44 protein-coding genes (1 of these 44 running past the window's edge) are annotated in these 57,671 nt (G+C 69.4%); 18 read left to right on the top strand and 26 right to left on the bottom strand.

Annotation, left to right across the window (positions count from 1 at the left end; all coding sequences use genetic code 11):
- The 3 genes in view from IRT45_RS26260 to aroF are tightly spaced (at most 11 nt apart) and all read right to left on the bottom strand, a layout consistent with a single transcriptional unit that may run on beyond the window.
- A protein-coding gene (locus tag IRT45_RS26260) for a phenylacetate--CoA ligase family protein (RefSeq protein WP_194808536.1) crosses the window boundary here: on the bottom strand, positions 1 to 709 show its start. It extends 731 nt beyond the left edge of the window; 709 of the gene's 1,440 nt are visible here — the first part of the coding sequence; the start codon lies at positions 707 to 709; its stop codon lies off the left edge, out of view.
- A gap of 11 nt (positions 710 to 720) precedes the next feature.
- Complete coding sequence (gene hutH / locus IRT45_RS26255) at positions 721 to 2,349, bottom strand: histidine ammonia-lyase (RefSeq protein ID WP_194808535.1); 1,629 nt, start codon at positions 2,347 to 2,349, stop codon at positions 721 to 723.
- Entirely contained in the window at positions 2,346 to 3,401 is a 1,056-nt protein-coding gene (aroF, locus tag IRT45_RS26250) for a 3-deoxy-7-phosphoheptulonate synthase (protein ID WP_194808534.1), read from the bottom strand. The genes hutH and aroF overlap by 4 nt, the downstream gene beginning before the upstream one ends.
- Positions 3,402 to 3,794: 393 nt before the next feature.
- Between aroF and IRT45_RS26245 the strand changes: the two genes are divergently transcribed.
- The 8 genes from IRT45_RS26245 (at position 3,795) to IRT45_RS26210 (ending at position 12,847) form a co-directional block, all read left to right on the top strand.
- Positions 3,795 to 5,447 carry an ABC transporter substrate-binding protein gene (locus tag IRT45_RS26245; RefSeq protein WP_194808533.1) on the top strand — a complete coding sequence of 551 codons (1,653 nt, stop codon included), beginning with the start codon at positions 3,795 to 3,797 and terminating at the stop codon, positions 5,445 to 5,447.
- Complete coding sequence (locus tag IRT45_RS26240) at positions 5,444 to 6,472, top strand: ABC transporter permease (protein ID WP_194808532.1); 1,029 nt, start codon at positions 5,444 to 5,446, stop codon at positions 6,470 to 6,472. Before IRT45_RS26245 ends, IRT45_RS26240 begins: the two co-directional genes overlap by 4 nt.
- Entirely contained in the window at positions 6,469 to 7,326 is an 858-nt protein-coding gene (locus IRT45_RS26235; RefSeq protein WP_194808531.1) for an ABC transporter permease, read from the top strand. The genes IRT45_RS26240 and IRT45_RS26235 overlap by 4 nt, the downstream gene beginning before the upstream one ends.
- Positions 7,323 to 8,927, top strand: coding sequence for an ABC transporter ATP-binding protein (locus tag IRT45_RS26230; protein WP_194808530.1), 1,605 nt, complete (start codon positions 7,323 to 7,325; stop codon positions 8,925 to 8,927). The genes IRT45_RS26235 and IRT45_RS26230 overlap by 4 nt, the downstream gene beginning before the upstream one ends.
- Before the next feature lie 111 nt (positions 8,928 to 9,038).
- Positions 9,039 to 9,911 carry a cyclase family protein gene (locus IRT45_RS26225; protein ID WP_309241162.1) on the top strand — a complete coding sequence of 291 codons (873 nt, stop codon included), beginning with the start codon at positions 9,039 to 9,041 and terminating at the stop codon, positions 9,909 to 9,911.
- 53 nt (positions 9,912 to 9,964) lie between these two features.
- Entirely contained in the window at positions 9,965 to 10,975 is a 1,011-nt protein-coding gene (locus IRT45_RS26220) for an SGNH/GDSL hydrolase family protein (RefSeq protein ID WP_194808529.1), read from the top strand.
- A 115-nt stretch (positions 10,976 to 11,090) separates the two neighbouring features.
- Positions 11,091 to 12,332 (top strand): acyltransferase, encoded by a 1,242-nt coding sequence (locus IRT45_RS26215; protein WP_309241161.1) that lies wholly within the window; start codon positions 11,091 to 11,093, stop codon positions 12,330 to 12,332.
- Entirely contained in the window at positions 12,329 to 12,847 is a 519-nt protein-coding gene (locus IRT45_RS26210; protein ID WP_194808527.1) for a hypothetical protein, read from the top strand. Before IRT45_RS26215 ends, IRT45_RS26210 begins: the two co-directional genes overlap by 4 nt.
- Here IRT45_RS26210 and IRT45_RS26205 read toward each other — a convergent pair.
- From IRT45_RS26205 to IRT45_RS37160, 4 genes are all read right to left on the bottom strand, one after another.
- On the bottom strand, positions 12,834 to 13,154 hold the full coding sequence (locus IRT45_RS26205) for a helix-turn-helix transcriptional regulator (RefSeq protein ID WP_039779771.1): 321 nt from the start codon (positions 13,152 to 13,154) through the stop codon (positions 12,834 to 12,836). The genes IRT45_RS26210 and IRT45_RS26205 overlap by 14 nt on opposite strands.
- Positions 13,155 to 13,193: 39 nt before the next feature.
- Positions 13,194 to 13,841 carry a nitroreductase family protein gene (locus IRT45_RS26200; protein WP_218001106.1) on the bottom strand — a complete coding sequence of 216 codons (648 nt, stop codon included), beginning with the start codon at positions 13,839 to 13,841 and terminating at the stop codon, positions 13,194 to 13,196.
- 2 nt (positions 13,842 to 13,843) lie between these two features.
- Positions 13,844 to 15,076, bottom strand: a complete 1,233-nt coding sequence (locus IRT45_RS26195) for an MFS transporter (protein ID WP_194808526.1) — start codon at positions 15,074 to 15,076, stop codon at positions 13,844 to 13,846.
- A gap of 180 nt (positions 15,077 to 15,256) precedes the next feature.
- On the bottom strand, positions 15,257 to 15,580 hold the full coding sequence (locus IRT45_RS37160; RefSeq protein WP_232329432.1) for a helix-turn-helix transcriptional regulator: 324 nt from the start codon (positions 15,578 to 15,580) through the stop codon (positions 15,257 to 15,259).
- 298 nt (positions 15,581 to 15,878) lie between these two features.
- On the opposite strand from IRT45_RS37160, the gene IRT45_RS37155 reads away from it, so the two are divergent.
- Positions 15,879 to 24,065, top strand: a complete 8,187-nt coding sequence (locus IRT45_RS37155; protein ID WP_228535124.1) for an SDR family NAD(P)-dependent oxidoreductase — start codon at positions 15,879 to 15,881, stop codon at positions 24,063 to 24,065.
- A 50-nt stretch (positions 24,066 to 24,115) separates the two neighbouring features.
- On the opposite strand, the gene IRT45_RS26150 is transcribed toward IRT45_RS37155, so the two are convergent.
- Positions 24,116 to 25,354: a serine hydrolase gene (locus tag IRT45_RS26150; protein WP_194808524.1), complete on the bottom strand. Its 1,239-nt coding sequence runs from the start codon at positions 25,352 to 25,354 to the stop codon at positions 24,116 to 24,118.
- A 196-nt stretch (positions 25,355 to 25,550) separates the two neighbouring features.
- On the opposite strand from IRT45_RS26150, the gene IRT45_RS26145 reads away from it, so the two are divergent.
- The 4 genes from IRT45_RS26145 to IRT45_RS26130 all read left to right on the top strand — a co-directional run bounded on the left by IRT45_RS26145 (position 25,551) and on the right by IRT45_RS26130 (position 30,201).
- On the top strand, positions 25,551 to 26,537 hold the full coding sequence (locus IRT45_RS26145) for an LLM class F420-dependent oxidoreductase (RefSeq protein WP_194808523.1): 987 nt from the start codon (positions 25,551 to 25,553) through the stop codon (positions 26,535 to 26,537).
- A gap of 302 nt (positions 26,538 to 26,839) precedes the next feature.
- On the top strand, positions 26,840 to 27,577 hold the full coding sequence (locus IRT45_RS26140; RefSeq protein WP_194808522.1) for a response regulator transcription factor: 738 nt from the start codon (positions 26,840 to 26,842) through the stop codon (positions 27,575 to 27,577).
- 156 nt (positions 27,578 to 27,733) lie between these two features.
- Positions 27,734 to 28,954: a cytochrome P450 gene (locus IRT45_RS26135; protein ID WP_194808521.1), complete on the top strand. Its 1,221-nt coding sequence runs from the start codon at positions 27,734 to 27,736 to the stop codon at positions 28,952 to 28,954.
- 2 nt (positions 28,955 to 28,956) lie between these two features.
- On the top strand, positions 28,957 to 30,201 hold the full coding sequence (locus IRT45_RS26130) for an MFS transporter (RefSeq protein ID WP_194808520.1): 1,245 nt from the start codon (positions 28,957 to 28,959) through the stop codon (positions 30,199 to 30,201).
- Between the two features lie 48 nt (positions 30,202 to 30,249).
- Here IRT45_RS26130 and efeB read toward each other — a convergent pair whose 3' ends face one another.
- The 11 genes from efeB to hpnC all read right to left on the bottom strand — a co-directional run bounded on the left by efeB (position 30,250) and on the right by hpnC (position 45,643).
- A complete protein-coding gene (efeB, locus tag IRT45_RS26125) occupies positions 30,250 to 31,485 on the bottom strand; it encodes an iron uptake transporter deferrochelatase/peroxidase subunit (protein ID WP_194808519.1) in 1,236 nt (411 codons plus the stop codon).
- Between the two features lie 37 nt (positions 31,486 to 31,522).
- Positions 31,523 to 33,682, bottom strand: coding sequence for an iron uptake transporter permease EfeU (gene efeU / locus IRT45_RS26120; protein ID WP_228535122.1), 2,160 nt, complete (start codon positions 33,680 to 33,682; stop codon positions 31,523 to 31,525).
- 82 nt (positions 33,683 to 33,764) lie between these two features.
- The gene (gene ispG / locus IRT45_RS26115) at positions 33,765 to 34,892 is read right to left on the bottom strand and encodes a flavodoxin-dependent (E)-4-hydroxy-3-methylbut-2-enyl-diphosphate synthase (protein ID WP_194808517.1); all 1,128 of its coding nucleotides are present in this window, start codon (positions 34,890 to 34,892) and stop codon (positions 33,765 to 33,767) included.
- Positions 34,889 to 36,682, bottom strand: coding sequence for a 1-deoxy-D-xylulose-5-phosphate synthase (locus IRT45_RS26110; RefSeq protein ID WP_194808516.1), 1,794 nt, complete (start codon positions 36,680 to 36,682; stop codon positions 34,889 to 34,891). The genes ispG and IRT45_RS26110 overlap by 4 nt, the downstream gene beginning before the upstream one ends.
- A 48-nt stretch (positions 36,683 to 36,730) precedes the next feature.
- Positions 36,731 to 37,732, bottom strand: coding sequence for an adenosyl-hopene transferase HpnH (gene hpnH / locus IRT45_RS26105; RefSeq protein ID WP_036503553.1), 1,002 nt, complete (start codon positions 37,730 to 37,732; stop codon positions 36,731 to 36,733).
- On the bottom strand, positions 37,733 to 38,749 hold the full coding sequence (gene ispH, locus IRT45_RS26100; protein ID WP_375540156.1) for a 4-hydroxy-3-methylbut-2-enyl diphosphate reductase: 1,017 nt from the start codon (positions 38,747 to 38,749) through the stop codon (positions 37,733 to 37,735). It lies immediately after the preceding gene.
- Positions 38,750 to 39,212: 463 nt separating this feature from the next.
- On the bottom strand, positions 39,213 to 41,402 hold the full coding sequence (shc, locus tag IRT45_RS26095; RefSeq protein ID WP_194808514.1) for a squalene--hopene cyclase: 2,190 nt from the start codon (positions 41,400 to 41,402) through the stop codon (positions 39,213 to 39,215).
- 2 nt (positions 41,403 to 41,404) lie between these two features.
- Positions 41,405 to 42,421, bottom strand: coding sequence for a polyprenyl synthetase family protein (locus IRT45_RS26090; RefSeq protein WP_194808513.1), 1,017 nt, complete (start codon positions 42,419 to 42,421; stop codon positions 41,405 to 41,407).
- Entirely contained in the window at positions 42,418 to 43,887 is a 1,470-nt protein-coding gene (gene hpnE / locus IRT45_RS26085) for a hydroxysqualene dehydroxylase HpnE (protein ID WP_194808512.1), read from the bottom strand. The genes IRT45_RS26090 and hpnE overlap by 4 nt, the downstream gene beginning before the upstream one ends.
- Positions 43,884 to 44,783: a presqualene diphosphate synthase HpnD gene (gene hpnD, locus IRT45_RS26080; RefSeq protein WP_194808546.1), complete on the bottom strand. Its 900-nt coding sequence runs from the start codon at positions 44,781 to 44,783 to the stop codon at positions 43,884 to 43,886. The genes hpnE and hpnD overlap by 4 nt, the downstream gene beginning before the upstream one ends.
- A 5-nt stretch (positions 44,784 to 44,788) precedes the next feature.
- On the bottom strand, positions 44,789 to 45,643 hold the full coding sequence (gene hpnC / locus IRT45_RS26075) for a squalene synthase HpnC (RefSeq protein WP_194808511.1): 855 nt from the start codon (positions 45,641 to 45,643) through the stop codon (positions 44,789 to 44,791).
- 179 nt (positions 45,644 to 45,822) lie between these two features.
- Between hpnC and IRT45_RS26070 the strand changes: the two genes are divergently transcribed.
- A complete protein-coding gene (locus IRT45_RS26070) occupies positions 45,823 to 46,965 on the top strand; it encodes a CdaR family transcriptional regulator (RefSeq protein ID WP_228535120.1) in 1,143 nt (380 codons plus the stop codon).
- 17 nt (positions 46,966 to 46,982) lie between these two features.
- On the opposite strand, the gene crcB (IRT45_RS26065) is transcribed toward IRT45_RS26070, so the two are convergent.
- From crcB (IRT45_RS26065) to IRT45_RS26055, 3 genes are all read right to left on the bottom strand, one after another.
- A complete protein-coding gene (crcB, locus tag IRT45_RS26065) occupies positions 46,983 to 47,345 on the bottom strand; it encodes a fluoride efflux transporter CrcB (RefSeq protein WP_194808509.1) in 363 nt (120 codons plus the stop codon).
- Entirely contained in the window at positions 47,342 to 47,860 is a 519-nt protein-coding gene (gene crcB, locus IRT45_RS26060; protein ID WP_194808508.1) for a fluoride efflux transporter CrcB, read from the bottom strand. The genes crcB (IRT45_RS26065) and crcB (IRT45_RS26060) overlap by 4 nt, the downstream gene beginning before the upstream one ends.
- A 147-nt stretch (positions 47,861 to 48,007) precedes the next feature.
- Positions 48,008 to 48,655 carry a phosphatase PAP2 family protein gene (locus IRT45_RS26055; RefSeq protein WP_228535118.1) on the bottom strand — a complete coding sequence of 216 codons (648 nt, stop codon included), beginning with the start codon at positions 48,653 to 48,655 and terminating at the stop codon, positions 48,008 to 48,010.
- Positions 48,656 to 48,849: 194 nt separating this feature from the next.
- Between IRT45_RS26055 and IRT45_RS26050 the strand changes: the two genes are divergently transcribed.
- A complete protein-coding gene (locus IRT45_RS26050; protein WP_194808507.1) occupies positions 48,850 to 49,584 on the top strand; it encodes a LysR substrate-binding domain-containing protein in 735 nt (244 codons plus the stop codon).
- Positions 49,585 to 49,631: 47 nt separating this feature from the next.
- Here IRT45_RS26050 and IRT45_RS26045 read toward each other — a convergent pair whose 3' ends face one another.
- Positions 49,632 to 49,916, bottom strand: a complete 285-nt coding sequence (locus tag IRT45_RS26045) for a DUF2631 domain-containing protein (RefSeq protein WP_086006940.1) — start codon at positions 49,914 to 49,916, stop codon at positions 49,632 to 49,634.
- A 162-nt stretch (positions 49,917 to 50,078) separates the two neighbouring features.
- On the opposite strand from IRT45_RS26045, the gene dxr reads away from it, so the two are divergent.
- Positions 50,079 to 51,218, top strand: a complete 1,140-nt coding sequence (dxr, locus tag IRT45_RS26040) for a 1-deoxy-D-xylulose-5-phosphate reductoisomerase (protein ID WP_194808506.1) — start codon at positions 50,079 to 50,081, stop codon at positions 51,216 to 51,218.
- 21 nt (positions 51,219 to 51,239) lie between these two features.
- Positions 51,240 to 52,463, top strand: coding sequence for an RIP metalloprotease (locus IRT45_RS26035; protein WP_194808505.1), 1,224 nt, complete (start codon positions 51,240 to 51,242; stop codon positions 52,461 to 52,463).
- A gap of 27 nt (positions 52,464 to 52,490) precedes the next feature.
- On the opposite strand, the gene IRT45_RS26030 is transcribed toward IRT45_RS26035, so the two are convergent.
- The 3 genes from IRT45_RS26030 to nfi form a co-directional block, all read right to left on the bottom strand.
- Positions 52,491 to 55,286 (bottom strand): cation-transporting P-type ATPase, encoded by a 2,796-nt coding sequence (locus IRT45_RS26030; protein ID WP_194808504.1) that lies wholly within the window; start codon positions 55,284 to 55,286, stop codon positions 52,491 to 52,493.
- Positions 55,287 to 55,318: 32 nt separating this feature from the next.
- Entirely contained in the window at positions 55,319 to 55,579 is a 261-nt protein-coding gene (locus tag IRT45_RS26025; RefSeq protein ID WP_228535116.1) for a three-helix bundle dimerization domain-containing protein, read from the bottom strand.
- Between the two features lie 505 nt (positions 55,580 to 56,084).
- A complete protein-coding gene (nfi, locus tag IRT45_RS26020; RefSeq protein WP_309241160.1) occupies positions 56,085 to 56,867 on the bottom strand; it encodes a deoxyribonuclease V in 783 nt (260 codons plus the stop codon).
- Between the two features lie 255 nt (positions 56,868 to 57,122).
- Here nfi and IRT45_RS26015 point away from each other — a divergent pair.
- Positions 57,123 to 57,671: flavodoxin-dependent (E)-4-hydroxy-3-methylbut-2-enyl-diphosphate synthase (locus tag IRT45_RS26015; RefSeq protein ID WP_194808543.1), on the top strand; the 549-nt coding region annotated here is incomplete at its 3' end.

Below are 57,671 nucleotides of genomic sequence, written 5' to 3'. Positions count from 1 at the left end.
CCATCAGCAGCAGCCGATCGAAGCGCGGAGCGGGCAGATCGTTGCGGTGGGCGAACTGCACCATTTCCAGCAGCCGCGACGGGGGGCCGACGAAGACGTTCGCGCCGAGTTGGTCGACCAGCCGCAGCACCCGGGTGTAGTCGCCGGTGATGTTGTCCACCCAAGGCCGCAGCGACATGACCTCGAGGTATTCCAGCGCCTTCTCGAACTGGTAGGCGGCGGGGGCGAACGGGGCGTTGATCAGGATCAGCGCGATATCCTTCGGCTGCAGCAGCCGGGCCCACATCTCGCCGATGTTGACGGTGTTGACCAGCAGATCGTCCAGTGCTTTCGGCGCGGCGGCGGGATCGCCGGTGGTGCCGGAGGATTCGTAGTAGTGCAGGAATTCGTTCAGCGGCCGGGTGAACGCCTCGGCCCCGAACCGGCCCAGTTCGCGCTTGCCGAGCAGCGGGAGCGACGGCAGGATCTCGGTGAGCACCCGCTCGTCGGAAATTGTTGTGCCCGTGTCGATCTCGGCGAGCAGATCGGCCGGCAGCCGTCCCTCGTACATGGGGGAGCCGGCGGCGGCCCGGACGGTGCGCAGCAGTTTCGCGGCGTGGACCCGGTCGAGGTCGGCGGTGCCGTCGAGAACCGAGCGAACCAGGCGGGTGTGTTCGTCGAGCAGGGCCTCGTTCTTCGCGCGCGTGCGCGTATCGCGTAGCAGCAACATCGGTACGGCTCCTAACCGTGGGGGATGAAAAGGGGATCGGCGACGCCGGCGGCGGCACGCACCGATCCGTCGGCGATCAGCCGGGCGACGCGCTCGATATCGCGGTCCATGCGGCGATCACGGTCGGTGAAGGGGACGTGCGCGCGAATCAGTTCGTGGACCCGGCGCACCGCGGGCGCGGCCTGCGCGGCGCCGCGGATATCGATCGCCTGCGCGAGCGCGATGAGGTGGATGGCGGTGACCTGCCGCGTCAACTCGATGACGGTCCGCGCGTCGCGGGCGGCGATCGTGCCCATGCTGACCTTGTCCTGGTTGTGCGATTCGGTCGAGCGCGACAGCACGGTCGCCGGACCGCTGAGACCGAGTGCCTCGGCGGTGACCGCGGACGCGGCGATCTGCATGCCTTTGAACCCGTGGTGCAGACCGGACTGCCGGTCGGACTCCGGCAGCGGCGCGACGAGATTGGCGGTCAGGCCCGCGTTGAACTTCTCGTCCACCACCAGGGCGAGCTGGCGGTCCAGCAGATCGGCGAGACTGGCCACGGCGATCTTCAGGCTGTCCATGGCCTGTCCGACGTGGCCGGCGTAGAAATTGCCGCCGTGATGCAATTCGCCCGTCTCCCAGGCGAAGAGCGGATTGTCGGTAGAGGAGTTGATCTCGGTCTCGACCCACCTGCGGGTCCACTCGAGACTGTCGCGCAGCACGCCGTTGACATGCGGTGCGCAGCGCACCGAGTACTTGTCCTGGATGCGGTGGTCCAGCAGCAGGAACCCGCGGCCGTCCAGGGTGTCGCGGCGGACCAGGATCTCCTCGTAACTGGTGGTGAGCTTCGAACCGGCGAGCAGTTCCCGGATCAGCGCGGCGCTGGCGCCCTGACCCGGATGGGGCTTGTTGGCGTGCACGAACGGGTGGAAATGAGAAGCATTGCCCAGCAGTGCTTCACAGGTCATCGCGGTGGCGACGTCGGCGGCGTAGGCCAGCTCGGCCGCGTCGGTGAGCGCCAGCGCCGCGAAGGCCGCGGTGAAGGAGGTGCCGTTGATCAGCGCCAGGCCCTCCTTCGGGCCCAGTGCGACCGGTGCGATGCCCGCCTCCCGCAACGCGTCGAGCGCCGGCCGGGTCGCGCCGCGGTAGCGCACCTCACCCTCACCGATCAGCGCCGCCGCGACGTAGCACAGCGGCACCAGATCGCCGCTGGCGCCGAGTGATCCGCGTTCGGGGATCAACGGCAGGATGTCCTCGTCGAGGTGCCGCAGCAACGTCGCCACCACCTCGGGGCGGACCGCGGACGGCCCGCGGGTGAGGCAGTTCGCCCGGATCAGCATGGTGGCGCGGGCCACCTCCGGGGTCGCGATCGGCCCGACGCCGTTGAGGTGATACAGGATCAGGTTGCGCTGCAGCGCAGCCGCTTTCGACGGTGCGATCTGCCGGTTGACGCTGTCGCCGAATCCGGTGGTGACGCCGTAGATCGGTATCCCCGTTTCCAGCAGCTCGTTCTTCAGCAGCACCGATTCCGACATCCCGGCCTGGGCCACCGGTGCGATGCTGACCGAGATCGGCGCGTCGCGGCGCGCCACCGCCGCCACGTCGGTGAGATGTAAACCGTTGCCGTCCAGAACCAGTTCGGTACTCGTGGTGGTCATGACAGTTCGGCCAGCAGCTCGGGGGCGGAGACGAATTCGCGGCCGAGAGCGCTCGCGAGCCCGCGCAGATCCGCGGCGAAGCGGTCGAATTGCGCCAGATCCAGCGACTGTGCGCCGTCGGAGAGCGCCTCGTGCGGACGCGGATGTACCTCGACGATCAGTCCGTCGGCACCGGCGGCGAGCGCGGCGGCCGACATCGGCGGCACATATCGCGTCGCGCCGGTGCCGTGGCTCGGGTCGACCAGAATCGGCAGGTGGGACAGTTCCTTGACCACCGGAACGGCGTTGAGGTCCAACGTGAACCGGGTCGAGCGTTCGAACGTGCGGATCCCGCGCTCACAGAGGATCACGTTGTCGTTGCCGTGCGCGAGCAGATATTCCGCCGCGTTGAGCCATTCGTGCACGGTCGCCGACATGCCGCGCTTGAGCAGCACCGGCCGTCCCGTCAGCGCCAATTCGGTGAGCAGGCTGAAGTTCTGCATATTGCGCGCGCCGACCTGCAGGACGTCGGCGGCATCGCCGATCAGCTCGATATCGCGGGCGTCGAGGATTTCGGTGACGATCGGAAGTCCGGTCTGCGCCCGCGCCTCGCGCAGCAGCGGCAGCCCGATGTGGCCGAGGCCGTGGAAGCTGTAGGGGGAGGTGCGCGGTTTGAAGATGCCGACGCGCAGCATGGCCGCGCCGGCGGCCTTGACCCGATGGGCCGTTTCCAGCAGCACCTCCGGGGTTTCGGCCGAGCACGGCCCGGCGATGATCACCGGCCGGCCGTCGCCGACCGGCACCGAGCCGACGTGCACCACCGACCCCTCCGGTCGATGCGCCCGCGCCGCGAGCGGAAACGACGTCCCTTCCGGCAGGACGCGGGTCACGTACTCACTGCGGGTGAGTTCGGCCTCCAGGACGGGACCGGAGGCGCCCCACGCCACGATCAGGAAGCCGTCGCGGGTGCGCCGGGTGGTCGCGGCGGCGGGCAGTTGCCGGATCCGGGACAGCAGGTCCTGCAACCGGTTTTCGTCGATATCGCCGCGGGTGTGCGCTACGTAGACGGTCATCGTGTCGGCCTCCTCGGGTCGCCGAACCCTGGGGCAGCAGCATTGGTGCGAGCCAGGCGGGAAGAAAACGATCGAATTGCGATCGCACATCATTCTGTTTCGACCGGGAATATCGGTCTTCCGGCCACGGCCCTATTGCGTTCGGGTCCAGCGGCGTGTTTTCCGGACATCGACCCGTACCGGAGACCGGGTTCCGTCCCCGGCTGTGGGCCGTCCTCGCATTTCTGTACTGGACTTTTGCCGGTCGAATTACCGCGCTCGCAGCGGTTAGCTTTTGTCAATGTTTGGAATCCGCCTTCGGCGAAAAGCTGTGTGCCGACCTGTCGTCGACTTCACTGAAATTCCCCGTAGCCCGTCCGATGCGCGCCCGGCGCGCCGACGAAAGAATGTGTGATGCGAAAAAAGAGTCGGTCGATTTCCGGATCGATCGCGGGAGTAATGGTGGTGGTCGCGCTGGTCACAGCCTGTTCGTCCGGCGGTTCCGGCGCGGATGACGAATCCGCCACGCCGGTTTCCGGCGGTACGCTGACCTACGCCTCCTATCGCGACGCGACCTGCATGGATCCCCATGTCAGCCCGGGTGACATCGTCGGAGAACTGCAGCGCAACGTATTCGACTCGCTCGTCGCGCAGAAATCCGACGGCACCTTCGCTCCGTGGCTGGCGAGCGCGTGGAAGATTTCTGCCGACGGTAAAGAATATGTGTTCACACTGCGCCCGGATGTGAAATTCTTCGACGGCGCACCGTTCGATGCCGCGGCCGTGAAAGCCAACTTCGAACATATTCTCGCGCCGGCCACGAAATCGCAGTACGCGGCGAGTCTCCTCGGGCCCTACGCCGGCACGGACATCGTCGACGACCACACCGTGCGAGTCCGCTTCACTCAGCCCTATTCGCCGTTCCTGCAGGCGGCCAGCACCGCCTACCTGGGGTTCTACTCACCGAAGGTGCTGGCCGAACACCCGGACGAGCTGTGCGGAGGCGGCCGCTACGCGGTGGGGAGCGGGCCGTTCCGGGAGGTGAGTGTGACCCACGGCCAGGGCATCGAATTCGAGCGGAATCCGGACTACGCCTGGCCGCCGGCGACCGCGCGGCACACCGGTCCGGCGTATCTGGACAAATTGTCGGTCCGGTATCTCACCGAGGACGCGGTGCGCACGGGCGCGCTGCGGGGTGGGCAGGTCGATGTGATCGCCGGTACGCCGCCAGCCGATTATCAAGCGCTGCAGCAGGATCCGGCGTACCGGATCGTTCGCGGTGATGCGCCGGGGGCGCCGTACACGTTCTTCTTCAATCAGTCGAAGGAGCCGTTCTCCGATATCCGGGCGCGGCAGGCGGTGAGTGCGGCCATCGATATCGACGGCATCGTCGACAGCATCTATCTGGGGGTCTACCCGCGCGCGTACGGACCACTGTCCGCCTCGACTCCCGGCTACGACGCCTCGGTGGAGAAGCGGCCGGGCTACGACGTGGCGAAGGCCAACCGCCTGCTCGACGAACTGGGCTACACCGGGCGCGACGCCCAGGGCTATCGCATCAAGGACGGTCACCGGTTCGGCCTGGTGCTGCCGTACGCGTCGAATCTGGTGCGGGAGTCCCGGGATCTGGTCACCCAGGCGGTGCAGCAGGATCTGAAGAAGGTCGGCATCGAATTGCGGCTCACCCCGGTCGATTACGGCACCTACACCACGATCATCGCCGCCAACGGCTACGACCTGGTCGGCGCGAGCTGGGGCCGATCCGATGCGGACGTGCTCGCCACGCTGTACCAGTCTGACCGCTCGGTCGCCAAGGGTGGCGCCAACAACGGAAAGGTCGCCGACCCGCAACTGGACGCGCTGCTGCAGCAGGGCCGTGCCACCGCCGATCCCGCGCAGCGGGCCGCCGCCTACAAGCAGGCGCAGCAGTTGATCCTCGACAAGGCCTACGCCCTGCCGATCTACGTCTTCACCGGTGTCTACACCGCGGCCGCGCATGTGCACGGCTTCGGGCTGGATGCCAACGGCTGGAGCAACTTCTACGACACCTGGGTGGAGCACTCGTGACCGGGCAGGTGCTTCGCATCCTCGTTCACCGGATCTGGACCGGTGCGCTGGTATTGCTGGGCGCGGTCACCCTGACCTTCTTCGCCCTGCGGCTGGCGCCGGGAAATCCGGTCGACACCCTGCTGGGCGCCCAGACCAGCGCGTCACCGCGCGTGCGGGCGCAGATCGCCGCCGATCTGGGACTGGATCAGCCGGTGTGGCGGCAGTATCTGCACACCGTGGTGCGTCCGCTCACCGGCGATCTCGGCCGCTCCTATCAGCTGCAGGAGGACGTGAAAAGCCTGCTGCTGAGCCAACTTCGGCCCACGGCGGAGCTGGCGCTGTGCGCCCTGGTGCCCGCCGTCCTGGTGGCCGTGCTGGCGGCGACCTCGACGGCCGGCCGGGGCCGGTTCGTGCGTGCGGCGGTGTCCGGCGCGGAACTGCTCGCGGTATCGCTGCCGCCGTTCTGGCTGGGACTGCTGCTGATCACGGCATTCGCCTTCCGTCTGCACGTCTTCCCGGTCGCCGGTGACCACGGCGCGGCGAGTCTGGTGTTGCCGGCGCTGAGCCTGGCGGTACCGATGGCGGGCGAATTGGGGCAGGTGCTGCGCGGGAATCTGGACCGGACCCTGGAACAGCCGTTCGTCGCGACACTGCGGGCGCGCGGACTGTCCGAGCCCGGCCTGCGCGTGCGCCACGCGCTGCGCCACGGATCGCTGGCCACGGTCACCATGACCAGCTGGATGCTCGGCACGCTGTTCAGCGGGACCGTCCTGGTGGAGACGCTGTTCGCGCGGCCCGGTATCGGCCGGATCACCGTGAACGCGGTGACCACCAAGGACTTTCCGGTGGTGAGCGCGGTGGTGCTGCTGGCAGCGGTGCTGTTCGTGGTGATCAATCTGGTGGTGGATCTGCTGTATCTGGTTCTCGATCCGCGGCTGCGTGCGCCCCGCGCGCGGTCGGTGCGCGTGCCGGCCGCCGCGCCGGCGGACGTCGCCGTTGCGGTCGTGGCCGATGCCGAACCCGTCGGAAAGGGGACGCCGTGAGCAGATGGATCGAAGCCCTGCGGGAAAATCCCGGGAGTCGACTGCGTTCGGTGCCGTGGCCGGTATGGATCGCCGCGATCGTCTTCGCCTTCCTGGTCGTCGCCGCGCTGGCGCCGCATCTGGTGACCGGAGTGGACCCCACCGCGATGGCCCGCCGTCAGACCCTGCGGCCGCCGAGCGGAGAGCACCTGTTCGGCACCGACCAACTCGGCCGCGACGTCTTCGCCAGAACCGTGCACGCCACGCGGATCTCACTGGGCATCGGGGTGGCGGCGACGGCGATCGGATTCGGCCTGGGCGCGGTGATCGGACTGTTCGCCTCGGGCCCGTCGCGGCTGCTGGACGCGGTGCTGATGCGGCTGACCGACACCATGCTGGCCTTTCCCGGGATGCTGCTGGCGCTGGTGGTGATCGCGGTATCCGGGCCGGGAGCGCGTAATTCGGCCATCGCCATCGGGCTGGCCACCATCCCGTACCACGCCCGGCTGGTTCGGTCGCAGGCGCTCGAGGTGCGCCACAGCGGATATGTGGAGGCCGCGCGCACTCTGGGACAGAGTCGATCGCGGATCGCGCTGCGCCACGTCCTGCCGAATGCGCTGACGACGCTGGTGGTGCTGGCGACGCTCGGTGTGGGCACCGCGATCGTGGCGGGTGCGGGCCTGAGTTTTCTCGGACTCGGCGTGATACCGCCGACACCCGAATGGGGCTCGATGCTGTCGGAGGGACGCAATCTCGTCGGCCGGGCCTGGTGGATCGGGGTGTTCCCCGGTTTGTTCGTGGTCGCCTCGGTCGTCTCGATCACGGTGCTGAGCCGGTACTGGCAGCGCCTGGCGGAAGGAAGGACCGCGCGATGACAGCGCTCGAATTCGAGGATCTCACCGTCTCTTTCGGCGAGACCGAGGTCGTCCACGGCATCTCGTTGCGGGTGCGGGCGGGTGAATGCGTGGCCGTGGTGGGCGAATCCGGTTCCGGCAAAAGCGTTTCCGCGCGCGCTCTGATCGGGCTCACTCAGCGCGACGGCCGCGTGCGGGCGGCGCGGCTGCGCATCGGCGACCACGACGCGCGCGGATGGTCGCAGCGGCGCTGGCGGAACGTGCGGGGCAGCACCGTCGGCTATGTCACGCAGAACGCGCTGGCGTCGTTGGATCCGTTGCGGCGGGTCGGGCAGGAACTGGGCGAGGCGTTGCGGGTGCACCGCAGCGTCCCCGCGGCCTCGATTCCCGACCGTGCGCTGGAGCTGCTGCGACGGGTGGGAGTTCCCGATCCGGTCAACCGGTTGCGGCAATATCCGCACGAGCTTTCCGGAGGGCTGCGCCAGCGCGTCCTGATCGCGAGTGCCCTTGCGGCGCAACCACAATTCCTCATCGCCGACGAACCGACCACCGCCTTGGACGCCACCGTCCAGCGCCAGATCCTCACGCTGCTGCGCGACATTCGCGATGCCGGCACCGGTGTGCTGCTGATCAGCCATGACCTGGCGGTGGTCGCGGAGGTGGCGGATCGGATCGTGTTGATGCGTGACGGCCGGATCGTCGAGGAGGGCACGACGGCCGAAATACTCGGCCGTCCCGGACACGAGTACACCAGACTGCTGCTGGCCGCGGTGCCCTCGGCGCATACCCGGGGCGCGCGGCTCTCGCCGGTCGAATTCGATCTCGCCGCGCAGTTGCCCGCCCGGGCCGCGGTGACGACGACGGAACCGCTCGTACGACTGGCGGGCGCGCACCGCCGGTTCGGTAAGCCCGACGGCGGGGTCACCGTCGCGCTCGACGGAGTCGATTCGGTGGTCGCGCCGGGCCGGGTGGTCGGCGTGGTGGGCGAATCGGGTTCGGGCAAGAGCACTTTCGCGCGGGTACTGCTGGGGCTCGAGCGGCTCGACTCCGGTTCCCTGACCGTCGCTCCGGGCACCAGTGTCCAGGCGGTCTTCCAGGATGCGCTCGGATCGTTCGACCCGCGGTTCACGGTGCGCCGGGTGCTGGCCGAGGCCCTGGAGGCGGGCCGGGTGCCGCGCGCCGCCCGCGACGGCCACGCCCGCCGGCTCCTGGCCGCGGTGGGATTGTCCGAGACGGTGCTGCCTCGTCGTCCGCTGGAACTGTCCGGTGGTCAGCAGCAGCGGGTCGCGATCGCGCGGGCGCTGGCCCCCGCTCCGGATGTGATCGTCTGCGACGAACCGGTGTCCGCGCTGGATGTGTCGGTGCAGGCCCAGATCCTGGATCTGCTGTTGCGGGTGCGAGCCGAACTCGGTGTGGCACTGGTGTTCATCTCCCACGACCTCGGTGTCGTCCACCACGTCAGTGACGAGATCCTGGTCATGCGGTCGGGTCGCGTGGTCGAATCCGGTCCGGCCGACGAACTGTTCGCCGACCCGCGTGACCCGTACACGCGCGAACTGCTCGCCGCGGTGCCGACGCTCCCGGTGGCGCAAGGCGGAGCCGTGCGGTTCGAAAGTCGTTGATGGCAGGTCGATCCCGGGCTGCGGACCGGGGCGTGGATCCGGACCACGGGCCGAAGACGCTGGCCCGGCGCGTCAGCACACTGGGGGCACCGTCGCGAAAGGAGATCGTCTGTGTGTGCTCCGGAACTGATCGACAGTGTGGCGTCGCCGTGCGGCCTGGTCGCCGCCGCGCCCCGTCCGGCTCGCCGGGGATTCTTGACGGCGCTGGCCGCGGGTTTGGTGGTCGGTGCGGCCGGGGCCGTCACGACGGGTGCGTCGCCGGTGCAGGCGGCGTCCGGGCGTGGTCGCGGATTCGGCCGGGTCGTCGATCTGACCCATACCGTGACCCCGGACTTTCCGGTGTGGACACAGGTGAGCAAACCGCCGCAGTTGATTCCGGTGTCCCGGATGGCGGAGAACCGATACAACGGCGACGAGATCGTCACCTACGAACATGTCGGCACCCACGTCGACGCACCCCTGCATTTCAGCGACCGTGGTCTGTCGGTGGACCGGATTCCCGCCGACCAGCTGGTGGCGCCGCTGGCGGTACTGCGGATCGCCGATCGGGCGGCGCGGGATCCGTCCGCCGCGGTGACCGTGGCCGACATCCGCACCTGGGAGGCCACGCACGGCCCGCTGCCCGACGGCGCCTTCGTGGCGATGGATTCGGGGTGGTCGCAGCGCATTTCGGTACCCGGCGCCTATCTCAACTACGACGAGCGGCGCAACGTCTATCGCTGGCCGGGATTCAGTGCCGAGGCCGCGGATTTCCTGATCCGGCAACGCCGGGTGGTCGGTATCGGTGTCGATTCCACGGGTCTGGACCGAGGTAGCGACCATGCGGTTCCGGTGCATCGCAGCTGGTTGCCGGCGGGGCGCTACGGCGTCGAATCGCTCGCCGACCTGGATCAGGTGCCCGACGCGGGCGCGACGGTGATCGTGGGTGCGCCCAAGCACGGCGGCGGAACCGGCGGACCCGCACGGGTTTTCGCGCTGTTCTGATCGGCCCGCACAGGTACTGGACATTTCTTCATGATTTCGACGAAAATCGAAATGTGATCGATGATCTGGTGAATTGGGACGGCGTGGTCGCGGTGAGCGACGCGGGGGAGTGGCGGCAGCCGTGGCGGTTGCCTCCGGACCGCCTGGCGGCCGCGTTCTCTCCGGAACTGGCCGAACACGCGGCCGTGGCGACGGGGGTGCGACTGGGGCTGGTGACCGATGCGACCGAGGTGACGCTGCCCGTGCACTCCACCCCGATCTGGCAACCGCGGCCCCGATTCGTCGACGTCTTCGTCGACGGGCGCCTCACCCAGCGCGTCCCGGTGGGCTCGGGCGCCCAGCAGGTGGTTGCGACCTTGCCCGGCAACCCTTCTCGGGTCGAACTGTGGTTGCCGCACCGCGGGGCCGTGACGCGGGTCGGAGCCCTGTCGGTACCGGCGGGCGCGACCGTGGAACCGTGGGAATCCGACGGTCCGCGGTGGATCACCTACGGCAGCTCCCTCACCCAGTGCCTGATCACCGAGGCGCCCAGCGATACCTGGCCGGCCCGGATCGCGCGAACCCACGGCTGGCGCATGCTGAATCTGGGGTTCGCCGCCCAGGCCTACCTGGACCCGTTCGTCGCACGTGCCATCGCGGCCCGGCCCGCGGACCTGATCTCGGTGGAACTGGGGCCGAACCTCTACATCCGCGGACCGTTCACCGCCCGGTCCCTGGGCGGGCTCGCGGCCGGATTCCTGGAGACGATCCGCGCGGCGCATCCGGATGTTCCGGTGGTCGCGTTCTCACCGCCGGTGTGGGTGGAGCGCGAGAACGAACCGAATCCACACGGCCTCACGCTGCGTGACATCCGGACGCTGGTCGAGGACGTGGTCGTGGTCCTGCAGCGGCTCGGAGACGACAATCTGCATCTCGTCTCCGGCGCGGAACTGTTCGGGGCCGGCGATGCCGCGCTCACCGTCGACGGCCTGCATCCGGATGCCGCGGGCGACGCGCTGATCGCCGATCGCTTCGGCTCGCTGCTCGCCGCGGCGCTGGCGACCGCGGCACCGGTCCGGTCCTGACGCGGACCGGACCGAGGGCGGGCCGGCGAACCGGTCCGTTGCCCGAAGACGACCGGAGCACCCTTTTCGACACTTGATGGGCCGTCGTTTCCTTCGCCCGTCAGGAGGGTGCCCAGTGACCGACACATCGCAACCGACCAAGGTTCCCCGCCTGCCGACACTGACCGGAATGCGTTTCGCCGCAGCACTTCTCGTGTTCTGCACGCACGTATCCCTGGAGGGGTTCTTCGCCGATGCCGGCGCCGCCGACACCGCCTCGTTCCTGGTGAAGCGGGCCGGGTGGACCGGTGTCGGCTTCTTCTTCGTACTCAGCGGTTTCGTGCTGGCGTGGTCGGCGCGTCCCGGCGACACCACGGTGGGCTTCTGGCGCCGCCGCGCGGTGAAGATCTACCCCAACCATGTGCTCACCTGGGCGATCGCGTTGGCGCTGCTGCTGTGGACGGGAAAGACGGTCACCACCGGGGTGGCGATTCCCAATCTGCTGCTCGTGCACACCTGGCTGCCGATCGTGCAGAACTTCGCCAGTATGAACACCGTCGCCTGGTCGCTGTGCTGCGAGGCGTTCTTCTATCTGCTGTTCCCCTGGCTGCTGGCGGCGGTGAACCGGATCCGGGCCGAACGGCTCTGGGCGGCGACGATCGCGGTGATCGCCGTCATCGTCGTGCTCCCGCTGATCGCGCAATTGCTCCCCGACCGGCCGCGGGTTCCGTTCGCACCGGATGTGCCGGTGTACCAGTTCTGGTTCGTCTACCTGTTCCCGCCGGTGCGCACCCTGGACTTCCTGCTCGGCATCCTGCTGGCGAAGCTGCTGTTGTCGGGCCGCCGCGCGCCGCTGTCCCTCGCTCCGGCGACCGGGCTGGCGGTGCTGGGATATGTGGGTCTGCTGTACGCGCCGTACCTGTTCGCGCTCGACGCGGTGACCATCGTGCCGATCGCGCTGCTGATCCTGGCGGGCGCAAGAGCCGATGTGCGAGGCACCCCGTCGCTGTGGCGGGCGCGTTTCGTGGTGTGGCTGGGCGATATCTCATTCGCGTTCTACATGATTCACGAACTGGTGCTGCACTATCGGGTCCGGCTGTTCGGTATCCAGGCGACCTGGTCCACCCCGGTCGCGCTCGCGGTCGTGCTGGGGCTGCTGGTGGTCGATGTCCTGCTCGCCTGGGGTCTGTACTCGGCGGTGGAATCGCCGATCGTGCGCCGGTGGAGTCGTCCGCGCCGGCGGGAGTCGTCGCTGCCGGCCGTGCCGACCGCGACGCTGACCTCGCTCGCCGGGGTGGCGGCGGACACGCCCGCTGCGGTGCTCGACCCGCCTGCGGCTGCGCGGGATTCGCATGCGGCGGACGGAGTGCAGCGATGAGGGCGCTGATCGTCTCGGCGGTGGTCCTCGCGTGGACGGTGGCGGTGACCCTGTGCACCGCACCGTCCGCGCGCGCCGGCGGCCTGGAAATAAGCTGCGCCGGAACCAGTACCGTCACCTACACGCCCGGGCTCACTGCTACCGCGCGGCCGACGACCATCGTCACCGACGCGACGCTGTCGTGCACTTCGAGCGATCCGTCGATCACCGGCGGCACCACCCACGCCGGCGGCCGGGCGGAGATCGGCTGCGGTCCGGCGGCGGGAGTCGGCACCTCCCGCATCGAGTGGAACAACGGACGCCACAGCACCTTTCGCTTCCGCACGGTCTTCGCCGACCGACCGGCCGGGCAGACGGTGATCGTCGTATCCGGCACGGTCGTCGACGGCGAATTCCTCGGTGATCGGGTGGACGGCGCCGGGATCTACCTGACGCCCGATCTGGCCGGATGTGCCACCGCGACCGGTGTCACCAGCACGACCGGGCCGCTGGTGCGGACGTTCAGGAAGCCGTGATGCCCTCGTGCACATTGCGCAGAATCGAGCTCAGCACTCCGGGGAAGCGGGTCTCGACCTCGTCGTAGCGCAATTCGTTGCGGCGGTAGCTGCCCTCCTGGATCACGCGCAGCAGACCCGCCATCCGCAGCACCTTCAGATGATGCGACAGGGTGGACATGCTCACCGGGACATCGAATCCGCCGCAGGTGATCGCCTCGCGCTGCATCAGTTTGCAGACGATGTCCAGGCGCACCGGATCGGCGAGAGCCTGCAGCAGAGTGGGCAGGGCGACCGAGTCGACGGAGGGATGTTCGAGCGCGCGCACTGTGCGAGTCTACCGGCGTCGCGGACGGCTCGGCCGCGCTCACCAGGTGTCCCAGTGCGCGACGTTGTCCAGATCGGTGCGCGCCGCCGGGCGGAACGAGGTGCCGATGGTGTACGCCACCGGAATCAGCGCGGTCTGCAGCACCGATTCGTACGGAATGCCCAGCAATTCGGCCGCCTCCCGCTCGTACTGCAGATGCGGCGTGGTCCACACGGTGCCCAGGCCGCGTTCCCGGGCGGCCAGCATGAAACTCCAGGTGGCCGGCAGGATCGAGCCGAAACTGTTGGCCAGGTCGACAGCTCCGGGACGGGTGCGCCGCACGATGTGCACGCACGGCACCAGCAGAACCGGCACCTGGTGCAGATACCGGAATAGATGATGCCCGCTGTCGTGACCGCGCTGGATCTGAGCCGGGTCGTCGCGCCAGTCGATGCCGTCCTCGGGGACCGCCTCGGTCGGCGCCATCAGCCCCTTGCGGTATAGATTCGCCAGTGCCGCACGCTTTTCCGGATCGGTGACCACCACGAACGCCCAGCGTTGCCGATTGCGCCCGGTGGGCGCCTGAGTGGCCAGGTGCAGGCACTCCTCGAGCACCTCGCGTTCGACCGGCCGGGTCAGGTCGAGTCGTTTGCGCACCGCCCGGGTAGTGGTGAGCAGTTCGTCGGTCGTGAGATTCAGCCTCGTCACCATTACGCCGCCACCGCCTCGGCCACCGCGCGCTCACGCACGAGCAACACCACGATCGGGAAGACCAGCAGGCACGAGATCGCGCAGACGACGCCGAGCCAGACGAAGCTGTGCGTGCCCGACAACACCGCGACCGACGCCGAGGTGCCGATCGTCGAACCCGCGTACAGCGCGGAGGAATTCAAGCCCAGAGCGGTTCCGCGTGCGCTGGGACTGAGTTCGCTCACCAGCGTCGTGATCGAGGACGCTCCGATATTGAACGCCAGCACCCACAGCGCGGCGATCACCACGGGCGGAACGAGGGCGCCGCTGAGACTCGAGAACGCGACCAGCGCGACCGCGACCGATACACCGGCCGCGGCGATGACCGCACGCTTGCCGTATCGGTCGGTGAGCCGTCCGCCGAGGAAGTTGCCCAGTACCCCGACCGCGCTGATGACCAGCAGCACCAGTCCGATCGCGGTCGTGGACAGGTCGAAGTTGGTATGGAAATAGACCCCGATATTGGCCCACATGCCCTGGTTGCCCGCCGTCCAGAAGAACGTCGACAGCAGCACGAAGATCACCGTCGGATTGCTGAACGCGGCCCGGAACTTGCCCACATAGGCGCGCAGCGGACTCACCTCGGAGTCGGCGGCCGCCGTCGGCAGCTGCGGCAGCGACAGCGGGACCGCCACCAGTGCGAGCACCGCCAGCGCGGCGATCACCCAGAACGTCACCCGCCAGCTCAGGGCGTCGGCGGCGAAGGAGCCCAGCGGGACGCCGATCAGCGAGGAGCCGGTGAGCGCGCCCATGATGATGCCGATCGCGCGGCCGCGGCGTTCCGGCGCGACGACGTCGGCGACGGCGGCGAAGATGCTCGGCACCATCATCGCGGCGCCGAGCCCGGCGACACCGCGAAACACCAGCAGCACAGCGAAATTCGAGAACACACCGGTCAGCGCCGTGCCCAGGCTGAAGGCGACCAGGCCGGTGAGGATCACATTGCGCCGGCCCCAGCGATCGGAGACCGGGCCGAACAGGGGGCCGGTCACCGCGTAGACCAGTGCGTAGGTGGTCACCAGCAGGCCGGCGGAGTCGATCGCGGCGCCGGTGGAGCGGGTGATGGTGGGGGCGAGGGGCGCGACGACCAGCGCGTCGAGGCCGACGAGCGCCGCGCAGACGGAACCGACGATCAGCAGCCGGCGCGTGGCGCGATCCGGATCCTCGGTGATGGGTGGGGTCGGTGAAACCATGCGTGTACACCTACTTCGGGGGATTGTAAGAGACTTCGAAAACAATCGAAATGTGATTCACATGGTGGCACAGGCCCGTAGGGGCGTCAACGGTTGTGAGAACGCGCGCCTGGGCGACGAGGGCGGAACCGGCGCCCGGGGCCGGGACGTCTTCCGCTGCCGCGGAACGTTTTTCGCGGTCTAGGCGCGAACGGGGCGCGGGGCGACCGCGACGACGGTCCGCAGCAGGCCCGGGAAGCGGGCGTCCAGATCGTCCGCGCGCAGCGAGACCATCCGCCGCGTACCGTCGACGCGGGTCACCGTGAGTCCCGCCTCACGCAGCACCTTCAGATGGTGGGACAGGGTCGATTTCGACATCTCGACCGTCAGTTCGCTGCACGACATCTCGTCGGTGCGGTCGGCCAGATCGCAGACGATGCGCAACCGTGCCGGATCGCTGAGCGCATGGAAGACCGCGGTCAATTCGATGTCCTCGCGCGCCGGCTGATTAACGACTCGGGCCACCACGACCGCCTTCCGCTCACCTCTGCTATTTCGATGATAGTCGAACGAGGTGGCGCCCCGGTCCGCGGCCCCGGAGGCCGGGCCGGGCCCCGGACCGGTACCGCGGCCGGCGATCCGTGCCTGCGGCCGAAGACGCGCACATGCCTGCTCGGACAGACTGAGCCGAGCCGCCCGAGGGTGCACAGACCGGCGCTGTCCAGTCGCCGGACCTCCGGGCCTCACCCGCGGCCCTGGCGACGATGCCGGCCGACGCTCGCACAGACCTCGCGGTCGTTCGCACAGCAACGGAAGTGGCCGAATGAGCATGGTTCCCCTACCCCCGTCCCGGACCGCCATCGCCGTGGTCGGACTGTCGTGCCGCTTACCGCAGGCGCCCGACCCGCAGGCCTTCTGGCAGTTGCTGCGCAGCGGCACCGACGCGATCATCGACACCCCGCCGCAGCGGTGGCGCTCCGCCGACGAATCGCTGCGGCGAGGCGGATTCCTCGACACCGTCACGGATTTCGACGCCGCCTTCTTCGGCATCTCCGCGCGCGAGGCGATCGAGATCGACCCGCAGCAGCGGTTGATGCTGGAGCTGGCCTGGCAGGCATTCGAGGACGCCCTCGGCCGCCGGCCCGGCCGCACCGGAGTATTCGTGGGCGCGATGGCCGACGACTACCGCATCGTGCAGCAGCGCCGCGGCGATGCGGCGATCGCCCACCACACCGGCGCGGGCGCCAGTCGCGGCGTGATCGCGAACCGGATCTCCCATCTGCTCGGCCTGCGCGGTCCCAGCCTGACCGTCGACACCGGACAGTCCTCGTCGCTGGTCGCGGTCCATCTGGCGATGGAGAGCCTGCGGCGCGGCGAATCGACCACCGCGCTGGCGGGCGGGGTGCAGCTGAATCTGGTCGAGGACAGTGCGTTGCGGATGTCGCGGTTCGGCGGGCTGTCGCCGGACGGGCGCTGCTACACCTTCGACGCGCGCGCCAACGGTTTCGTCCGCGGCGAGGGTGGGGGTTTCGTGGTCCTCAAGACGATGCCGCAGGCGCTCGCCGACGGGGATCGGATCTACGCCGTGCTGCGCGGCAGCGCGCTCGGAAACGACGGCGCCGGAAAGGATCTCACCACGCCGACGGGCGACGGGCAGCGTGCCGTACTGCGCGAGGCGTACCGTGCGGCCGGTGTCGACCCGGCCGCGGTGGCCTATGTGGAACTGCACGGCACCGGGACGCGGGTGGGTGATCCGGTGGAGGCCGAGGCGCTCGGCGCCGAATTGGGTGCGCAGCGCCGCACCCCGCTGCTGGTCGGATCGGCGAAGACCAACATCGGGCATCTCGAAGGCGCGGCCGGAATCGCCGGCCTGCTGAAGGTGGTGCTGGCGGTGCACCACGACGAACTACCGCCGAGTCTGAACTTCCGGACTCCGAATCCCGCTGTGCGATGGATGGATTGGCGGCTCGAGGTGGTGACCGGCCGACGCGCCTGGCCGGACGGCGAACGTGTGGCGGGGGTTTCGGCCTTCGGTATGGGCGGCACGAATTGTCACGTGGTCGTCGCGGCCCCGGAGCCGGCCGCGGCGGATCGACCGGCCGGCGGCGACGCTCCCTCCGGTCCGGCTGTTGCCGCCCGACCGGTGCCCTGGGTCTTCTCGGCGGTCTCGGACGCGGGCCTGCGGGCGCTGGCCGCGGATCTGCGGGCGGGCCTGCCCGATTCGGATGCCGCCCTGCCGGAGATCGCGCGGACGTTCGCCGCCCGCTTCGGCCTGACCGAACGCGCGGTCGTCTTCGGGCAGAGTGCAGACGAGCTTTCCGCTGGGCTGCAGCAGGTTTCGCAGGGCACAGCCCGGGTGGTCACCGCGCGGGAGGAATGGTCAGACGACCGCCCGCTTCCGGTCTCGGCAGGCCCGTCGGCGACTTTCCAGGAACTGACGACGTTGTGGGCCTTCCCCACGGCCGCGGCCGAATCCGTCGCCTTCGTCTTCCCGGGGCAGGGCGGTCAATGGACCGGTATGGGAGCGCGCCTGTGGCAGACCTCCGCGGTGTTCCGTGCCTGGGTGCGCGTGGCGGACGAGGTGATCGCGGCCGAGGCCGGATGGTCGGTGCGAGAGGTGCTGCTCGACGTGGACGGCGCACCGTCGCTGGACCGCGTCGACGTGGTGCAGCCCGCCCTGTTCGTGACGATGGTCGGGATCGCGCTGGTGTGGGCGGCCTGGGGGATCGCACCGGACGCGGTGGTGGGCCATTCCCAGGGCGAGGTCGCGGCGGCCTTCGTGGCGGGCGCGCTGACCCTCGGCGACGCTGTCCGCGTGGTCGCCGGACGCTCGGCGCTGGTCGCGCGGCGGCTCAGCGGCGCCGGACGCATGGCCGTGGTGTGGGCACCCGCGGATTCGGTGCGGGCTCGTCTGGTCGACGGAGTATCGGTGGCCGCGATCAACGGCCCGGCCACGACGGTGCTGACCGGCGACCCGGAGGCGTTGGCGGCGTCGGTGTCTCGTTACGACGACGAAGGCGTGCGGGTGCGCTGGGTGGACGTCGACTATGCGTCGCACTCGCCCCAGGTCGAGCCCGTCCGCGCGGAGCTGGTGGCCGAATTGGCCGCGGTGCGGCCCCGCCGCCCGCAGGTGTCGTTCTACTCCTCGGTCACCGGTGCGCACCTGGACGCGGCCGAATTGGACGCCGAGTACTGGTTCCGCAATCTGCGGGAACCGGTGAATTTCGCCGGCGCTGTCGACGCCCTGGTCGCCGAGGGATTCCGGACATTTGTCGAATGCTCACCCCATCCGAGTCTGGCCGGGGCGGTGGAGGATGCGGCGGGCCCGCAGGCGGTGGTGCTGAGTTCGCTGCGCCGGGACGACGGTGCGGCGAATCGCCTGCTGGAGTCGCTGGCCCAGGCGTGGGTGGCCGGCGTCGGCGTCGAGTGGAGCTCGGTCGTCGGGCCGGGGGCACGGCGGCCCGCACCGCGATACTCGTTCCGCCGCACCACCTTCTGGCCCGGCGTGGCGACCGCCGAGGAGCCCGACCGCCCGGCCCCCGGCACACGCTGGAACGTGCTGCCGCCGGCCCGTCGCCGCCGGGAACTGCACGAGCTCATTCGTGCCGAGGCGGTAGCGGTCGGTGCCGCGGACATCTCCGACACCGCGGTGAGTTTCACCGGCAGTGGATTCGATTCGGTGATGGCGATCGAACTACGGAACCGGCTGTCGCTGGCGACCGGTCTGTCGCTGCCCGCGTCGGTCCTGTTCGACCACCCCAGTCCCGACCGGCTCGCCGACCACCTCGTGAATCTCCTGAACAGCGCTCCCGCCCCGGCGCTTTCGCCCCCTCTCGTCGGCGACGGCGTCCAGGACACCGGCAATGACGTGCCGGACGATTCGGATGCGATCGCGATCGTCTCGATGGCCTGCCGTTATCCCGGCGGCGCCGACACCCCCGAGAAGCTGTGGGACCTGGTGGTTTCCGGACGGGATGCGGTCGGCCCGTTCCCGGCCGACCGAGGCTGGGATCTGGCCGGGCTGTTCGACGACGAGCCCGGCCGGGTCGGCAAGTCGTCGACCCGAGCGGGCGGATTCCTCTATGACGCACCGCGATTCGATGCCGAACTGTTCGGGATCTCACCGCGTGAGGCGGCCGCGATGGATCCGCAGCAGCGCCTGCTGCTCGAGACCTCGTGGGAGTTGTTCGAACGCGCCGGGCTGAACGTGCACGCGCTGCGCGGCAGCGATACCGGCGTCTTCATCGGCGCGATGGCGCCCGACTACGGACCGCGCATGAGCGAGGCCGGCGAGCGGGCGGCCGGATATGTCCTGACCGGCACCACCGGTGGCGTGGCCTCGGGCCGGATCTCCTATGTCCACGGCTTCACGGGGCCGACACTGACGGTGGACACCGCGTGCTCGAGTTCGCTGGTCGCCCTGCATCTCGCGGCGGCCGCGCTGCGTCGCGGCGAATGCTCGCTCGCCGTGGCCGGCGGTGCGACGGTCATGTCCACACCGGGCATCTTCATCGAATTCTCCCAGCAGCGCGGACTTTCACCGGACGGCCGCTGCCGCGCCTTCGGTGCGGGCGCCGACGGCACCGGCTGGGCCGAGGGCGTGGGAGTGCTGCTGCTGGAACGTCTGTCGGACGCGCGGCGCCACGGCCACCGCGTGCTGGCCGTGCTGCGCGGCAGCGCGGTCAACTCCGACGGGGCGTCCAACGGCTTGACCGCGCCGAACGGGCCCTCTCAGGAGCGAGTGATCCGCCGGGCCCTGGCCGATGCCGGGCTGACCACCGCGGATATCGATGTGGTGGAGGCACACGGCACCGGAACCGCGCTCGGTGATCCGATCGAGGCTCATGCGCTGCTGGCGACCTACGGCCGCGGCCGGGCGGGCGGGCATCCGCTGCGGCTGGGCTCGCTGAAATCCAATATCGGGCACAGTCAGGCGGCGGCGGGCGTCGGCGGCGTGATCAAGATGGTGCAGGCGTTGCGGCACGGCGTGCTGCCGCGCACTCTGCACGCCGACCGGCCGTCACCGCTGATCGATTGGGCCGCAGGCCAGGTGGAACTGCTGACCGGCAACGAGCCCTGGCCGGCGACCGGCCGCCCGCGCCGCGCGGCGGTCTCCTCGTTCGGCATCGGCGGGACCAATGCGCACGTGGTGCTGGAACAGGCACCGGTCGTCGCGGACGCCGCACCCGCGCCGCGCAGCGGACCGGTGCCGTGGATTCTGTCGGCGGCCTCGGCCGACGGTGTGCGCGAACATGCCGCCGCGCTGGCCGATTTCGCCCGGCGGCCGGACGCACCGCATCCGCGCGGGGTCGCCGCCGCGCTCGCCACCCGCGCCACCCTGGCCGAGCGCGCCGTGGTGATCGGGCGTACCCCGGAGGACTTCGCCGACGCGCTACACCGGATCGCGCAGGCACCGACGCGGGTGGTCGCGGCCGTGCCGACGCCGGTCCCGCCCGAGCACGAACCGGTGCCGCTGGGCAATGCCGCGCTGACCTTCCCGGAATTGCTGGCGGCGTTCGGATTTCGATTCGAGCCCGTCGAGGGCGTCGCCGTGCTGTTCCCCGGTCAGGGCGGCCAGTGGTCGGGGATGGGAGCCGAGTTGTGGGACTCGTCTTCGGTCTTCCGTGCCTGGGTGTCGACTCTGGATGTGGTGGTACGGGAGGCAGCCGGCTGGTCGGTCCGGGACGTGCTGCTCGACCGGGCCGGGGCCGAACCGCTCGACCGCGTCGACGTGGTGCAGGTCGCGCTGTTCGCGATGAGTGTCGGGGTGGCGCTGGTGTGGGCGTCGTGGGGAATCGGCGCGGAGGCGGTGGCCGGCCATTCCCAGGGAGAGGTCGCGGCGGCGTTCGTCGCGGGCGGTCTGACCCTCGCGGACGCCGTGCACGTCGTCGTGACGCGGTCGCGGCTGATCGCTCGGACACTGAGCGGCTCCGGTGGCATGGCCGTGGTGTGGGCCGCGCCCGAGCGGATCCGGCCGCGACTCGTGGACGGCGTGGTCGTCGCCGCCGTCAACGGGCCCGAAGTCGTTGTGCTGTCCGGCGATTCGCAACGCTTACGCACGGTGGCCGACGGTTTCGAGGCCGAGGGCGTCCGGGTGCGCTGGGTGGATGTCGACTACGCCTCCCATTCGCCCGCGGTGGAGGCGGTTCACGACGAACTGGTGGACCGGCTCGGGGCGTTGCGGCCGCGCAGCTCGGCGGTCGCGTTCTACTCGTCGGTGCACGGGGGCCTGCTCGACACCGCCGAACTGGATGCGGCCTACTGGTTCCGGAATTTGCGTGAACCCGTCGACTTCACCGGAGCGGTGGCGGCGCTGGCCGCCGACGGATTCCGCTTCTTCGTCGAATCCTCCCCGCACCCCGGTCTGGTCGGTGCGGTGGAGGAGACGGTGGGCGCCGACGGCGTCGTCGTCGGATCACTGCGGCGCGGGGAGGGCGGCCTGGACCGGCTGCTTGCCGCGGCCGGCGACGGCTGGGTGCGCGGGCTGCCGGTCGACTGGCCGCGCGTCATCGGCCCCGCACCGGTCGTCGAGGTGCCGACGTACACCTTCCGGCGCCAACGGTATTGGCTGTCCGCCGAACCGCCTCGCGCGCGCACGGCCGACGACTGGCGCTACCGCGTCGACTGGCGCGCGCTGCCGCCGGCCACTGGGCGCCCGCCCGGCCGCTGGCTGCTCGTCGGCGCGCCGGACGAGGTGCGGGCCGCCCTGTCGCGATCGAGACTGGAGGTCACCGACGACCGCGACTCCGGGCCGCTGCGCGGTGCGCTGTCGTTCCTCAGCGATATCGGCGACACCCTGGAACTGCTGGGTGCGCTTCCCGAATCCGTTCCGCTGTATGCGATCACGCGCGGGGCGGTCAGCGTGGCGGGGGAGCCGCTCGTCGACCCGGCGCAGAGCGTGCTGTGGGGCCTCGGCTACAGCCTCGCGCTGGCGCGCCCGGACCGCTGGGGCGGCCTGATCGACCTGCCCGCGACACCACTGGACGCGGATCTGCTCACCACGCTCGAGAGTGCCCTGAGCACCGCGACCGAGAACCAGATGGCGGTGCGCCCGTCGGGTCTGTTCGCGCGCCGGCTGGTGCGTGCCCAGGCTCGGATCGACCGCGCTCCGTGGCGTTCCCGGGGTTCGGCACTGGTCACCGGAGGAACGGGCTCGATCGGCGCCCGGGTGGCCAGGTGGCTGCTGCGAACCGGTACCGACCACGTGGTCCTGCTCAGCCGCAGCGGTCCCGCCGCGCCGAACGCGGCCGCATTGGGCGCGGAATTCGGATCGGCGGTCACCATCGTGGCCTGCGACATCACCGACCGCGCGGCACTGGGCCGGGTGATCGGCGACATCGCCGATCTCCGTACGGTCGTCCATGCCGCGGGCGTCGTGGACGGCACGGCCGTCACCGAGGTGACGGCCGCCGACATCGCGCGCATCATGAGACCGAAAGCCGTTGCGGCACAGTATCTCCACGAACTGACCGGCGATCTGGACGCCTTCGTCCTGTTCTCCTCGGGCGCGGCCGTCTGGGGGAGTGCGGACCAGGGCGTCTACGGCGCGGCCAATGCCTATCTCGATGCGCTGGCCGCACATCGGCGCGGACTCGGCCTGCCCGCCACCTCGATCGCCTGGGGTGCGTGGGACGGCGGCGGCATGGCCGCCGAACCCGGTGCGGCGCAGCGCTGGCGGCGGCAGGGAGTCCTGCCGATGGACCCCCACGCGGCACTCGACCATCTCGAGCGCGCGCTGAGCGCAGGGGAGAGCGGGCTGCTCGTGGCCGATATCGACTGGGCGCGCCTGGCGCCGATACTCACCGCCGCGCGACCGCTTCCGCTGCTGGCGGAGCTGCCCGAGGCGCAGACGGCCGCCGAGCCCGTGGAGGCCACGCCCGGCCGAAGCTTCGCCGAACGCCTGGCCGCCCTGCCCGAGGACGAGGCCGACCGCGCCCTGCTCGAACTGGTTCGCGCCGAGATCGCCGCGGTGCTCGGCTACGACGGCCCGCGCGCCGACGACGACGATCGCAATCTGCTCGAGCTGGGTTTCGACTCCCTGACCACGGTCGAATTGCGCAATCGGCTCAATGCCGCGACCGGACTGTCGGTCGCGGTGACCTTCCTGTTCGACCACGCCACCGCCAGTGAGCTGGCCAAGGCGCTCGGATCCGAACTCGCCCTCGCCGACGATCCGCCGGTCGCCCCGGCCGACCCGGTCAGCATGCTGTTCCACCAGGCATTCGAATCGGGCAAATTCGCGGAGGGTATGGCGCTGCTGCGCGATGCGGCGCGGCTGCGGCCGATGTTCGACAGCGCGGCGACGGTGCCGCATCCGGAGCCGGTCATCCTCGCCGAAGGCGACGGCGGCCCGCAGGTGATCTGCTTCTCCGCGCTGGTGGCGATGACCGGTGCACAGGTGTACACCCGGTTCGCCGACGAATTTCGTGGGCAGCGCAGGGTTTCGGCGTTACCCGCTCCCGGCTTCGTCAGCGGTGACAGCCTGCCCGCGACGATCGAGGCGGTCATCGATCTGCAGACCGAGATCATCCGCCCGATCGCCGCCCGGGCGGAGGTGGTGCTGACCGGAACGTCGTCCGGCGGCTGGCTCGCGCATGCGGTGGCCGCGCGGCTCGAACGTGACGGACTCCGCGTCGCCGGGGTGGTGCTCCTGGACACCTACCTGCCGGATGCGGATCTGCTGCGGCGTGCTCAGCATCGGGTGATCGGCGGCGTGCTGGATCGGCAGGCCGGATTCGGGCTCGCCGACGGTGTGCGGTTGTCGGCGATGGGTTGGTACATACCGCTTTTCGCGCCCTGGCGGCCGGAACCGATCACGGCGCCGACGTTACTGATCCGGGCGTCCGAGCCGCTGCGCGATCACACCGGCGCGGCGCTCGAGGATCTGGACTGGCGGTCGGCGTGGACGCTGCCGCATACGGTCGTGGACGTGCCGGGCGACCATTTCACCATCCTCGAGGAGCATGCGGCCTCGACCGCGCGCGCGGTGCGCGAATGGCTGGACCGCTGACGCGCGAAGGGCGCCGGCCACGGCCGGCGCCCTTCGAGTCACCACGCCGATCACTCGATGACGGCGGCGTGCACCAGCTGGCGCAGCCGGGAGAACAGCGGCAACGCCTTGGAGGGGAACAGCTGCGGAAAGGCCAGTGCCGTGATCCGGGTGACCGGGTCGACGAAGAAGTAGGTGCTGGTCGCCGAATACCAGGAGAACTCACCGGGGTTCGCGATCACCTTGCTCGCGGCCGGGTCGAGCACGGTCATGAATCCGAATCCGAATCCGAGGCCGGCCATCGTGGTCAGTGCGGGCAATACCGGCCGGCCGAAGCTCCCGAGGTCGGCGCCGCCGGGCAGCTGATTGGTGGTCATGTACCGCACCGTGGCCGGCGAGAGCACCCGTGCGCCGTTCCAGGTGCCGCCCGCCAGCAGCATCTGCAGGAAGGTGTGGAAGTCCGCGGCGGTGGTGAGCAAGCCGGCGCTGCCGGACAGCCAGGTCGGACGCTGGGTGGGGTCGCCGCCCATCGCGTCGTTGCGGACCGCCAGACCGGTCGCCGGATCGGCCATGTAGATCGCGGCGAGCCGCTGGGTCTCCTCCGGCTCGATCCAGAATCTGGTGTCGCGCAGTCCGAGCGGCTGCGTAATGCGTTCGGCGACAACGGTATCCAGCGACTTGCCCGAGACCACCTCGATCAGCCGGCCGAGCACGTCGGTGCTCACGCCGTAGTTCCACGCGGTACCCGGTTCGAACAGCAGCGGCAGCGAAGCCCACGTGTCCACGGCGGTCGCCAGGTCGATTCCGGGCGGCGCGCTCCACTCGAAGCCGCGTTGGACGTACAGCTCGTCGACGGGATGGGAATGATGGAAGCCGTAGGTGAATCCGGCGGTGTGGGTGAGCAGATGCCAGATCCGGATGGGTTCGCGCGCGGGCCGCGACTCCAGGTTCGCGCCGCCGCCGCGGGTGTACACGCGCACATCGCGCAGCGACGGAATGTAGTCGGCCACCGGATCATTGAGCCCGAAGGCCCCGTCCTCGTACAGCGCCAGCGCCGCGACGGAGGTGAACGGTTTGGTCAGCGACCAGGAGCGGAACAAGGAGTCGGCCTCCATCGCGAGGCCGGCCTCGCGGTCGCGGTGGCCGCCGGTGCCGATATGGGCGATCTTGCCGTCGCGCGCGATGATGCCGACCCATCCCGGCATCCGGCCCGCTTCCACCAGGCCGTCGAGGTAGTCGTCGAACCGCCGCAGCCGGTCCGGGTCCAATCCGGCCTCGGCCGCGTCGATTTCGATCTTTATCTCACTCATGATGTGGCCCCTGCCTGTTTCCGGAGTGCGGAGAAGAGAATTTTCGGCGAGATTCTTGCCAGCCGACACCGTGAATAGTAGCTTTAGTTCGATAGATGTACAACTATCGAACTATGTTGTGCCGGTGCTGAATTCGCGCCGGAGAATTCCCCTCGCCCGAGCTGTCGTCGACGCAGATGAAGTGGAGTTGGTTGTCATGTCCCGCTACGGGATCACCCTGCCCTTGCCGTTCGTCCCACTCCCGCGCCATCGCGAAATACTGGGCGAGCTGGCCGATCTCGGTTACACCGACGCGTGGACCGGGGAGTACGCCGGGGTGGATGCCTTCACGCCGCTGGTGCTCGCCGCGGCATGGGGTTCGCCGTCGCTGCGGCTGGGCACCGCCGTCGTGCCGGTGTACACCCGCGGACCCGCGGTCATCGCCCAGACCGGCGCCGCGCTGGCCGAACTCGCCCCCGGTAGGGTCGTGCTGGGCATCGGATCCTCCGGGGCGCAGCTGGTCACCGGGATGAACGGGATCGCGATGGACGAGCCCTATCGGCGGGTGCGCGATACGCTGCGGTTCCTGCGTCACGCCTACGAGCACGGCCGGGTGGCGGGGCGATTCGACACCTTCACCATCGAGGATTTCGAACTCGGCCGGCCGGCGCAGATTCCGCCGCAGCTCATGGTCGGCGCACTGCGGACCGGCATGTTGCGGCTCGGATTCCGGGAGGGCGCCGGCGCCATCACCAATTTCCTCACCGCCGAGGATATTTCGACGGTGATTCGCGGCCTCGGGGCCGATCGCGACCGCGGGGAGCTGGTCGCCCGCATTTTCGTCTGCCCGACCGAGGATCTCGACTACGCGCGCGAGTCGGGCCGGCGAATGCTGACCCATCTGTTCACCCGGCCGACCTACGGCGCCTTCCACGAGTGGCTGGGGCGCGGCGATCAGGTCGAGCAGGTCCGCAAACATGTTGCGGCGGGCGATCTTCGGCGCGCGGGGGAGGCGATCTCCGATGATGTGGTGGACGGCGTCCTGGTGCACGGCAGCCCGGAACGCTGCCGCGAGCAGATCCAGCTCTACGTCGAGGCCGGGGTCGACACTCCGGTGCTGATGATCCAGTCGACGCCCGAGTTGTTCGCCGGCGGGCCGGAGGCGGTTGTGCAGGTCGTGCGGGACCTGGCGCCCCCGCGGTGAGCCGCGTTGCCGGGTACTTCCACAAGTGACGAACAATTGATTCTACGTGCGGTTTCCCGGCGCTGCGGATTTGTCAAGTATTTCGCCGGTTACTGTTCGAATCAGGCTTTTGTGGTTCGCGAATTGTTTGCGCCCGAATTTCACTCCGCGTGAATCCATCTCACATTGCCGCAAGGGTCCCCAGGTGTTAGCGTTATTTGTCGGGTTTGTTCCCGAGTTGTGATAGGAGCATCCCGATATACCTCTCGTCACCTGCCGGGCCTGCAACTGTATTCATGGCCCATGGAAATTTGGGGGCCTTGATGACCGTGACCGAACTACCGAATACGGCCAGGGAATTCGGCGACGCCCACGGACGCGATTCGGGTCGTGCCCGGGTTCTCGTGGTGTGCGGCGAGCAGATCATGCGCAGCGGGCTGATCTCCGTCCTGCGCGGAATGCCGGATGTCGGCTGGGTCGGACCGGCGGTCAACAGCGAAGCGGCACTGAAGATGGCGGCCGCCGACAAGGCGGATGTGGTGGTGCTCGACCACTGTCCCTCGCCGCGCTGGGACGGGCCCGGCCTGACGCAGCGCCTGACCGCGGTGCGCCCCGGCGGCGAGGTCGGCGTCGTCGTGGTGTCCGAGGGCACCGACAGCGAACTGCTGCTGCGGTATCTGCAGGCGGGTGCGCGCGGGCTGGTGTCGCGGCGCTCGAGTGCGGTCGACCTGGTGAGCGCGGTGGATGCGGTGGTGCGCGGCCAGGCCATGTTGTCACCGTCGATCACCCGGCTGGTCCTCGACGCCACCGCGCCGTATCTCCCCGCGGTGGCGCACAAACCGGTCACCGCCCTCGACAGCCTGACCCAGCGCGAGCACGAGATCCTGATCCTGGTCGCCGACGGGCTGTCCAACGCCGAGATCGCCCAGGTGCTGCACGTCAGCTACAAGACGGTGAAGTTCCACGTCTCCAACATCCTGCGGAAACTGTCCGTGCGCACCCGGGCGCAGGCGATCGTGTACCTGCGGCCGACGGTGACCATCGCCTCGCGCGCCGGCTGAGTACTCGCCGGGGCCGATCTCTTGTGCTCGTCGAAGATCGGCTGTTATCTTGGTATTCGAAAGTTCGCCAAGTATCGAACTTAAATCTTTTCGCTCACTGTTCGAGGCAGCTTCCCATTCGTCGTCGCATTTTCCGATCCAGGAGGGGGAATCCCCATGTCGAATTCCATCGACGAGACGCTCGACTACTATCCGTTTCCGCTGGGACCGCTCGGCGAACCGCCGGAGCGATTCTCGGAACTGCGCGCCCAGTGCCCGGTCGCCAAGGTGCGGTTACCCAGCGGCGACACCGCCTGGGCGGTGACCGGTTACGACGAGGTGGTGGCCGCTATGTCAGATTCTCGGCTGTCGCGCGCCGCCCTGCGGGAACCGGGCGCGCCGCGCGTGATCAACGGTCCCGACTTCGCCGACAACCCCTTCAATCTGCTCAGCCAGGACGGCGCCGACCACCGGCGCTTGCGGCGGCTGATCTCGCCCGCGTTCACGCCCAAACGCGCCGAGCAGATCCGCCCGCGCATTCAGGAGATCGCCGACGAACTGGTCGACGCGCTCGAGGCGGGACCGCGCCCGGCCGACCTGCACCACGACTTCGCCGCCCTGCTGCCCATCTGGGTGATCACCGATCTGCTGGGCGCTTCGCGGGAACGGCGCGCCGATATCCAGCGCTGGACCGATCATCTGGTCAGCATCACCGCGCACACCGCCGACGAAAGGCTCACCGCGCGTGAGGAATCCGCCGCCTACGTCGTCTCCCTGCTCGCGCAGCGGCGAGAGGCGCTCGGTGAGGACCTGCTCTCGGATCTGATCACCGCCCGCGACGACGGCGACCGACTCTCCGAACAGGAACTGGTCTGGCTGACGATCAATCTGCTCGTCGCCGGGCACGACACCACGGTCAGTGCGCTCAGCCGCGCCGCGTTCATGGTGCTGCGGCATCAGGATCAGTGGCGGCTGCTGGTCGATCAGGTCGACGACCGCCAGGTCGTGCGGCACGCGGTGGAGGAACTGCTGCGCTACGCCCCACCGTCGGAAATCGGTTTCATCCGGGTCGCCACCGAGGAGCTCGAAATCGGCGACGTCGTCGTGCGTCCGGGCGAGGGCGTCATCCCGATCATGCACGCCGCCGGCCGCGACACCCGCCACGTCGCCGAACCCGACCGCCTCGACCTCACCCGCGAGGACGTCAAACACGTCGCCTTCGGCCACGGCAGTCACTTCTGCCCCGGCGCCGGACTCGCACGGCTGGAACTGGAAATCGGGCTGGCGACACTCGCGCGGCGGCTGCCGAATCTGCGCCTGGCGGTCACGCCGGAGAACATCGACTGGTCCAGTGGCCTGCTCACGCTGCGGCCCAACACTTTTCCGGTGGAGTGGTGAGCGTGACCGAACCTGATTCCGCCGTCGTCTCCGAGCGGCGCTGGCTCACCGTGCTGGCGATCTGCGGATGTTTCGTCGGTCTGGACGCGCTGGTCGTCTCGCCGCTGGCACCGCAGATCACCCACTCCGTACACGTCTCGCCCCGGCTCGGCGGTCTGCTCGTCACCGCCTACGCGCTGGCATACATGATCGCCGCGCCGATCTTCGGTCCGCTCTCGGACCGCTGGGGGCGCAAGCGATTGATGACCGCGGGACTCACCGTCTTCGCGGTCGGCACGGTACTGACCGGATTCTCCTCGGGGTTCGCGGCGATCATCGTGTTCCGCGCGATCTCCGGGCTGGGCGCCGCGATCCTGGTGCCGGCCATCCTCGCCTTCGTCTCCGGTGCGGTGGCGGCCGAACGCCGGGGCGCCGCGATCGGGGTGATCGTGGGCGCGATGATGGGCGCCTCGGTGCTCGGGGTGCCCGCGGGCGCCTTCCTGGCCGGAATCGTGTCCTGGGAGTGGACATTCTGGGGTATCGGCATCGCCGCGGCGCTGTTGCTCGTGCCGCTGACCAGGTTCGTCCCGCACAGTGCGCCGGCCGCGACCGCACCCGCGGGGCCGCTGGCCATCTTCGCGCAGCAGTTCCGCGCCGCACTCGGCAATCCGGCGGTGCTGTTCACGTTGCTGTGCACCTTCCTGTGGACCGCGGGACTGCAGGGCATGTTCGCCAACGGCGGACTGTTCTACGCGAGCAACTTCGGGCTGACGACCGGATGGGTCGGGCTGGCGCTGGCCGGCGGCGGGGCGATGAGCGTCGTGGGCAACATCTACGGTGGCCGCCTTGCCGATGCCGTCGGGCGTCGACGGGTCATCGCGGTGGCGGCGCTGGTGGCCGCGGCGTCGGTGCTGGCCTTCTCGCTCTCGACCGGATCGCTCGTGCTGGCGATCGTGGTGCAGATCGTCTGGGGTGGCGCGGTCGGTTTCGGCCAGTCCGCACTGACCACCCTCGCCAGTGAACTCAGCCCGGATGCGCGCGGAACCGTTCTGGCACTGAACTATTCGGTGCAGTACGGCGGGATGATGGCGGGTACCGCGGCGGCCGCCGCACTGCTCGACGGCGGTTCCGCGTTCTGGTCGGTCGGGTTGCTGTGCGGCGTGTGCAGTCTGCTGGTGTTCCCGGTGGTGACGCTGCTGCTCGGCCGCAGGACCGCGGTCGCGACGCCGGAGTCTTCCGGGGCGCAGCCGACTCCCGCGGGTTCCTAGGCTGTCCGGGCCGGGAGTGCCGCGCGGCGCTTCCGGCCGCAGGACCGCTCAGCTCAGCAAAGCCCGCGCGTACCAATCCTTCTCGTCACGCACGCCCGGCAGGGCGAAGAAGTAGCCGCCGCCGAAGGGCTGGACGTAGTCGGTGAGGGGTTCGTTGATCAGCCGGGTCTGGATGGCCTCGAACTGGCGGGCGACGTCGCGCTGGAAGCAGGTGAAGATGTGTCCCGAGGCCATGTTGCCGTTGCGCTCGACGCCCAGGTCGTAGTTGTAGGAGCGGCGGACCAGTTGCTGACGGGCGGTTTCGGGGGTACGCGGATTCGCCAGCCGGATATGGGAATCCAGCGGGATGACCGAGCCCTCCGGGTCGGCGGCGTAGTCGGGGGTGTCGAATTCCTGATTGCCGTCGAGCGGGGCGCCGGAGTCACGGCGGCGCCCGAACATGTTCTCCTGCTCGTTGATCGAGACCCGGTCCCAGAATTCGACGAGCATCCGGATCAGCCGGACCACCTGGTAGGTGCCGCCGCGGGTCCATTCGGGTTCGCCGCCGCCGTCGGTCCAGATGAGCGATTCGGCGTCGGCGCCGGTCGGGTTGGCCGTTCCGTCCTTGAAACCCAACAGGTTCCGGCCGGTGCCGGAGGGACGCGGCGGGGAGTTGTAGCCGTCGATCTTCCAGCGCAACTGCAGTGCGCCGCGGGTCTGGCGGGTGATGTCGCGCAGCGCGTGATGGACCGTGTCGGGGTGGTGGGCGCACAGCTGGATCAGCAGGTCGCCGTGCATCCAGGCCGGATCCGGGGTGTCGTTGGGGAAGGTCCGCATCGGCGTGAGTTTGGCGGGTTTGGCCGCGGCCAGCCCGAAGCGGCCGTCGAACAGGCTCGCGCCCACACCGGTGGTGACGGTGAGCCCGTCGGCGATCACCTCCGGCCCGAGCACCGCACTGTCGGACGGCGGCTGGCCGAGGCCGAGATCGGTCGGGGCGCCGCCGGCGGTGAGGAAGCGGGCACGCGCGGTGAGGGTCTTCATCGCCTCGGCCAGTTCCGCGCGGTGGGTGGTGGTGACGTCGAAGGCGGCGAAACAGGCGGCGTTCTGTTTCGCCGACGGTCCCGGGGTGAGGATGCCGGCCTGATGTTCGCCGTGGAAGGGGTAACTCGCCTCGGCCTTCGGGGTGCCCACGGTGGCGGCGTCGGCGTCCTGGCGGGCGCCCTCGGCGAGAATGCCCGCGGTCAGCGCGGTTCCGGCGGCACCGGCGGCGGCGCCGGAGAGGAAGCGGCGGCGGCTGACGTTCATCGTGAAGCCTTACTGGTCGGTCGGTGGTTCGGCATGGTCAGTGGGAGATCGGCACTTCGAGCAACCGCGGCACCTTGGCGAGTTCCTCGAGCGCGGCGCCGAGGCGCGCGTTGACGGCTTGCCGCGCGGCCGGTGGGGTCCGATCCGGCGACTGCCACTGTCCGTGGTTCTGGGTGGCGAGCAGGGCCGCCTGCAACTCGTCGAGGCGGGTGCGCAGGGTGGCGCGTAGTTGCGGCGCCCGCGGATCGATCAGCGGGCCGAGCTGATCGAGCACCGCGCGGGTCACGTCGATATCGGCGACCGTCATCGCATACGCCGCACCCGCGCCCTCGTCGTCGATGCCCGAAATATGATCGCGCAGAGCGTCTTCCAGGATTTCGTGCGCGCGCAGCGGCAGATTCTTCGGATCACCGGCGAGGTCGTCGCTGCCGAGGTTGTTCCGGATGTTCGCGATATCGCCGCCGAGCCGATCGACCACCGGCAGCAGCTGTTCGGGCCGCTGTCCGTGCCGCAGGCCGTATTCCAGCCGGTGCAGACCGGTGAATCCGGGATCGTTCACACCGCCGGGCAGGCCGTCGGGCAGACCCGAGACCGCGGTGCCGGCGTCGCCGAAACTGTTGTAGGAGGCGCCGACCCGTTCCCATTCCAACTGGGTGTTGAGCCAATCCGCTTGTGCGGCAGCGATATTGCCGCCACGCAGATCGTTGCCGATCGCGGTGACGGCGCCTGAGAGCCGGGTCAGCACGCCGGCGGCGTAGGCCTGATAGGCGTCGTTGGGGCCGCGCAGATCGTCCTCGGTCACGCGTTTGACGGCCGGCGGGGTGTCGCCCGCCTCGCCACTGACCTGCACCGCCGCCGACGAGGTCACCGGCTTACCGGACATCAAGCATTGCATGGTGTAGCTGCCGCTGCTCAAGGTCGCGGTCAGGTTGGCGGTGGTGGCCGGGCCGATCGTCTCGATCTCACCGACGACCGCACCGCCGGAGTTCACCAGGTTGATCTCCCCGGCCTTGGACGTCTTGTTCTGCACCTCGAACGTCTGCGTCCCGGCCCGTCCGGACTTCCATTCCGCGGCACATGAGCTGTCGGTGACCGACACCGCCTGCGCCTTACCGGAGCCGCTCGACGGCAGTAGCGCGATCGCCACCCCGGCGGCCAGGGCGGGAACGACCACCAGCACCGCCCCGACCAGCAACGGCCGCGGCCCGGCGATTCGCTCCCACCAGTCGGGCGTGTGCTCGCAGTCGGCTGGAGCCGCTGACGCCGGTGCGGCGCCCCCGCCACTCGCCGCAGCGGTAGCAGTCACCGTCGCTGCGACCGCAGGCTGCGCCGCCGTGGCGGGGGCCTTCGCGGGCGCCTGGCGTCCGGCGCGGATGAACAGGGGTATCACCACGGCCAGGTAAACCACCCACGCCACCACCTGCAGCACGGTCATCCGCGGGGTGAGTTCGGTGATGCCGGTGATGATCGAGACCCACCAGGAGTTCGGATCGATATGCGCCGACAGGTCGAAGGCGACCCAGTGGCGACCGGGCAGAATTCCGGCGTCCTGCAGATCGCCCAGGCCGTAGGACAGCACACCGGCGGCGATCACGATCAGCGCGAGCGCGGTGCGGTTGAAGAACACCCCGAGGTTGAGTTTCACCGACTGCCGGTACAGCAACCAGCACAGCACCCCCGCGGCGGCGAAACCGAGCGCGGCGCCGACCAGCGGTGCGACCGTAGTGCCGGATGCCTTCACGGCGGTCCAGACGAACAGCGTCGATTCCAGGCCCTCGCGCCCGACGGCCATGAAGGCGGTGATGGCCAGCGCGCCCGCCCCGATCGCGGTGGCGCGGGCGACCTCACCGCGAAGTTGACCGGACAGCGACGCGGCGGTGCGCCGCATCCAGAACACCATCGCCGTCACCAGTCCGACCGCGATCACGCTCAGGGTGCCGCCGACGATTTCCTGGCCGGAGTTCGAGAGCACGCTCGTGGAGTAGGTGAGCACGGCCGCGAAGCTGGCCGCCACCGATACCGCCCCCAGCAGGCCGAGCCAGACCGGGGTCGAGGAGACCGGGCGCTGCGGGGTCGACGTCTTGCGCACGGCAGCCAGCAGGATCGTCACCACGAGTCCCGCCTCGAGGCCCTCCCGCAGGCAGATCAGTAGATTCGGTACAGCCTCGGCCCAGCTCACTGTCCAAAGGTAAGGCATACCTATACCGCAGGTCCAATCCTGCATGGCCGTAGCTAGTGCTCATTGCCGCAGGTGGGGAGGTATGCGAGGTATGTCCGTATTAGCCGGGCCGGCTCTCGGGCGCGTCCTCGATCAGTGTCAGCGCTTCCTCCAGCAACGCCTCCACGATCATCGACTCCGGCACCGTCCGCACCACCTCACCGCGGACGAAGATCTGACCCTTGTGATTGCCCGCCGAGACCCCGATATCGGCTTCCCGTGACTCACCCGGACCGTTGACGATGCAGCCCATCACCGCGACGCGCAGCGGCGCCGGAAAATCCCGGAAGGCCGCCTCGACCTTCTTCGTGAGCTCGAAGACGTCGACCTGGCAGCGGCCACAGGTCGGGCAGGACACGATGTCGAGGGTGCGGGGTCGCAGCCCGAGTCCGGCCAGGATGTGATGCCCGACCTTGACCTCCTCGACCGGCGGCGCCGACAGCGAGACCCGGATCGTGTCGCCGATCCCCTCCGACAGCAGGATGCCGAACGCGGTGGCCGATTTCGCGGTGCCCTGCAGCGGCGGACCCGCCTCGGTGACCCCGAGATGCAGCGGATAGTCGCAGCGCTGGGCGAGCAGCCGGTAGGCCTGGATCATCGTCAGCGGATCGTTGTGTTTCACCGAGATCTTCAGGGCGGTGAATCCGTGCTCCTCGAACAGCCCGGCCTCCCACAGCGCCGATTCGACCAGGGCGGCGGCCGTGGCGCGACCGCCGTGCCGGTCCAGGACGCGCCGATCGAGGGAACCGGCGTTGACCCCGATGCGGATCGGCACCCCCGCCGCACCGGCCGCGGCGGCGATCTCACGAACCTTGTCGTCGAAGGTGCGGATGTTGCCCGGATTGACCCGCACCCCGGCGCAGCCGGCGTCGATGGCGGCGAAGACGTAGCGCGGATTGAAATGGATGTCGGCGATCACCGGGATGGCCGAGCGGCGGGCGATCGTCGGCAGCGCCGCGCAGTCGTCCTGGGTGGGTACCGCGACGCGGACGATATCGCAACCGGCGGCGGTCAATTCGGCGATCTGGCGCAGCGTCGCCTCGACATCGGCGGTGACGGTAGTGGTCATCGACTGCACCGAAACGGGTGCGCCGCCACCGACGGGCACCGAGCCGACGTCGATGCGCCGGCTCTCCCGGCGTGGTCGCAGCGTCGGAGCCGAGGGCTCGGACAGGAATACGGCTGTCATCGGATCCTCTCGGTCGCGGGTAACCATTCCGTGCAGGCCGCGGCGATGCCCTCGCCGGTGAGGCCGTAGTCGGCCAGGATGCTGTCGCGGGAGGCGTGGGCGATGAATGCGGTCGGCAGGCCGAGCGCGCGGACCGGGGCGGCGTCGGCGTCGCGGGCGACCGCGTGCATCAGGTGGGTGCCGATCCCGCCGGCGGCGATACCGTCCTCCACACAGACGGTGAGCCGATGCCGCGCCGCGATCGCCGGTAACCCCGGATTGATCGGCCACACCCAGCGCGGATCGACGACGGTGGCGCCGAAACCGCTGTCGGTCAGCAGTTCCGCCGCGCGCAGACACGGCCCCGCCATCGGGCCGACCGCCACCAGCAGGATGTCGAGCGGACTGCGCGGCCCGCGATACAGGATATCCATCCCGTCCATTCGCGCCAGCGGTGAAATATCGTCGCCGGCAGTAGCTTTCGGATAACGCACGGTGGTGGGGCCGGCCGTGGCGACGGCTTCGCGCAGGAGTTCGCGGACCCGGCCGGGATCGCGCGGACAGGCGATCCGCATCCCCGGCACGCAGGTGAGCAGCGCCAGATCCCACATGCCGTGGTGGCTCGGTCCGTCCGGCCCGGTGACGCCCGCGCGGTCCAGCGCCAGGGTGACGGGCAGGTCGTGCAGGGCGATATCGAGCAACACCTGGTCGATTGCGCGATTGAGGAAGGTCGAGTACACCGCCACCACGGGATGCATACCGGCTGCCGCCAATCCCGCCGCGGACGCCAGCAGGTGCTGTTCGGCGATGCCGGAATCGAACACCCGCTCGGGCGCGCTCCGAGAGAATTCGCCGAGTCCGGTGGGCAGCCGCATCGCCGCGGTCAGGGCGACCACCTCCGGGCGGTCGCCGGCGATATCGGCCAGTTCCGATTCGACGATATCGGTCCAGGTGGGGGCTGGTTGTTTCCGCGGCGCACCGGTGACCGGATCGATCACCCCGCACGCGTGCATGCGGTCGGCCTCGTCCGCCTCGGCCGGGCCGAAGCCGCGGCCCTTGACCGTCACCGCGTGCACCACAACGGGTTTGGCCAATGCGACCGCCTTGTGCAGGGCCGTGCACAGCGCGCCGATATCGTGGCCGTCCACCGGACCCAGATAGCTGAAACCCAAGGCGTCGAACAGATTTCCGGAAACGATGTCGCCGTCGCGCAGCCCGGCGAGATGGCCGGCCAGCGCACCGACGGTCGGATCGTAGGAACGCCCGTTGTCGTTGAGCACCACCACTACGGGCCGCCCGCCCGCACCCAGATTGTTCAGACCTTCCCACGCCACCCCGCCGGTCAGCGCCCCGTCACCGATCACCGCCACCACCCGGCGATCATGCTCGCCGCGCAGGTGGAAGGCCTTGGCGATGCCGTCGGCCCAGGCGAGACTGACCGAGGCGTGGGAGTTCTCCACCCAGTCGTGCGCGGATTCGGTGCGATTCGGATACCCCGCGACCCCACCGGCCTGCCGCAGCGTGTCGAAGGTGGACGCCCGCCCGGTGAGCAACTTGTGCGCATAACTCTGATGTCCGGTGTCGAAGACGAGAACATCGGTGGGCGAACGGAATACGCGGTGCAGCGCGATGGTCAGTTCCACCGTCCCCAGGCTGGCGCCGAGATGGCCGCCGGTTCCGGTGACGGTCTCGACGAGGCGATCGCGTAACCGCTGCGCCAGCGCGGGCAGTTCGTCGTCGGACAACGCGGCCAGCGCGTCGGGTCCGGTGAGGGCGGCGAGCGGGTCCGGCCCGCGCGGCGAGGGTTTCATGCGTGGCTCACCTTCCGGTGTGGGAATTCGGCCCGGTGTCGATTCGACTCAGCTGACGGCGGCGCGGATCGTCTCCTTCAACGAACCCAGCGTCGCGACCACCGCGGTCGGCTCGTACCCGCAGTGCGCCATGCAATTCGAGCAGCGCGGATCGTTGCCGCGGCCGAAGGCGTTCCAGTCGGTGTCGTCGATCAATTCCCGATAGGTGGCCACATAACCGTCGTCGAGCAGATAACACGGCCGCTGCCATCCCTTGAGCGAATACGACGGAATCGCCCAGGCGGTGCAGTCGAAGTCGACCTTGCCCTCCAGGAAATCCAGATACAGCGGCGAGTGGTTGAGCCGCCACTTCTTGCGGCGCCCGTCGGCGAAGGCCTTGGCGAACAGCTGATGAGTCTCCTTCACACCGAGCCAATGCTCCTGATCGGGCGCCTTCTCGTAGGCGTAGCCGGGTGCGATCTGCATATGGTCGATCTCGAGCTCGTCGTTGAGATAATCCAGGACGTCGATCACGTCCTGCGGCGAATCCACATCGAAGAACGTGGTGTTCGTCATCACCCGGAAGCCCGCGGCCTTGGCCTCGCGGATCGCGGCCACGGCCTGATCGAAGACTCCGTCCTTGCACACCGAGGCGTCGTGGCGTTCACGCAATCCGTCCAGGTGCACCATCCACGCGAAATTGCGGTGCGGGGCGAACTTGTGCAGATGTTTGGGCAGTAGCACCGCGTTCGTGCACAGGAAGACGATCTTGTTGCGGTCGAGCAGTTGCCGCACGATCTCGTCGATCTGCGGATGCATCAGCGGCTCACCACCGGCGATCGACACCATCGGCGCGCCGCATTCCTCGATCGCCCCGACGGCCTGTTCGACCGGCATGCGCTGTTTGAGCAGCGTGTGCGGATGCTGGATCTTGCCGCACCCCGCGCATTTCAGATTGCAGGCGAACAGCGGCTCCAATTCGACCAGAATGGGGAACTTCTCGCGCCGCAGCAGCTTCTGTTTTGCGAGATACGCTCCCAGACGTACGGATTGACGGAATGGCATGGCCATTCAGCTCACCTCCCGAGGCAGGTTGAATCGAATACTCTCTTCGGTCACGGTGATGTGGCGGACCCGGAGGGCGCCGAGCCCGGACAGGGCCTCGACCAGGTCGTCCACCAGATGCGGCGGTGCCGACGCGCCGGCGGTGACGCCGATGCGGCGGGTGCCGGCCAGCCAGTTCAATTCGACCTCGCCGGCGTCCTCCACCAGATGCGCCGCCACACCCTCGGCCGCGGCGACCTCGGCCAGCCGCAGCGAATTGGAGGAGTTGCGCGAACCCAGCACCAGCACCAGGTCCGAGTCGCGGGCCACCGCCCGCACCGCCTGCTGGCGATTGGTGGTGGCGTAACAGATGTCGTCCTTGCGCGGCCCGCTCAACGCCGGAAACCGTTGCCGCAGTACGGCAGCCGTGGCCTCGGCCTCCGCGACGGCCAGGGTGGTCTGCGTGACGTAGGCGACCCGATCGGGATCCGGCGGCGACACCCGGGCGGCGGCTTCCGGATCGGCGACCACGACGACGTTCTCGGGCGCCTCGCCGCGGGTGCCCACCACCTCCTCGTGCTCGGCGTGCCCGATCAGGAAGACCGTCTTGTCCATGGCGGCGAAGGCGCGCACCTCCGCATGCACCTTCGACACCAGCGGGCACGTGCCGTCGACCACCCGCAGGCGGCGGCGTTCGGCCTGGCGGCGGACCTCCGGGGCCACCCCGTGCGCGGCGAGCACGACCACCGCGCCTTCGGGCACATGATCGAGCTCCTCGACGAAAACCGCTCCACGCTCGGCCAATTCGCGCACCACATGGCCGTTGTGCACGATCTGACGCCGCACGTACACCGGTGCGCCGAAGCGGTCGAGGGCCTGCTCGACGATCTCGATCGCCCGCTCGACCCCGGCGCAGAACGAGCGCGGACCGGCGAGCAGGATCTCGCGCTCGCCGGTCGCCGCCGACCACCGGTCCAGCGCCGGCGCCGCCGCGCGCAGCGACCGCAGTGCCCGCACCCCACGCCGGATCGTGCCCGGGCGCAACAGTGGCGCGTCCGGGGTGTCGACGATCGCCCGGACCGCGACGGCCTGCCCGTCGGGGGCGTCGGCGGCGAGGAACGCCGTTTCGGTATCGACCGCGAGCGCGCCGGACTCCGCGAGCGCCGCGCGCGCCCGGCCGGTGACGACGCGTTCGGCAGAATACACCGGCCCGAGGCGGGCGGGCAGCCCGAGTCGCACCAGTTCGCCGTGCAGCAGAATCGCTGCGGGACTGGGCAATTCGGTACCGTTGCGCCGAATCTCGCTGGCCACCACCAGATCGCCGGGGTGTAGCTCCGTGGTCAGCGCACCCGCGACTCCCGCCACCGCGACCGGCCCCGCCGCGGCGGCGTCGTAGCGCCGCCGCGGACCGCGCCCGGTGTGCACCACCGGCGCCGCGGCGGCGCCACGCAGTGCTGCCCACTCCGAAAGCAAAGGGGCGCAGACGGTTCCAGGCCGGGCCATACGGTCAGCTCCCGTCCCGACCGGCGGTGCCGGCCCCGTTCGAGCGCGGGGTGCCGACGCCGCGGCCCCCGCCGTCCGAGGCGGTGTGAGTGCTCCTGCCGGGCGAGCCGGTCGAGGTGCTGCCGCGGAGCGAGTCGGCGCCGTCCTCGCCGAACGCGCCTGTGTGCCGGCGCCCCTGGACGGCCGCTGCGCCGGTTGCCGGGGACATGACCGGTGCGGAATCCGCAGCTGCGGTGACCTTCCCGCCCGATGCGGTCTGTCGCCGCAAATACCGCCCGAGCGCCCAGACCGGGAACACCAGCCGGTACAGGTGGTAGTTGATGTAGAAGTCGCCGGGGAATCCGGTGCCGGTGAACAGGTCCTCGTCCCAGCCGCCGTCGGGTCGCTGCGTGCGCACCAGCCAGTCGATGCCGCGGCGCACGGCGGGAGCGTCGTGTTCCTCGGCGGCCAGCAGGGCCAGCAGCGCCCACGCGGTCTGCGAGGCGGTGGATTCGCCGCGGCCGACCCATTCCGGCTCCCGATAGGAGCGCAGATCCTCACCCCATCCGCCGTCGGCGTTCTGATGGGCTTCCAGCCAGCGCACCGCCGCCCGGATCGCCGTCGACCGTGGACTCGTGCCCGCCGCGACCAGCGCCGGAACCGCCGCGCCCGTGCCGTAGACGTGGTTGGCGCCCCAGCGCCCGAACCAGGAACCGTCGGACTCCTGATGATCGAGCAACCAGCGCACGCCGCGCCGGCACGCGCGATCACCGCTGCGCCCGAGCACCGCCAGCATCTCCACCACGTGCGCGGTCACATCGGCCGAGGGCGGATCCGTGACGGCGCCGAAATCGCAGAACGGCAGTTTCGTCGGCAGGATCGAGGTGTTGTCGGCGTCGAAGGCGCCCCATCCGCCGTCGGCGGACTGCATGCCGACCGTCCAGCGCACCGCGCGTTCGATCGCGGTATCCAGGGCCGCGCGGTCCGGATGCGAAACCTGATGCAGCGCAATGACGATCTCTGCGGTGTCGTCGGTATCAGGGTAGACGTCGTTGGCGAATTCGAACGCCCAGCCGCCGGGTTCCAGATGTGGCCGGCGCACCTGCCAGTCGCCGCCGGCGGTGATCTGCTCACCCAGCAGCCAGTCGGTGGCCCGCAGCACCGCCGGATCGTCGGGCGCCACCCCGCCGTCCAGCAATGCGGCCGTCGCCAATGCGGTATCCCACACCGGGGACTGGCAGGCCTCGAGCCGCCGTACCTCGCCCTGCGGTGTCTGCTCGCGGACGACGAATCCGTCCAGGCCCGCGATGCCCGCCCGCATCGCCGGATGATCGAGCGGATAGCCCAGAAGGTGCAGGGCCAGTAGCGAATACACCCACGGCGGCTGAATGCCACCCCAGCCGCCGTCAGACTCCTGGCGGGCCAGAATCCACTCCGCGGCGTGCCGCATCGCCACATCGCGCAGCGGATTCAGCGGCAGTCGCGCATAGGTGTGCAGCACCGTGTCGACACGCTGGAACACTCCGGCCAGGGAGATGAGGGGCGCGCGGCGGGCCCGCGGCGCGCCGGTCCGCAATTCGTCGATGCCGAACGGCAGCGGGCGGCACGGCCGCAGTGTGGCCACCACGGTCAACGGCACCACGGTCTGGCGGGCCCAGCAGCCCCAGTCGTAGATGTTGAGCGGAAACCAGGACGGGAACAGCACCAGTTCCGGTGGCAGATTCGGCAGATCGTCCCACGACCACAATCCGAACAGCGCCAACCAGATTCGAGTGAAGACCCGCGAGGCCTCGATCCCGCCCTCGGCGCGTACGAAGTCGGCGGCGGCGCGCATATGCGGTGCGGCGGGGTCGTCACCGGCCAGCCGCAGGGCCACCCATGCCTCGGCGGTGGTCGACAGGTCGCCGGGTCCGCCGTGGAAGGTCGCCCAGGTTCCGTCGGCGCGCTGCTGCGATCGGATCCAGCGGGCCGCCGGCTCGGTCACGTCCGGAGTGGAGATGCCGAGGAACTCCCGCAGCAGCAGATCTTCGGCGTCCATCGTCACATTGGTCGCCAATTCGCCCTTCCACCAGCCCTGTTCGTGCTGGGACGAGCGCAGCAGCCGCACCGCCGCGTCGGTGGCGGCGCGAACCGCGCTCAGTTCGTCGGCGCCGCGCGCCGGATCGACCGCTGCCCGCCGGTTCGCTGCCGCATTGCCGGTGTGGGTGACTGTCATTGCTATGCACTCCGTTCCACGATGAAATCCGCCAGGTCGCAGAGCTCCCGGCGGTATTCGGGGGTGAGGGTGACCGCGGTGAGGGCCTGCTGGGCGGTGCGTACCCGCCGCCGGGCCTCGGCCCGCGCCCAGCGCCGGCCACCGGCGGTCTCGACCATGTCGGCGGCGGCCCGCAGATCGTGCTCACTCGGTTCGCCCGATTGCGCCAGCCACTGGGCCAGCGCCTGCCCGGCCGGGCGGCCGGATTCCAGGCACCAGGTGACCGGCAGCGACTTCTTGCGTGAGCGCAGATCCGAGAACACCGGTTTGCCGGTCACCGCCGGATCACCCCAGATGCCGAGCAGATCGTCGACGAGCTGGAAGGCGAGGCCGATGCTGTCGCCGTATGCCTGCAGCGCCGCGATCGTCGCCGGTGGCGCTCCGGCCAAGACGCCGCCGACCGCGGCGCTCGCCGAGAGCAGCGCCGCGGTCTTGCCCATGGCCATCCGGATACATTCGGCCAGGCCCACATCGTTGCGATGTTCGAAGCCGACGTCGGCGGCCTGGCCGATGATCAGATCCTGGGTCGCCTTCCCGATCAGCCGGGCCGCCGCCACCGCATGGGGGGAGCCGGAATCGAGCAGCACCTCGTGTGACAGCGAGAGCATCGCGTCACCGGCCAGCACCGCGACCGGATCTCCCCACACCGCCCACACGGTGGGGCGATGCCGACGGGTGGCGTCGCGATCCATCAGGTCGTCGTGCACGAGCGAGAAGTTGTGCACGAGTTCGACCGCCACCGCACCGGGGATCCCGCAGAGTGCGTCGCCGCCGGCGGCGTGGGCGGCGAGCATGGTCAGCCGCGACCGCACCGATTTGCCGCTGTCGGCGACGACCGGGCGGCCGTGTTCGTCGCAGAAGCCGAGGTGATAGGCGACCACCGGCCGGATCGCGTCGTCGAGCCGTCCGACGGCGTCGCACAGCGCCGACCGGACGGCATGACCGTCGGCATCGACCGTGGACAGGGTTGTCACTGTCATCTGATCACCTCCGATATCCGCGTGCGGGGTTCGGGCGTACCGGTGCGCTCGGCGGCACCGGCGCGGGGCCGTAGCCCCGCCAGATGCGAAATGACTTCGGCCGCAGCGGCTTCCCCGCTGCGCACGGCGCCCTCCATGGTCGCGGGCCAGCCGGTGTCGGTCCACGCCCCGGCCAGCGCCAGGCCGGGCAACGCGGTGGCCGCGGGCGGACGCAGCCGCGCGCTGCCCGGCGCGGGCCGGAACGTCGCATGGCGTTCGCGAGTGACGAAGAAGTCGGCCACCTGTGCCGCACGGGCGGCGGGCAGCAGCTGTTCGAGGGCGGGCAGGAATTCCCGGCGCAGCTCGGCGACCGGGCGATCGACGAAGGCATCGGCGGCGGAGACCGAGACGGCCAGATACTGCGCGCCCGCGGGGAGCGGGCTCGCTGCTCCCGCCGCGCCGGGGCCGTCGGTCGCGGCCGCACTGCGCGGACCCGCCTCGGTGCGCAACCCGGATGCATCGGTCCGGTCGAACACCCACTGCACGACCGTGCCGACACCGGCTCGCAGCGGTTCGTCCATCACCGGCCGGTCGTAGATCACATGAATGTTGACGATCGGCGAACTACCCAGGCCAGCAGCCCAATTCGCGGGCAGCTCCACCGCGTCGGCGGGCAACACCGCCTGTGCCGCCGTCGGGGGCACCGCCGAGACGACCGCGTCGGCGGCGAATTCGCTGTCGCCGGTGTGCACCGACCAGCCGGCCTCGGAACGCCGGACGGCCGTGACCTTCTCGTGGATCACCGTCGCGCCCGCCGCGGTGAGTGCCGCCTGCCCGGCGTCGCCGTGCAACTGCCGCAACGGAATCCGCGACCAGCCGATATCCGCCGCGTCCGAGTCGGTGAGCAGGCCGATCTGGAATACAGTGGCGGCCAGTGCCAGCGATACGTCGTCGGCGCGGGCGTTGAGGGTGGCGATGCCGACCAGATCCCACAGACTGTCGACGGCGTCGCGATCCTGGCCATGCGCACGCAACCAGTCGCCGAAACTGGTTGCGTCCGCGCGGGGATCGCTGGTGTCGACGGCTCGTAGCGCCAGCGCCGCCCGGACGAACCGCAGCCGCGCGCCCGGCGACAACCAGGGATAGCGCAGCAGTGCCCAACTCAGATGCAGCGGCGCCGGCAGCGGCAACCGCCGCAACCTGCCCACCCGCCCGGCGCCGGAGACCGGAATGTCGAGTCGCGGTTGCAGCCGGACCGCATCGCGCATGCCGAGCCGATCCAGCAGCGCGAGATAGCGGTCGCAGCAGCGCAGGAAGACGTGCTGGCCGTTGTCGATCCACAGCGCACCACGGGGGAACGAATGCGTCAGCCCGCCCAGCCAGGGGCGCGATTCGAACACCCGCACCGCATATCCGGCGTCCGCGCAGCGCAGGGCCGCGGTGATCCCCGCGAGCCCGCCGCCCACCACGGCCACCCGCGCCGTCATCGCGGGCCCCACCCGAATGCCGTCATCGAATACTGCAGCAGCGCGCCGGAGGCGACGCGCGTCTTCTCCCGTGCGCTCAACGACAGCCGCCGGTCGTAGACGGCCACCGGATTGGCGCGGATGCGCCCGTTGAGCCGCCGGTAGATACCCGCCATCGCCGCGCAGCAGGCGGCACTGCGCCCGTCCAGATGCGGAATCAGGCGCAGCCCCAGGCAGTACCAGTTCTCGGCGCGTTCGGCGCCGCTGCGGATCAGCGCGGCCAGTCCGCCGTTGGGATCGTCGAGCGCCCCACCGGCGTCGAGTTCCAGCCGGACGCCGAAACGCAGCAGCTCGTCCCGGGGCAGATAGACGCGGCCGTTGCCGAGATCCTCGCGGATATCGCGCAGAATGTTGGTCTGCTGCAACGCGATCCCGAGCTGATCGGCGTACAGCGGGGCGTACGGATCGCCGCCGGAGCCGAAGATCGACAGGCACAAGCGGCCCACCGCCCCGGCCACGCAGCGGCAGTAGTGGGTCAGCTCGTCGAAGTCGGTGTAGGTGACGCCGTCGACATCGGCCCGCACCCCGTCGATCAGTTCGCCGAACGCGCCCAGTGGCACCGGATAGCGCCGAGCGGTGTCGGCCACGGCGAACAGCACCGGATCGTCGGTTCCGGCGCCGCCGGTGACCTTGTCCAATTCCTTGCGCAACAGGGTCAGCGCCTCGGTTTTGGCGGCCGGTTCGCCCTGCTCGTCACCGATATCGTCGATGCGCCGTGCCAGCGCGTAGAGCGCGCACAGCGCCGAACGCTTCTCCGGGGGCAGCAGCCGGATGCCGTAGTAGAAGTTCTTGGCCTCGGTGCGGGTGATCCGCTCACAGGTGTCGTAGGCCGCCGCCGTGGTCGGCCCGATCGCGATACCGCTCACGGCGACACCACCGTGGCCTTGCCGAGCAGCGTGACCATCGAGGCCACGGTGTCGACGTGCCGGGGCCGCACCGGTTGACTCCACACGTCGCCCTCGGCCACGCGCAACGCCCGCGCGGTCGCGCAGCCGCCCGCGAGATACCCCGCGACCGCGAGCCGGGCCCATCCGGTGAGCCGGGCGACCAGCGGAGCGCCTTCGCCGAGCATCGATTCGCAGCGTTCGACCTGGGTGAGCACCACCGCCCGGCACGCCGGATCACCCGGTCCGCCGGTGGCCAGCGCCGCGTCCGTCACCCCGGCCGCGGCCAGATCGTCCTGCGGCAGATAGATGCGCCCGGCCGCGTAGTCCTCGGCCACGTCCTGGCAGTGCTCGAGCACCTGCAGGGCCGAACAGACCCGATCCGACAGCGCCACCGTGTCCGGTGTGGACTGGTCGAAGACCGCCAGCACCAAGCGGCCCACCGGATTCGCCGACAGCCGGCAGTAGCCGAGCAGATCCTCGAAGGTGGCGTAGCGGCCGACGCGTTGATCGAGCAGATTCGCCTCGATCAGTTCCTGGAACGCCTCCTGCGGCAGATCGCACGCCGCCACGGTGGGTGCCAGCATCTGCAGCACCGGATCGTCGGGTGTGCGACCCTGATAGAGACCGGCGAGGTCGGCGCGCAGTGTCAGCAGGTGCGACACACGATCGCCGGGGGCTGCGTCGCCGACCTGGTCGATTAACCTGGTGGCTGCGTAGACCGCGTGCAGGTGCCGGCGTGGTTCGCGCGGCAACCACCGCAGCGCGACGGGAAAGTTCTCTTCCTTTTCACGGGCCCGCAGCCAGCGGGCCGGGGCTGTCGCTGCGTCCATGATTCGATGGTGAACGCAACACAGGGCTCAAATCTTCAACCGTTGAAGTGATTCCGGTTGGTCTTTTTTGTATCCGGAAGATAATCGAGTCGGAGAGGACTCGAATGAGCGATTCCCATAATGAAATTCCGATAACACCGGAGGCATTGGAGCAGCTTTCGGAGGAACTCGACGCTAGGATGCCCGACCTCCTGGACGAGGTCCGTGATCTGCTCGCCGCCGAGTGGCCCGACTACGCGCGCTATCTCGACGACCATCGCCCCGAGGTGGCCGAGGTCGGAGTGCTGTTCGTCCATCGGCTGCTGGACCTGGCCGAACACGGCCCGCGCACAGGAGATTCGGCCGGTGAGGGTGTTCCGCCGCCGACGCAGTTGGTCTTCGAACAGGTCGGGCGCCAGCAACTGCAGGACGGCGCGGACCTGTCCGATCTGCTCGGCGCGTACCAGGTCGGCGCCCGGGCGGCCTGGCATCACGTCGCGGAAACGGCGCTGAAACTCGACCTGGGACCGGAGGTGCTCGCGGTGCTGGCGGAGGCCGTTTTCGCCTTCGTCGACGAATTCTCCGCGGCCTCCGCGCACGGTTATGTGCTCGAACAATCCGCGTCCAGCGCCGCCCGGGAACGCCATCGCGAGGAATTGGCGGAAATGTTGCTTTCCGGGCGTTCCGACACCATCGGAATCCGGCTGGCCGCCGAGCGCGCGGGCTGGCAGCTACCTCCCGAGGTCGCGGTGGTGCTCGCCGATCCGGCCGATGCGCGCTCTTGCGGGGTGGTGGAACATCTCGGCGGTCACTGCCTGCCGATCCGGCGCGACGACGCGGTCGGGGCGATCGTGCCCAGTCCGATGCTGGGCGGGCGGATCACCCGGCTCATCGCCGCGCTGCGGGGCTGCGACGCGGTGATCGGCCACGCGCTCACGCTGGACCTGCTGCCGACCGGTATGCGGATCGCTCGCACCGCGCTGCGGTTGCGCAAGGCCGGGGTGCTGTCCGGATCGCCGGTGGTGGTCGCCGACGAACTCGACACCATCATCGCCAATCGCGACGAATGGCTGCTGGAGACGCTGCGAGCCCAAGTGCTGCAACCACTTCGGGAGTTGCCCGACGGTAAGCGCGACCGGCTGGTCGAAACGCTGCGCAGCTGGCTGTGGAACATGGGCGACCGGCACGCGGTCGCCGACGATCTGCACATCCACCCGCAGACCGTGCGCTACCGCATGGACCGGCTGCACGATCTGCTCGGAGAGCGCCTGGATTCGCCGCGCGAGCGGGCCCGCATGTATCTGGCGCTGGTCTGGGACCAGCCGCACGGACGAGCCGGGTGAGCAGAGTACGCGAGATCTCAGCCGAGCACCGCGTGCGTGACGGCATAGCCGAGCAGTGCGGCGCCCAGTCCGGCGATCACGCTGATCACCACGTTCATCGCGGCGTAGAACACCGCGCGCTGTTCCAGCAGCCGGACCGTCTCGTAGCCGAAGGTGCTGTAAGTGGTGAGCGCCCCGCAGAATCCGGTGCCGGCGAACGCCAGCACCGGACTTCCGGCCGCACCACCGGTGAGCGCGCCCAGAATGAGGCAGCCGACGATGTTGACCGTGAGCGTGCCCCACGGGAACAGGCTGTCGTGGCGCGCCTGAACGAACCGATCGGTGAGATAGCGGGCCGGGGCGCCGAGCACCGCACCGGCGAAGACCAGGACGACGGTCACCGTGCCTCCCCTCGAATCACCTTGCGAAGCACCGTCATTCGCGTCACCGTCACCCCGGCGAGCACCGCGAGCAACGCGCTGAGCAGAGTCGCCGCCAGATAGACGAACGCCGTCACGGCCGAACCGGGTTGCAGCAGATTGCGGATCTCGACGGCGTAGGTGGAGAAGGTGGTGAACCCGCCCAGAAATCCGACCCCCAGGAACGGCCGCACCAGCCGATGCGCCGACCACACCTCGGTGATCAGCACCATGAGCACGCCGATGGCCAGGCAGCCGAGCACGTTCTCGGTGAAGGTGCCCCACGGGAACTGCCCGGGGCGGGTCGGCAGCAGCTGGGTCAGCCCGTAGCGGGCCAGACCGCCCACACCGCCACCCAGCCCGATGACCGCCAGCACGGCGCCGTGTTCGCGCAGCAACTCGCGGCGCTGGGACGGGACGTGCAGATCGATATCGGGATCGACCGGCCGGTCGGCGGATGCGCCGGGCCGGGGCTCCTCGCGGCGTAGTTCGGACAACGACGGACTCCTACTCGAACACGAACATGGCAGTACCTCGAGTAGGGACTGTTGGCGATCGTCGGATCACGGTTGCTCCGGCCGCTGCGCCGAAGTGGCGAGCCCCACCGCCACGTCGGACAGGATAGCGAATCCGGCCGGCCCCGCTCACACCCGCGAGACCGGCGTACTTCCGGGGTCGGCGACCAGCGGTGCCAGGGCGGAGGACCGCATCCGCGTCACCACCGCGGTGGCCGGGCGGGCCAGCAGCAGACTGACGGCCGTGGCGACCGGAATGGCCAGGATCGCCGAGGCCACGACGTCGTGCGGATAATGACCGCCGACGTAGACCCGGCTGAAGGCCAGGACGACCGCGAATATCGCCGTGATCCAGCCCAGCCGCCGATTCAGCAGATACAGCGCCGCGACGGTCGCCGCGGCGGTGGTGGTGTGGCCGCTGGGGAACGAATAGTCGCTCGGCACCGGGCACGTCTCGATGATGTAGGCGGTGGGCACGCCCCGGCACGGGCGCGGTTCGGCGACGATCACCTTCACCACCTCGGCGACCAGATAGGCGATCACCACACTCACCGGAGCCAGCAGCGCCAGCGCCATCGTCCGGTCGTCGCGGCGGCGGGCCTGCCACCAGCCGATCACCATCAGCACCGCGAACACCGCCAGACCGGCATCGGTCAACCACAGCATCGTGTCGTTGAGCCACCGGGTGTGGTCGGCGAAATCGGTGATGGTGGTGAACAGCGGCCGATCGAATCCGGGGCCGCCGGATGCCATCGGGGCCGGGGAGGGGGTCGTCAACGCATATCCGATCTGGTCTGCCCGGCACGCCGGGGGAGGATGGGAAACGTACTGCGATCATTTCTACCGTGTTCGCCCGGTGGGCACGGTTTCGACCACTGCCGTCGACCTCCGCGTCACCTCGATCGCGTATCGGGCCGCTGGGGTCGGCGGCGGATGCCGAACCGGCCCGCCCGGTGCCATACGCTGGCCGCATGACCGAGTCTGCTCCCACCGCGCTGCGCATCGGCTACGTCCCGGGCGTCACCGTCGCCAAGTGGGCGCGGGTGTGGGCCGAACGCTTCCCCGACGTCCCGCTCGACGTGATCGCGGTGCCGCAGGCCCAGCAGCGCGAGGCCCTGGCGCAGGGACGAGTCGACATGTGCTTCGTCCGATTGCCGATCGAACGCGAAGGGCTGCACGCGATTCCGCTCTACCACGAGGTCGCCGTGGCGGTGGTGCCCAAGGATCATCCGATCGGGTTGTTCGACGAGGTGAGTCTGGCCGATCTGGCCGGCGAGCGGATGCAGGACGCGACCGATCTCGACGCCGTGGGCGACACCGTCGAATTGGTGGCCGCGGTCGGCGGGGCGGCGGTGGTTCCGCAGTCGCTGGCGCGGCTGCATCATCGCCGCGACCTGATCTATCGTCCGCTCACCGATGTCGATCCGACGCAGATCGCCCTGTCCTGGCCGATCGAGGACGCGGTCGAACTGGCCGAGGAATTCATCGGTGTCGTGCGGGGCCGCACGGCACGCAGTTCCCGGACCACCGGTGAACGGGATCGGCGCGGCCGGCAGGATTCCGGCGCGCGCGCCGAAGGCGGTGCGGCGCAGCGCGGTAGGGGCCGGGGTGAGAGTGGTGCGAAACCGGCCGCGCGCCGGGGTGGCGCCGCGAAACCGGGGCGGGCGGGCAAGGCCGGCGGCCCCCGGAAACGACGCGGCCGCTGAGGCAGAACCTCAGCGGCCGGTCGAACCAGGCTGTGCGCGAAGCGGATTCAGCGCGGCTTGCGCTGAATGATCGAATCGCGGATCAGGATGGCCGCCAGCGCGACGGCGAAACCGATCAGGAAGATGTATCCGGTGTAGCCGGTGCCGGAGGTGTGGCCCTGCTGGTTCTCGAACAGCATGGCCAGCAGGATCACGACGACGACCCATCCGGCGATACGGAAGGTGCGCCGCGATTCACCACTCCAGCCCCAGGCGGCGGAGGGAACCTCGGCGGGATCGACCTTGGTGACGACGCCGGCGCTCTTGGCGGGTTCCAGTTCCGTGGCGGCCACGTTCGCTCCCATCATTTCCGTGTGCGCTGCGGCTCGCGGGCGCGGAGTACGCCGTGAGGTCCGCAGGTCGTGAAGGTGTCTGTCGAGAATATGTTTGCATACGACCGGCCGTCGTAGCCAGCGGGGTGACGTCCGCGGCGATTCACCGTGGACAATGAGTGCGTGTCCGACATCGTGAAAGTTCTGCTGCTGGGCAGCACCGGCTCCATCGGCACCCAGGCATTGGAGGTCGTCGCCGCCAATCCGGACCGATTCCAGGTGGTCGGCCTGGCCGCGCGCGGCGGCAATACCGATCTGCTGGCCGAGCAGATCCGCGCCACCGGTACCGACAACGTGGCGGTCGCGGATCCGGCCGCGGCCGCGAAACTCGGTGTGGGCCTGGCCGGTCCGGACGCGGTGACCGAACTCGTACGCCGCACCGACGCCGACGTGGTGCTCAACGCCCTGGTCGGCGCGCTGGGGCTGCGGCCGACGCTCGCGACGCTGGAATCGGGGCGGCGCCTGGCACTGGCCAACAAGGAATCGCTGGTCGCGGGCGGCAGTCTGGTGACGCGGGCCGCCACTCCCGGGCAGATCGTCCCGGTCGACTCCGAACACTCCGCGATGGCGCAATGCCTGCGCGGCGGCCGCGCCGACGAGGTCGCGCGGCTGGTGCTCACCGCCTCCGGCGGCCCGTTCCGCGGCTGGACCGCCGAGATGCTGGAATCGGTGCGCCCCGAGGAGGCCAAGGCCCATCCCACCTGGTCGATGGGTCTGATGAACACCCTCAATTCGGCCACGCTGGTGAACAAGGGCCTCGAACTGATCGAGGCGCACATGCTGTTCGGCATCGACTACGACAAGATCGACGTCACGGTGCATCCACAGTCGATCGTGCACTCGATGGCGACCTTCACCGACGGCTCCACTCTCGCCCAGGCCAGCCTGCCGGATATGAAACTGCCGATCGCGCTGGCGCTGGGCTGGCCGGACCGGGTCCCCGGCACCCTCGCCCCGATCGACTTCGGCACGGCGTTCACCTGGGAATTCGAACCTGTCGACACCGGGGTCTTCCCCGCGGTCGAACTGGCTCGCGCGGCGGGTAAGGCCGGCGGTAGCGTCACCGCGGTCTACAACGCCGCCAACGAGATCGCGGTGCAGGCGTTCCTCGACGGTGTGCTCCGATTCCCGGATATCGTGCGCACGGTCGCGCGGGTGGTCGAGTCGGCCGACCGCTGGGCCGCCGAACCCAGTACCTTGGACGAGGTGCTCGCGGCGGATGCGTGGGCGCGACAGCGTGCGCGCACGCTCGTGAGCAACTGATTCAGGAGGGTTCCATACCGCATGGGCTTCGCGATCGGATTCGTGCTGTTCGCCCTCGGCATCACGGTATCGGTGGCGCTACACGAATGTGGCCACATGTGGGCGGCGCAGGCCACCGGCATGCAGGTGCGCCGCTACTTCGTCGGCTTCGGGCCGAAGGTGTTCTCGTTCCGCCGCGGTGAGACCGAATACGGCCTCAAGGCGCTGCCGCTCGGCGGTTTCTGCGATATCGCGGGCATGACCGCGCTGGACGAGGTCCCCCCCGAGGACCTGCATCGCGCGATGTACCGGCAGGCCACCTGGAAGCGCCTGGTGGTGATGTTCGGCGGCATCGCGATGAACTTCATCCTGGGCTTCCTGCTGATCATGCTGCTCGCGGTGGCCTGGGGGCTGCCGCGGCTGGATTCGCCGCCGGCCACCCAGATCTACCCGGCCGGTTGTGTGCCCGCGCAGAACCCCGACGGGTCGACGCAGAAGTGCACCGGTCCCGGCCCGGCCGAACGCGCCGGATTGCAGCGCGGCGACCTGGTGACCGCGATCGACGGCAAGCCCGTCAAGACCTGGGACGACTTCCGCTCGATCACCGAGAAGGCGAACGGCCCGGTCGTCTACACGGTGAAGCGCGACGATCGGACGCTGCAGATTCCGGTGACCCCGGAGCGGGTGGCCACCTATCCGCTGAAGTCCACGGACAGTTCCGAGCGAGTCACCACGCCGGTGTACGTGAGCAAAGTCGGTGTGGCACAGGATGTGTACAGCCCGGTGAAATACAACCTGGTCGCGGCGGTTCCGGCGTCCGCGGCCTTCACCGGGGACATGTTCGGCCGCACCTTCGCTTCGCTCGCGCAGATGCCGAGCAAAGTCGTCAGCCTCTGGCACGCCGTGACCGGCGGCCAGCGCGATGCCGACACTCCGGTCAGTGTCTACGGCGCCAGCAAGATCGGCGGTGAGACGGCCGAGCACGGATACTGGAATATGTTCGTGCTGGTACTAGCCAGCCTGAACTTCTTCCTCGGCGCGTTCAACCTGCTGCCGCTGCTACCGCTGGACGGCGGCCATATCGCGGTGGTGATCTTCGAGAAGCTGCGCAACATGTGGCGCAACCGCAAGGGCCTGCCCAACGGCGCTCCGGTCGACTACATGAAACTGCTGCCCGCCACCTACATCGTGGTGGTGATCGGCGGTGCGTACATGATCCTCACCCTGGTCGCCGACATCGTGAACCCGATCAAACTGTTCCCGTAGTGGATTCGGCGTGTGCGCGGTCCGGCCTCAGTGGGCCCGGGCCCGCAGCGGCGCCACCGCGACCGCAGCGTTCAACGGCTCCGGCGGTGTGCTGCGGCGCATGTGGCGGCGCCGCAGCGCCTTCTCCGCCTCGACGGCGATCGGGATCAGCAGCGACCAGCCCAGACAGGCCAGCCACTGCCCGCCCGTCAGCGTCGTCGTCATCAGCAGATCCTGCAGGAAGCCCAGCTGCACGGCCAGGACGGTGACCACGACCGGGATCGACAGAATCTTCAGGGCGCCGAGAATCGGTGCGGTGAAACCGGATTCGGGATCGCGGCGCATCGCCAGCCCGGCGAGGACCGACCCCAGCGACAACACCACGAAGGTCGTCGTCATCGGCACCGAGGCGGTGTCCGTGTCCATCTCGCCGGGAGCCAGCAGCATGGCGGCGAGGGCGACCGCGAACTGCAGCACCCCGTAGATCAGCCACTGCGTGAACGCGGTCCGGTTGGCGATCGGCATCGCCGGATCGCGGGGCGGTTTGTTCATCAGATTCGGTGGCGGGGGATCGGTCATGATGACCGCGACCGGGAACAGTGTGATGAAGAAGTGCTGGAACAGCACCATCAGCGGGGTCAGCGCGACGCCGTGGTTGATGTCGAAGATACTGGCCACGAGGAACAGCAGTACCAGGGAGAACAGTTTCGACATCTGGTACCGGATATAGGACACGATCTTGTCGTAGATGCTGCGGCCCAGGCGAATCGCGGTGATCAGCGTCCCGAAGTTGTCGTCGGTGAGCACCATCTCGGCCGCCTGTTTGGTGACCTCGCTGCCCGAACCCATCGCGACGCCGATATCGGCCTTCTTCAACGCGGCGGCGTCGTTGACCGCGTCACCGGTCATCGCCACCACCGCGCCGCTCCGTTGCATCACGCCGGCCAGCCGCAACTTGTCCTGCGGCGTCACCCGGCCGAACACATGCAGATTCGGCAGCGCCTCGGCCAGTTGCTCGTCGGTCATGGCTTGCAGTTCCGCGCCGCCGACCGCCCCCGGCCCCAGCCCGAGTTCGGCTCCGATCGCGGCGGCGGTGATCGCGTGGTCACCGGTGATCATGCGGACGTCGATGCCCGCCTCGTGGGCGATGCGCACCGATTCGACCGCCTCGGGTCGCAGCGGGTCGATGATGCCCGCCATGCCGACGAAGGTGAGATTCTCGACCATCGACATGGGGTCGGTCCGCGTGGCGTCCTCCCGGCCGTCGAGGATCCGGGCAGCGAAGGCCAGGACGCGTAGTCCCTGCTCCGACATGGTGCGCATCGCCGCGGTGATCTCGGCGCGTGCCTCGTCGATCGGCACCTCGGTGCGGTCCGGGCGGTAGGCGCTCGCGCAGCGGGCCAGGACCATATCGGGTGCGCCCTTGACCAATTCGACGAATCGAGTCCCCTCGTCGACGCGCAGATGGTGGAAGGTCGCCATGAATTTGTAGGCCGAGTCGAAGGGCACTGCGGCGACGCGCGGACAGTCGCGGCGGGTGAGCGGAGCGTCGATGCCGAGTTTGGCCGCCAGAACCACCAGCGCGGCCTCGGTCGGATCGCCGACCACCTCCCCGGTGTCGGACACGGTGGCATCGCTGTCCAGGCACAGCCCGTAGGCGAGCAGGGTGAAATCCGGGGTGCCCGCACCGGCGGCCTCGGTGACGATTCCGTTCTTGCTGTAGCCCTCTCCGGTCACGCCGTACCACCGGCAGTGGAAGAACAGCGAGCGCACCGTCATCTGGTTCATGGTCAGGGTGCCGGTCTTGTCCGAGTTGATGGCGCTGGTCGCGCCGAGCGTCTCGACATCGGTGAGGTTCTTGACCACGGCCCTGGCGTCGGCGAGGCGGCGGGCGCCGTAGGCCAGCATCGCCTGGACGAAGGTCGGCAGACCGGTGGGAATCGCGGAGACGCCCATCGAAATGCCCAGCAGCAGTACCGCTGTCACATCCTGGCCGCGCAGTGCGCCGATCACCACGATGATCGCGACCGCCGTCCACGCGATCACACCGAGCAGTTTCGTCAGTGAATCCAGCTCGCGCTGCAGTGGTGACCTCGACGGGGCGACCGCGGAGAGCATGGACGCGATCCGGCCCATCTCGGTGTTCATCCCGGTTTCGGTGACCACGATGGTGGCGGTTCCCCGGGTGATCGAGGTGTTCTGATAGACCATGTCGCCGCGGTCGCCGAGCGGCACGTCCGCGGCGGCGAGGGTGCCGGGATCCTTGGCGACGGGGGCGCTTTCACCGGTGAGCGCCGCCTCCTGGGTTTCCAGGGTCGCGGAGGTGACGAGCCGGCCGTCGGCGGGGACGATATCGCCGGCTTCGAGTTGGACGATATCGCCGGGTACCAGCTCGAGCGCGTCGAGCTGGATCAGCACTCCGTCGCGCAGCACCCGCGCCTGCGGCGACTGCATCTTCGCCAGGGCGTCCACGCTTGCGCGCGCCACGAGTTCCTGCCGCGTGCCGAGTACGACGTTGAGTACGACCAGCACCGCGACCACGACGGCGGTCGGGATCTCGCCGATGACGATGCTGACCACTACCACCGCGATCAACATCAGGTTCATCGGATCCCGGAGCTGGCGCAGCGCGACGGTCCACGGCGCCGGTGCGGGTTCGGCGGCTATCTTGTTGGGGCCGTAGCGTCGACGCCGCTCCTCGGCCGAGGCGGAGGTGAGTCCGGCGTGCCGGTCCGAGGACAGCGCCGCCACCACGGCGTCGGCGTCGCGGGCGTGCCAATCGGCCGGGGCGGGAGCCGGCGGACCCGCCGACGAACTCTGGGGCACCGCTTGTGTGGCCGCCATAACGCTCGTCCTTTCCCTCGGCGCGATCCTCCTCAGATGACCGTCACCGGGTGGGTGCCGCGCGGACGGATGCGAGGCGACGGCGCCGCTGTTCCGGCCGGCCGGATGCTGATCGCTTGCCGCGCCGCCTTCTCGACCAGAAGGGGGACGAAGTCGTGTACTCGCGCATCGGAGAACCGCTTGTGGATGCCGCGCACGATGAGTTCTATGTCCCCGGGCGGGACGGACGGGTGGCTGGCGATCAGCCGCTCGATGACTTGTTCGACCTGAATCAATTCCTCATCGCCGGTCATCGGTCCATCGTCTGCCCGGCGACGAAACTCGTCAAGGCACGAATTGGACGCGAATTTCGACCGCGGCTTGCCTTTTCGTGTTTCGTCCTGTCCGCCGCCGGCATCCGCTCTGCTGTTACACCGCTTGATCTGCGATATTCAGCGCGGGAAGCGGTGGCGGCAGTGGGCCTCCGGCGGCGTCGCGGATCGGAGGAAAGGAGTCGAATCGCACGGAGATAGGGCGAATGGCTTTTCGGTTTCCAGCTGCTTCGATTATGTTCGAGGGACAGATAAACAAATCGATCGAGTTGATCGCTACGGTAATTCGACAACGAGTATTCGGAACGAGGTGGCATTCGACTCCGGCGCCTCCCGAACGATGATCGCCCGTCGCCTCGAGTGGCGTTGACGCTCCGCGGATCTCGCCGATGAGCACGTCGAGAACTCTCATTAGCGATGAGATTGCCGAAGCTCGTCTCCGAGATTGTTTCGATGCTGCCGCACGGCGCCGGTCTCCGGATTCGCGCTAGCCGTGAGCGACGGTGTCGCGCAGCAGCGCCCGGCACAGATGATCGGCGCGACGGGTGGTTTCGGGCTGGCGGTACCTCGGCGCCAGCGCGAGAACCCGGTCGCAGGCGGTGTCGAGGGAGATGCGATGGCCCACCGACACGTACACCGGTTTGATTCCGGGCTGGGTGCGCAGCGCCCGCCCGACCACCTCGCCGTCCACGGTGATGTCGGCGACCGAACCACGGGCGGCGTCGGGCTCGTCGCAGTCACCCCACACCGTCTTGGCGACGCCGATCGACGGCAGCCCGGTCAGCACGCCCAGGTGGCATGCCAGCCCGAAGCGCCGCGGGTGGGCGATGCCCTGGCCGTCGCACACCAGCAGATCGGGCGTTGTGCCGAGGCGCTCCAGCGCGGCCAGGGTGGTCGGCAGCTCCCGGAACGCGAGCAGGCCGGGGACGTACGGGAACCGCGTCGTGCCGCGGGCGACGGCGGTGTCGACGGTCTCCATCGTGTCGATGTCGAGGACTACGACGGCGGCGACGACCGCGCCGGACTCGTCGTAGGCCGAATCCAGGCCCGCGACGGTGCGATATCGCGGCGGCCGCGGGTCGTGGGTGAGCACCGAATCGCGCAATCGTTGCTGCAGTGCCGCAGCCGCTTCCGGGTCGGCGGGCAGTTCCGGAGTCATCGCCAGGCGCACGGTCAGCGCCGCCCGACACGTGGTCGTGGGATGTACATCCGGTGAATCCTCCTGAACGCGACGGTGGGCGCCGGCCTTCGGCTGGTCCACGGTAACCACATCGGTATCCGAGCGGAAAATCCCGGATGACCGGGCATCCCGAAGGGCTGCGGGCAGCCCGGCCGGGCAGCGGTGCGGTCCTGGTCACAGTCGTTCCCGGCGGTGGAGGGCCCCGCGCGCACCGGTCACCGGCCGGGGTGTCGGTGCTCTCACAGGCCGCGCCCATACCGCCCGCACTAGACTCGGCAGCGAACGGGTGCACCAGACGCAGACGAAAGTAGGCAGCCGAACGTGAGCACAGCCATCACCCTGGGGATGCCGGCCGCACCGGCGGCGGTCCTCGCACCGCGGCGTAAGACGCGCCAGCTGATGGTGGGCACGGTGGGAGTGGGCAGTGATCACCCCATCTCCGTCCAGTCGATGACCACGACCAAGACCCACGACGTGAACGCCACGCTGCAGCAGATCGCGGAGTTGACCGCATCGGGCTGTGACATCGTGCGCGTGGCCTGCCCGCGGCAGGAGGATGCCGACGCGCTGCCGATGATCGCGAAGAAGTCGCAGATCCCGGTGATCGCGGACATCCACTTCCAGCCGCGCTACATCTTCGCCGCGATCGATGCCGGCTGTGCCGCCGTGCGCGTGAATCCGGGCAACATCAAGGAGTTCGACGGCCGGGTCAAGGAGGTCGCCAAGGCCGCCGGTGCGGCCGGGATCCCGATCCGGATCGGCGTGAACGCCGGCTCCCTGGACAAGCGCATGCTCGAGAAGTACGGCAAGGCCACCCCCGAGGCGCTGGTGGAGTCGGCGCTGTGGGAGGCGAGCCTGTTCGAGGAGCACGGCTTCGGCGATATCAAGATCTCG

It is taken from the genome of Nocardia sp. BSTN01, assembly GCF_015354405.1.
Taxonomy (GTDB): domain Bacteria; phylum Actinomycetota; class Actinomycetes; order Mycobacteriales; family Mycobacteriaceae; genus Nocardia.
The sequence above is the reverse complement of the archived record's forward strand: the minus strand, read 5'-3'. Positions and strand labels throughout refer to the sequence as shown.

Coding starts and splice junctions, on each gene's coding strand:
- hutH (WP_194808535.1), bottom strand. CDS start 2,349: ATGACCACCACGAGTACCGAACTGGTTCTGGACGGCAACGGTTTACAT.
- aroF (WP_194808534.1), bottom strand. CDS start 3,401: ATGACCGTCTACGTAGCGCACACCCGCGGCGATATCGACGAAAACCGG.
- IRT45_RS26245 (WP_194808533.1), top strand. CDS start 3,795: ATGCGAAAAAAGAGTCGGTCGATTTCCGGATCGATCGCGGGAGTAATG.
- IRT45_RS26230 (WP_194808530.1), top strand. CDS start 7,323: ATGACAGCGCTCGAATTCGAGGATCTCACCGTCTCTTTCGGCGAGACC.
- IRT45_RS26210 (WP_194808527.1), top strand. CDS start 12,329: ATGAGGGCGCTGATCGTCTCGGCGGTGGTCCTCGCGTGGACGGTGGCG.
- IRT45_RS26195 (WP_194808526.1), bottom strand. CDS start 15,076: ATGGTTTCACCGACCCCACCCATCACCGAGGATCCGGATCGCGCCACG.
- IRT45_RS37155 (WP_228535124.1), top strand. CDS start 15,879: ATGAGCATGGTTCCCCTACCCCCGTCCCGGACCGCCATCGCCGTGGTC.
- IRT45_RS26150 (WP_194808524.1), bottom strand. CDS start 25,354: ATGAGTGAGATAAAGATCGAAATCGACGCGGCCGAGGCCGGATTGGAC.
- IRT45_RS26145 (WP_194808523.1), top strand. CDS start 25,551: ATGTCCCGCTACGGGATCACCCTGCCCTTGCCGTTCGTCCCACTCCCG.
- IRT45_RS26140 (WP_194808522.1), top strand. CDS start 26,840: ATGACCGTGACCGAACTACCGAATACGGCCAGGGAATTCGGCGACGCC.
- IRT45_RS26135 (WP_194808521.1), top strand. CDS start 27,734: ATGTCGAATTCCATCGACGAGACGCTCGACTACTATCCGTTTCCGCTG.
- efeB (WP_194808519.1), bottom strand. CDS start 31,485: ATGAACGTCAGCCGCCGCCGCTTCCTCTCCGGCGCCGCCGCCGGTGCC.
- efeU (WP_228535122.1), bottom strand. CDS start 33,682: ATGCCTTACCTTTGGACAGTGAGCTGGGCCGAGGCTGTACCGAATCTA.
- ispG (WP_194808517.1), bottom strand. CDS start 34,892: ATGACAGCCGTATTCCTGTCCGAGCCCTCGGCTCCGACGCTGCGACCA.
- IRT45_RS26110 (WP_194808516.1), bottom strand. CDS start 36,682: ATGAAACCCTCGCCGCGCGGGCCGGACCCGCTCGCCGCCCTCACCGGA.
- hpnH (WP_036503553.1), bottom strand. CDS start 37,732: ATGGCCATGCCATTCCGTCAATCCGTACGTCTGGGAGCGTATCTCGCA.
- shc (WP_194808514.1), bottom strand. CDS start 41,402: ATGACAGTCACCCACACCGGCAATGCGGCAGCGAACCGGCGGGCAGCG.
- IRT45_RS26090 (WP_194808513.1), bottom strand. CDS start 42,421: ATGACAGTGACAACCCTGTCCACGGTCGATGCCGACGGTCATGCCGTC.
- hpnE (WP_194808512.1), bottom strand. CDS start 43,887: ATGACGGCGCGGGTGGCCGTGGTGGGCGGCGGGCTCGCGGGGATCACC.
- hpnC (WP_194808511.1), bottom strand. CDS start 45,643: ATGGACGCAGCGACAGCCCCGGCCCGCTGGCTGCGGGCCCGTGAAAAG.
- IRT45_RS26070 (WP_228535120.1), top strand. CDS start 45,823: ATGCCCGACCTCCTGGACGAGGTCCGTGATCTGCTCGCCGCCGAGTGG.
- IRT45_RS26050 (WP_194808507.1), top strand. CDS start 48,850: ATGACCGAGTCTGCTCCCACCGCGCTGCGCATCGGCTACGTCCCGGGC.
- IRT45_RS26035 (WP_194808505.1), top strand. CDS start 51,240: ATGGGCTTCGCGATCGGATTCGTGCTGTTCGCCCTCGGCATCACGGTA.
- IRT45_RS26030 (WP_194808504.1), bottom strand. CDS start 55,286: ATGGCGGCCACACAAGCGGTGCCCCAGAGTTCGTCGGCGGGTCCGCCG.
- IRT45_RS26025 (WP_228535116.1), bottom strand. CDS start 55,579: ATGACCGGCGATGAGGAATTGATTCAGGTCGAACAAGTCATCGAGCGG.